Source organism: Bordetella genomosp. 9, assembly GCF_002119725.1.
Taxonomy (GTDB): domain Bacteria; phylum Pseudomonadota; class Gammaproteobacteria; order Burkholderiales; family Burkholderiaceae_B; genus Bordetella_C.
Map to the genome: position 1 here is coordinate 2434587 of NZ_CP021109.1, position 57671 is coordinate 2492257.

The following is a 57671-nucleotide window of genomic DNA, read 5'->3' on the forward strand; positions in this document are numbered from 1 at the left end:
ACACGGCCCAAGCGCTCAGGAATCCGCCATAGGACTTGCCCGTGATGGCCAGACGATCGTCGGCGCTGCCCTCGTCGCGCAGGACCTGAACCGCGGCCAGGTGCTGGTCCAGATCGTATTTGCCCCAGTGCTGGCGCAGGCGCGAGCTGAACCGGCGGCCGTAGCTGCTGGAGCCGACCGGGTTCAGGGCCAGCACGCTCCACCCGCGCGACACCAGCACATACCAATAGGCATGCATGGAATAGTCGAGCATCACGTAGCTGGCCGGGCCGCCATGCGCGTCCACCAGCAGCGGCGTCGGGCCGTCGGCCCCGGCGGGACGCAGCAGCCAGCCATCGATTTCCTCGCGGCCGCCCTCGCCGTCCGGCACGCGGAAGCGCCGCACCTCCGCATGCGGCAGGATGCGGTCGCGCCACCATGCGTTGAAATCCGTCAGGCGCCGTTCGCCGCCGCCGTCCCGCTCCGCGCGCCAAAGTTCGTTCGGCGCGGCGGCGTCCTGGCTGACGTACAGCAGGTGGCGGCCGGCGAAGGTCATGCGGCCGGCTTGCCGGTCGCCGGTCACCAGCGGCGTCACCTTGCCGTCGGGCACCGAGATGCGGCAGACGTGCTGCCGTCCGCGAATCGCGAGCACCGCCATCACGTACCTGCCGTCCTCGCCCCAATGCACCGACTGCCCGGAGACGACCTCAATGGAATCGTCGCCCAGCGGCGCGACGGATTTTTTCGCGACGTCATACAGCCATAGGCGCATCTGCGCATCGCCGTCCTGCAGCGCGCCGCTCAGGACGATATGCCGGCCGTCGGGGGACCACTTGGGAAAGGCCACGGAGGCCAGGTCGAACGTCGCCTGCCGTTGGTCGCTGCCGTCGGCCTGCATGAGCCACAGGTCCGTGCGATGCGCCAGGCGGCCTTCACGCGTGCGCGTGTACGCCAGCGCTTTGCTGTCCGGAGAAAAGCAGGCGCCGTTCACCTGATACGAACCCTGGGTCAGCTGCTCGTGTGAGCCGTCGCCGACGTCCAGCAGAAAGGCATGGATTTCGGAATCCAGCGTGTACCCGGCGCCGTCCATTTTGTAGGGCAGCCGCCAGACCACGCGCGGCGAATCCGGCGGCCGCTCCAGGTCCTGCTCGCGGCTGTGATCGCCGCGGATCTCGGGATCGACAGTGAGCGTGCAGCAAACCGCCATCTTCCGTCCATCGGGCGACCATTCGAAGGACCCCGCGCCCGATGGGAAGCGGCTGAGCGCGGCGGCCTCGCCGCAATTCGGTTGGATCAGATGCACTTGCGGGCCTTCCCCGCGGTCGGACAGGAAAGCCAGGCGCTTGCCGTCGGGCGACCAACGCGGCTGGGTGTCGGCCTTGCCGGCGGTCAAGGCCCATGGCGGCGAGCCATCAAGCGGGACCAGCCATATGCGCGTGGCCGTGCCGTCCGCATGGGCGTCGATACGCTGCAGAGCGCAGGCCGCCGCGTTTGCCGTGACGCTGGCGTCCAGATCGGTGATGGTCTGGTAGAGGCGGATATCCGCCGGTTCGAATGGGGTGTTCATTGTCGCCCTTCAGGGGTTGCGGTGTGAGAAAGGCGGTCCGGGCAAGGGATCGCGGCGCGAGCATCGGCTTACCAGGGTTGAGCAAGAAGAAGAACCAGCACCACGACCACGAAGGCCCAGAACAACCATTTGGCATTCATCGGAAACAGCTCCATGTTGTCGATATGCGCCTGACGGCGTGCAAGACGCACGGCAAGCGGCATACCAGCACGCAGGCCGCCGCGCCGGTCTCACCGCAACCGCTCGAAAGTTCGGCATACTCTCCGGCCGGCCCGGGGGCATGTCGCTTGCGCAGGCCGAATCTTCAGCGGCAAATGCGGAACATCGGCATGCAGGCATACCGGCAAACGCGCGGCGATATCGATGTCCGTCAAGGCGTAATCCCAGGCCCCGTCGTGCCCATCGCGTATGAGGACTGGGGCGATCCGGCGGCGCCGCCGCTGCTGCTGATCATGGGGTTGGGCGCGCAGATGGTGCTCTGGCCCGACGGTTTCTGCGGCATGCTGGCCGGCGCCGGACTGCGCGTCATCCGTTTCGACAACCGCGACGCGGGTCTGTCGGGCCGCTGCCAGCCGCCGCGACAGCCGTCCGCGCCGCGGCCGCCGCTCTGGCGCCTGATGGTGCGGGCGCAATTGGGGCTATCGTCCCGGGTGCCCTACACGCTGGCGGACATGGCCGCCGATACCGCCGCCTTGCTGAGCGGGCTGGGATTGGCGCGCGCCCATATCGCGGGCGCGTCGATGGGCGGCATGATTGCGCAGATTCTGGCCGCGCAGCACGCCAGCAGGGTGTCGTCGCTGACCGTGCTGTTTTCAAGCACGAACCAGCCCCTGCTTCCGCCGACCGCCCCCGGTCTGCTTTGGAAGATGCTGCGCAGCCCGGGCCCAAAGGCCGGGCCGGAAGCGCAGAAGGCGCACGTCAAGGACATGCTGCGCGCGCTGGGCACATCGGAGTATCCGGTCCCCGATCAAGACCTGGAGGACGTTGCGGCATGCATGGTACGGCGCGGTATCGACCCGTCGGGCGTGCGGCGGCAGCTGATGGCCGTGCTTGGCACGGGCGACCTGCGCCCCTACTGCCGCGCCATTACCGCGCCAACGCTAGTGATCCATGGCGAAAACGACCGCATGCTTCCCAAGGCGGCGGGCCGCGCCGTGGCGCGCGCCATCCCCGGCGCGCAGCTGCATCTGATCCCCGGAATGGGACACGACGTGCCGCCGGCGCTATGGCCGCGGCTGGCCGGACTGATCGTGGACCATGTTGCCGCGGCCTCGGCCCGGCATGATGGCGCGGGCGGACGGCCTGGATCGGGATAAGGCTGCGGCTCGATCAGGCGGGCTTGCCGCCCGCCTGCATGGCGGCCGATATTGCGCGGGCCAGATCCTCGATGGAAAACGGCTTCGCGAGCACCGGGCGCGACGCCAGCGGCGCCGGAATGCCGGCACGGCCGTAGCCCGTGCTGAACACGAAGGGTTTGCCACGCTCGCGCAGATGTTCAGCGAAGGGAAAAACCTGCTCGCCGCCCACGTTCACGTCCAGGATCGCCACGTCGAAGTCGTGCGCATCGGCGGCTTCGAAGGCCTGGGACAGCCGGGCGATCGATGCGACCACCCTGCAGCCCAGTTCGTCGAGCATGTCTTCGATCAGCAATGCCACCGTGGCGTCGTCCTCCACGACGAACACCCGCAGATCCAGGGAATCATTCATGAACGGTCAGCTCTTTGAGGGGAATGGCGATCAGGCACTGCACGCCTTCGCGCCTGAAGCGCAGGTCGCAGCGCCCGTTCAGATCGCGTTCGATGCAGCGCTCCATCAAGCCGGTGCCGAAGCCGCGCCGCGGGGGTTCTGTGACCGGCGGCCCCCCCTGCTCCACCCACTCGAGTTCGAGCATGGCGGCGTCTCCCGCGCCCGTCTTCCATTCGATGCCGACGCCGCCGGCGGCGCCGCGCAACGCGCCGTACTTGGCGGCATTGGTCGTAAGCTCGTTCAGCGCCATCGTCAGGCTCAACGCGGCGCGCGGATTCAGTTGCACCGACGGTCCGGCGATGCGCAGCTTGCCGTCGTTGTCCGCGTAAGGCGCCACGATGTCGCGCACCAGCGTTTCCATGGGCACGCCGACCCAATAGCGCTTGCTCAAGAGATCGTGGGCGCGCGCCAGCGCGATGATCCGGGCCTCCAGCGTGGCGGCGAAATCCTGCAGGGTGCTGGCATGGCGCGCCGTGCGGCGCACCAGCGATTGCACGGTCGCCAGCGTGTTCTTCACGCGGTGGTTCAGCTCGTCGATCAGCGCCTTCTGGCGCTCCTCGGCCTGCTTATGCGGCGTGATATCGACCAGCATGTTGATGGCGCCGACCACCTTGCCCTGCGCGTCGCGCAGCGGCGTGGGATAGGGCATGAACGGCACGCGGGTGCCGTCCGGACGCTCGGCAATGGCCTGCTCGCCCCGCACCGGCCGCCCTTCTTTCAGGCAGACCGCCATGGGGCATTCGTCATGCGGCAGCGGGCGTCCATCGGGATGGTAGAGCCGCCACGTCACGCACCACTCGTCCGTGCCCAGCACCGGCTCGCGGCCGGCGAGCTCGGCGGCCGCCTGGTTGTAAAAGGTGATGCGGCCCTGCGCATCGGTGGTATAGACCGCGGCAGGAAGCGCCTCCAGCAGCTCGCGAAGCTGCCGCTCCGCGTTGCGGATTTCGTCTTCCATCTGCTTTTGCCGCGTCACATCGACCGTACAGCAACGGGAATTAGCGAACTTGCCGTGGACGAAACGGGCGCTGGAGGAAATCTGCACATGGCGGATCTGCCCGTCCCGCGTGAGCAGGCGTGCCGGGTACTGCAGCAGCGACTCTCCCCGTGCGAGCCGGGCAAGGATATCGGCAATGACAGGCGCATCCGCGTGAAAAGAAGCAATGGGTCGGCCGACGTATTCGTCTTCGGCGTAGCCCAGCAGCTCCAGCTCGGCCTGGTTCGCACGCACCACGATGCCATTGTGGTCGACGATATGCATGGCCATCGCCGTGTTTTCGAAGAAATCCTCGAGGTCGGCGTTGCGCAGGTCCAATTCCTTTTCCAGCGCCTTGCGCGCCGAAATGTCGTGGAAGCAATTGATCGCGCCTTCGATATTGCCCTTGTCGTCAAACAAGGGATGGATATTCACCAGCGCCGTGAGCCTGGTCCCGTCCGTCCGCTCTATGACGACTTCCGCATTCTGCGTGACCACACCTTCCCGCACGGCCGTCGCCCATCGGACATTGATCGTGCGGCAGAAAGGTGCCGTCCGGCCGGTACAGCCGGTATGACCCGCAATACAGCTCGCCCCCGTCGCCGATGACCGGCGCGCGCCCCCACAGCCGCATGGCCTCGCGGTTGTAGCAAACCAGTTTTCCTTCCTTGTCGCACAGGTAGATGGCGCCGGGGATGGCGTTCAGCGCGTTGGGCCCTGCGGCGACCAGGGCTTCGAATTCGGTCAGCCGCTCGACGTGCGGGGGACGCGGTGGCGACAGGGAGCTCATGCGGGGGTTCCAGACGGTTGGGCAGGCGTAAAGCGTGGGCGGAGGATAGCGCCTTTCCGCGATTCCGACCAATGCCCGCGCCGCAACAAGCTGTAGCGGCTCTGTGGGGACCTTGCTACCGCATGATGACCGTTGCAGCTATGTACAAGCATGCAAACAAATGCTCGCTAGATTTGTCGACATACGACATAATGCGCGGCTATTACCCGTAATCTAGCAACATTTTGTATCCAAAATGTTGCTATCTGCGGCAGAGACCCGGCGATGCATGAGAACAAACTGAATAAGAACAGTGCCTTCCAGTTTCCCTTCCGGCGTAACCGCCTGCTGGCCCTGGAACCCCGCATGCTCTTCGACGGGGCGGCCCCGGCGTCGACAAGGCCACAGATACCCGCAGCGGCCAGGAAGACCAGGCTGTCACGATTACGGGCGTTTCCATCACGGACGCCGACGGCGACAACCAGACCGTCACGCTGTCCACCGAGCACGGGAAGCTGAACGTCAAGGCGGCCGGCAGTCTGCAGATCGCCAACAACGGCTCGGGCCAGGTCACGCTGACGGGTTCCCTTGCCGACATCAACAACGCCTTGAACGGCATGACCTTCCTGGGGAACGCCGATTACAACGGGCTGGCCGACATCAACGTGCGCGCCAACGACGGGCAACACACGACCGATTCGGTCATCCAGATCAATCTGTCGCCGGTCAACGACGCGCCGCGCTTTACCGGCCCCTCCGCGCCGCTCACCGCCAACGAGGGCGGATCGGTTTCCTTCGACGCGGTTGTGCCGGCCGGCGAGGGCTTTACCCAGAACCAGCTGGGTCTGACCGAGGCGGACAACAGCCCCGAGCAGGTGATTTTCAAAATCACCGATCTGGACGGCCTGCAAGGCGTGCTGATCCTGCACGAGAACGGCGTCGACAAGCAGCTCACCAAGGGCTCGACCCTTTCGGCGGCCCAGTTGGGCAGCCTGCGCTACGTGCACGACGGCAGCCAGGTGACAGCGGACACCATCGTCGGCTTTACCGTCAACATCGACGACGGCGCCGGCGGCCTGCTGATGGATCAGACGATCCAGATCACGCTCAAGCCCGTGAACCAGGCGCCAACCGTGGGCGGCGCCATCAATATCGTCGAAGGCCAGCAGAACGTATCGCTGACGGATAACGGCGCCGTGGTGCCCGGGGTCATCGACACGGAGCGCGGCGGCATCACCGTTGCGGATGCGGACGACCACGGCTTCACCTACACGATCGCCGGGTTGCCGACGCACGGCACGCTGTACTACGACGGCCAGGCCATCACGGACAGCAATTTCGCCTTCGACGATCTGAGCAAACTGACCTACAGCCATGACGGCACGGAGCCGGACTACGGCACCGACCAGTTCGATCTGATCGTGACAGACAGCGGCGGCGGCGCCGGCACGCCCCTGAGCACGACGAAAACCATCGTGCTGAACATTCTGCCGAACGATAACGAGCCCGTGCTCGTGCACAACGTCGAGCAGACCGTCGGCGGCAGCGGCCGCCTGACCATCGACGACTCCATGCTGCTGGTGACGGACACCGACTCGCTGACCATCACCTATACGGTGACCGGCGTACCCGACGAGAACCTCGGTTACTTCACGCGGGATGGCCTGCGCATGCAAGTCGGCTCGACGTTCACGCAAGCCGACATCGACAACGGACTGATCGCGTACGTCAGCCGCACCGCATCGGCCGAACAGCGCACCGACGTGCTGACCTTCACCGTGCAGGACGGGGACATGCGCTACTACCCCACGCTGCGGGAAGGCGGCATCTACACCGATGCCACCGGCACCACCCTGCAGCAGATACAGTTCAAGGTGATCGTGCCGCCGGCCACCGGAACCGGCGGGACGCTGCCCGATCTGCCGCCGGCCTACACCGGTCCGAAGGTAAGCGGCTCCGCCCATATCGACGTCGTGGAAAACAACAGCGGCGCGGACGTAATCACGATCACCAGCAACGAACTGCAGGCCACCGACGACAACCCCATCGGCACCCCGGCCAACCTGACCTACCGGCTGTTGACCGTGCCGACCGGCGGCGTGCTGCTGTTGAACGGCAAGGTCCTGAACCAGTACGACTCGTTCACGCAACTGGACATCGACCAAAACCGGGTGCAGTACAGGAACTCGGGCGGCGAGGATTTCATCCAGAGCTTCGAGTTCTCGGTGTCCGACGGCGCCACGGAAACGGGTACGAAGACCTTTTCCATACGGGTGACGCCGCAGAACGATACGCCGACCGCCAGCCTGGGCCCCCGGCCGCCGGCGGTGAGCGAAGGCGGCACCGTCGTCATCGACAACCGGTTCATCGTCCTGAGCGACAGCGACGATACGGGCGGAGCCGACCCCGGCACGCCGTACGCGGTGAAGAACGGCCTGTCCTTCGTGATCGAAGGCAACGTCTCGCACGGCAAGCTGTACCTGAACGGCGGCGAAATCGGCGTCGGCGCCATCGTCAGCGCCGCCGATCTGGCCGCCGGCAAGCTGGTGTACGTGCACGACGGCTCGGAGACCGTGTCCGACGCGTTCGTCCTGAAACCCGTCGATGACCAGGGCGTGCCGGCCGGCAGCGGAAACAACCAATCCAGCACCGGCGCCGCCTTGACCGTCAACATCATCGTCAATCCCATCAACGACGCGCCTGTTTACGAGAGCAAGACCGAAGCAACCGGCGCCAACGCCGTCTACGAAGGCGGCAGCGTGGTGATCTGGGGCGATGCGGGACAGGCAGGCCCCGTCTACCTGAAGTACAGCGACACGGACAACAGCGAAGTCCAGCGCCAATATCGCATCGTCGAAGCCCCCGCTCATGGCCGGCTGATGCTCAACGGCGTGGTGCTGGGCGTGGGGTCGGTGTTCACCCAGGCCGACCTGGACGGCGGCAAAGTGAAATACGTCCACGATGGCACCGATACGCGCGACGACTATTTCGACTATGTGGTGAGCGACGGCGATTGGAGTTCGACCGAAACCGATCACAAGCAGCAAGGCCAGGCCATCACGGCGGCGCGGTTCAATTTCGAGATCAAGCCGATCAACGATGCGCCGGCCGTGACCGGCCCGACGACGCCGATCAATATCGGGGGCGACACCGCCGCGGAGAACCCCATCCCCGGTTTCAGCGTGGACGATCGGGACCTGGGCTCCGACGACGGCGACGACTTCTTCCAGGTGACCGTGCGCCTGCTGGACAGCGCCGGCAACGCCTTGAGCGCGGCCGACTACCAGAACGGCGGGAGTATCCAGTTGATCGTGACCGGGCTGACGCCGCTGTCGTCCCACGATGGCAACGGCGACTATCTGGTCTTCCAAGGCACGCGCGCCGAGGTCAACGCCGCGCTGGCCTCGCTGCGGGTCCTGTTTCCCAACGACAACCGCAACGCCCAGTACCAGGTGCAGGTCATCGTCGATGACCGCATGCGCGACGCGAGCGGCGCCTTGATACCGGCCATGGCCAATGGCGGCGACGCCAACCAGGCCGGTTCGCTGGGCGGCACGCCGGCGGCCATTCCGGCAACGGAGCTGGACGGCTATCAAACCGTCATACCGGATGCCCTGAAGGGCAACGTGAGCCAGGCGAGCGTGACGCTGCGGGTGTCGCAGTCCGACGAAGCGCCGACGCTGACGACGCCCGGCGCCGTGACGGCGGACGAAGACGCCGCCAGCTTCATTGGCGGGGATTTCACGATCGTGGACCCGGAATCGACCAACCTGGACCTGCCGATCCGCGTCACGCTGCAAGTTGCCGGAGGATTCGGCAGCCTGGGCGTGGGCGGCGGCGGCAGCCAGGACACCGTGTCGATCAACGGCCGCACCGTGAAGATCACGGGCGACAACACCGGCACGCTGGTCCTGGAGGGTCGCGCGGACGACATCCAGGACCTGCTGAACGACGCGGCGCGTGGCCTGACCTTCAAGAGCGCCACGAACGACAACGCCGACCGCAACGGCGGCGCGGACGGCGACGTGACGATCCAGGTCAGCCTGGACGAAGCCGATGCCGCCGTCGGCGAGCGCACGGGCGGAGAATACGCGCCGGCGCGCGACATCGCCGTCACGATCAATCCCACGAACGACGCGCCCGCCGTGTCCGCCGGCAGCGGCACCATCGTCGCCGACGAGGCCGGCAAGGCCTACGCGATCGACGGCGTACAGGTGGCGGACCCGGATATTCCGGACGGCACAAGCACCGATCCCGGCGAGACCAACGTGGTCCTGGTCACCGTGCGCCTGCTGGACCAGAACGGCAATCCGCTCCAGCCGGGCGACTACGCAGGCATCACGCTGGATTCCGCCGCCGGCGCGGGCGCCGTGCAGATCGTGGGCGGCCTGAACGGGGCCGGCACCGCGCTTGCCATCCAGGGCGATATCGCCGCCGTCAACGCGTATCTGGCGCAGTTGCGCATCAAGTTCGACCCGGCCGTCGCCAACGCCGACAAGGCGTACACGATCCAGGTAATCGTCGACGACCGCGCGCACGATGCCGACGGGAAGGTCGACGGCTCCGGCAACGCCAATGGCGGCCGCAATCTGGACGGCACAGGCGCGGGCACGACGCCCGTGCCGACGGCCAACGTCGATGCCTTCGCCGCCCTGCCCGCCGGGCTGGCGGCCAACGTGGCCGTGGCCACGCGCAGCCTGTTCGTCTCCGGCGTGAACGATCCGGCGCGCATCGACGCCGACGACATCGTCACGAATGAAACCGCCGGCGTCATCGGCATTCCGCCCGGCGCCATCACCGTCACCGACGCCGACAGCATCGGACCGGACGGCAACCCCGGCAACAACCTTTCCGTCACCATCAGGGTCAGCAAGGGCGCCATCACTAGCGCTGGCGACGCCTCGCTGGGCGGTACGGTGAGCGCACTGGGCGGCAGCAGCATCACCATTACGGGACTGACGCTGGCGCAGTTGAACGCCCGCATCGCGGCGCTGCAGATCACCGCGCCGGCCGACGAAGGCCCTGGCGGCAGCGTCGATTGGAACGGCAGCTTCCAGCTGACCATCGAGGTGAACGATGGCGGCAACAGCGGCCAGCGGCCCGGCGTACTGGACGGCGACAGCGGCAACCCCAACGTCAACCCCGGCGATTACCAGTATCACGACGGCGACAGCGCCGCGTTGATCACCAAGCGCGTGATCAACGTGACGGTGAACCCGGTCAACGATGCGCCCACGCGCAGCGATGGGAATCCCGTGACGCTGCCCGCGGTGGACGAAGACACCGCCGCCCCGCCCGGCGCGACCGTCGGCGACCTTTTCGGCGGCAAGTTCCGCGACGTGCGCGACGACGTCGAAAACGGCTCCGCCGCCAATGCCTTCGCCGGCATCGCCATCACCGCGAACGGCGCGACGCCGGCCCAGGGGACCTGGGAATACTCTACCGATGGCGGCGCGACGTGGCAGGCCATTCCCGCCGTCTCGGTGGACCATGCCTTCCTGCTGGCCGCCACGGACAGGCTGCGCTTCGTTCCGGCGGGCGATTACGCCGGCACGCCCGGGTCGCTGCAGGCCCGCCTGGTGGACAGCTCCACCGCCCTCGCGCACGAGACGTTTGTCGACCTGAGCGGCACGAAGTCCGGCGGCACGACGCCGTACAGCGACAGCAACAACACCGTCACCCTGAACACCGCCGTCACGCCGCGCAACGACGCGCCCACGCTGAGCCAGCCCGGCGCGATCGTCGTGCGTGAAGACGCGCCCGACGCCGGCAATACCGGCTCCACCGTGGACGCCATCCTGGGCGGTTTCTATAGCGATGCGCGCGACGACCAGAGCGGCATCGCGGGCGGCGGCAACGACGCCAGCGCCTTCCAGGGGATCGTGATCCTGGGCAACACGGCCGATCCCGCGGCGGAAGGCCGGTGGGAATACCGGGTCGGGTCCGGGGCATGGACCGCCATCCCCACAGGCGCCGACTTGAGCGGCGGCATGGCGATCTACCTGCCCAAGGACGCCTCGTTGCGCTTCAACCCCGTGACGAACTATCACGGCGCGCCGCCCGCGCTGACCGTCGCGGCCGTGGACGGCTCCGGCGGCGCCCGTACCGCGGTGGAAGAACGTCTGGTTATCCCGGCCACCGGCGGCTCGACGCCCTACAGCGCGCCCTCGACCATCCGCGTCACGGTGCTGCCCGTGAACGATGCGCCGGACATCGCCGGCCTTGAAAGCCAATCGCCGGTCGCCGTGAAGGGCGGCGCGGCGGTGCGGCTGGACGCCGACGGCGACGTCGATGTCAGCGACGTCGAGCTGGACGCCTCTGGCAATTGGCAAGGCGCGACGCTGACCATCCAGCGCAACGGGGGCGCCAACGCCGACGACGTGTTCGGCTGGGCGGCCGACCGGGGGGTGACGCGCGCCGGCGCGACCCTGTTCCTCGATGGCGTGGCCATTGGGACGGTCACCGGCGGCGCCGGCATCATGACGGTGACCTTCACGGCAACCGTGGACGCCGCCATGGTCGGGCGCGTGATGGGCGCCGTCACCTACCGCAATACCGACGCCAGCACCGCGGCCTCGCCGGCGGTCCGGATCGATTTCACCCTGGACGACCAGAATGTCAACGACACGGGCGGCGGCGTGGCCGGATCGGGCCAGGACCAGGGCGAAGGCGGCAAGCGGTCGGTCACGAAGACGGTTGAAGTCCGCATCGATACGCCGCCCGTCGCGGCGGCCCTGCCCGATCGCACCGGGCAGGACAGCCAGGCCGTTGCCATCGATACGGCGGGCGCGTTCAACGACCCGGACGGCGACACCCTGACCTACACGGCAAGCGGCCTGCCGCCCAGCCTGTCCATCGACGCCCAGACCGGGCGCATCACCGGCACCCTGGGCCGTGCCGACTCGCAGGGCGGCCCCGATGGAGACGGCGCCTATACCGTCACGGTGACCGCCACGGATGCGGACGGCGGCAGCACCAGCCAGACCTTCAGGCTGACCGTCCGCAATCCCGGGCCAGTCGCCCAGGACGACACCGGCAGCACGGACGCCGATACCCCGCTGACGGGCGATGTGATCGCCGGCGCGGACGCCGGCCAGGCCGACAGCGATCCGGACGGCGATACGCTGACGGTCGTGCAGGTGAACGGCTCGGCCGGCAGCGTGGGCCATGCGATCGCGGGCAGCGCCGGCGGCACCTTCATCCTGAACGCGGACGGCAGCTACACGTTCGATCCGGGCGACGACTTCAACGACGTGCCCCAGGGCCAGACCCGCACCACCAGCATCAGCTATGCGATCAGCGACGGCGAAGGCGGCACCGCCACGGCCACGCTGACCATCACGGTGACGGGCCTGAACGCGGCCCCCACGGTGGACGCCAGCCTGCCCGACCGCACCGGCATCGACAGCGAGCCGGTGAACATCCCCACCGCTTCCGGCTTCACCGACGTGGACATCGGCGACGTGCTGACCTACTCGGCCAGCGGCTTGCCGGAGGGCCTGAGCATAGACGCCGCCACGGGCGTCATCACCGGCACGCTGACGCATTCGGCCTCGCAGGGCGGCGGCGCCAACGATGGCGTCTATACCATTACCGTCACCGCCACCGATCTGCACGGCGCATCCGTCAGCCAGAGCTTCACGCTGACCGTCGGCAATCCCGCGCCCGTCGCCCGGGACGACACGGGTCAAACCGATTCGAGCACCATCGCGACGGGCGACGTCATCGCGGGCGCCAACGCCGGCGAAGCCGACAGCGACCCCGACGGCGACGCGCTGACGGTGATCGAGGTGAACGGCGATGGCGACGGCGTGGGGCGCGCGGTGGCGGGCGACCAGGGCGGCCGCTTCGTCCTCCATGCCGACGGCACCTACACCTTCGACCCCAACGGCGACTTCGCCGACCTGGACGCGGGTCAGACGCGCACGACCTCGGTCACCTATCGCATCAGCGACGGCCAGGGCGGCGTGGACACCGCCGTCCTGACGATCACGGTGCATGGCCTGAACGATCCGCCGGTCGCGCGGCCGGACGTTGGCCGCACCGATGCGGTGACGCCGATTTCCGGCGATGCCATCGCGGGGGCGGACCCCAGCCAGGCCGACGACGATCCGGAAGGCGAAAGCGTTGCCGTGGTCGAAGTGAACGGCGATGCGGCCAACCTCGGGCAGGCGATTGCGGGCAGCCATGGCGGCCGTTTCGTGCTGAATGCCGACGGCAGCTATACCTTCGATCCCAACGGCGATTTCACCGGCCTGGCGCAGGGCGAAACGGCCACCACGCAGATCCGCTACACCATTGCCGATGGTCATGGCCAGACATCGACGGCCACCATCACCGTCACGGTGGTCGGCGTCAACGAGGCGCCCGCGTCGACCGGCGAACTGCCCGGCCGATCGGACCTGGACGCCGCGCCGGGCATCCGCGTAGACGTATCGCATGCCTTCGCCGACATCGACGGCGACGCGCTTTCCTACGCCGCCACCGGTCTGCCGCCGGGCATGACGATCGACCCGCGCACGGGGCTGATCACCGGCACCATGGACCGCTCGGCCTCTGCCGGCGGCCAGGGCGGACGTTATACCGTTTCGGTGACGGCCACCGACCCGCACGGCGCGAGCGTGACGCGCAGTTTCGTGTGGGAGGTGCGCAATCCCGCGCCGCAGGCCGCTCCCGATACGGGAACCACACGCGACGATACGCCGTTGCAGGGCAACGTGCTGCCCAACGACCATGACCCGGACGGCGACCCGCTGGCCGTGGCGCAGTTCTCCGTGGCGGGCGACCCTGCCGTCTACGCCGCGGGGCAAACGGCGGCCATCGCCAACGCCGGCAGCCTGACGCTGAATCGCGACGGTTCCTATACCTTCGTGCCCGTGAAGGGCTACGCGGGGGACGTGCCGCTGATTACCTATCGCGTGGGCGATGGCGAAGGCGGCGTCGCCGCCTCCACCCTGCAGATCTCCGTCACGCGCGCCGCGGCCAATGTGCCGCCGCCGCCCGCGCCCTGGACGCCGTCGGCCGGCGGCCCGTCCTCGGGCGGTTCCGGCATCGGCCTGCCCGGCGGCAGCGGCGGCGATGCGCTGGGCGATGACGACGACGATGACGATGGCGTGGCGGTCGTGCCGGACGGCGGCGCCCGCGTCGAATACTGGGCCGTCTATCCCGACACCATCCGGCTGCTGCGCCATCCGGCGCCGGCGCTTTTCGTGACCCACGCGGTGCAGGACTCGCAGCAGGCCATCGGCCAGCGCTGGGAACCCGCGTCCGTGCAGTCGCAAACGATCGCCATGCGGATGGCCGCCCCCACGGACCTGCACGTAGTCCGCGCGGTCGGCGCTTCGCAGCGGCATTCGCTGATGGTCGAACGCCATCTGACCGACCAGCGGATCAACGACGCCCCCGGCGCGAACCCGCTGTTCGACGACTTCGACGCCCTGGCCTTGCTTGCCGCCGGCGCCGCACCGCAAGGTGCGCGGCCCGCGGGCGATGGCGCGGCCGGCAAGCCGGCGCACGCCCCCTCTTTCACCCAGCAACTGCATCAGGCGTCAGGCGCGCGTCCCGCGCGCGCCGCCACGCCGGCGCCCGCGGCGCCATCCCGTCAATAGAACAACATGAAGACTATCGGAATGCGTATCCCGACCCCTGTGGCGCTGCCCTGGCGCCCCGCCGTGATTGCCGCGGCCGTTTCCCTGGCCCTGGCCGGTTGTGCCGCCGTCAAGCCGGAGCCGCTGAAGGACCAGGAAGTCCAGCAGCGCGTGCAGGCGGACCAGCTCAGCCTCTATGCCGAACAGGAGCCCATCAGCGGGCCCATCACGTTCAACGACGCGCTGGCGCGCACGCTGAAGTACAACCTGGACTATCGCCTGAAGCAGATGGAGTCGGCGCTGGCGTACGGCCTGCACGATGTGTCGCGCTACGACATGCTGCCGAAGATGCTGGTGTCGGCCGGGTATGTCTGGCGCAACAACGAATCCGGCGGCACGAGCGTCGGCATCGAGACCGGCGAGGTCTCGCTGATCCCGTCGTCATCCGTGGAGCGCAACCACGCGCTGGCCAATGCCACATTCTCGTGGAATCTGCTGGATTTCGGCGTCAGCTACTTCCGCGCCAAGCAGCAGGCCAACCAGTACCTGATCGCCGAAGAGCGCCGCCGGCGCGTGATGCAGAGCCTGCTCTCGGACCTGCGCAATTCCTATTGGCGGGCGCTGGGCGCGCAGCGCCTGTCCAGGCAGGCCGACGCCCTGATCGAGCGCGTCTACCGCGCGCTGGCGAAGTCCCGCGAGGCCGAAGCCCAGGGGCTGCTGCCGCCCATGCAGGCGCTGGCGTACCAGCGCGCCCTGCTGGATTCGCTGTCGCAGCTGAACGCGCGGCGCCAGGACCTGGAGGTGGCCAAGCGGGAACTGGCCGCGCTCATGACCATTCCGCCGGGCACGACGTTCACGCTGGCCGACGAGAAAGAACCCGAGCTGCCCGGCGTGCCGGCCAATCTGCGCCAGCTGGAAGACATCGCGCTGGAAGCGCGTCCCGAGCTGCGCGAGGAAGACTACCGCAAGCGCATCTCGGCCGACGAGGCGCGGCGCCAGATCACCGCCCTGCTGCCCGGCATCAGCTTCGACGTCGGTCCGCAGTACGACTCGAACAAGTACCTGTACAACAACGGCTGGATCGAGGGCGGCGTGCGCGTGTCGCTGGACCTGTTCCGCCTGGCCGCCATGCCGGCCGTGATGGACGCGAACCGCGCGCAGGAACGCGCCGACGATGCGCGCCGCCTGGCGCTGTCCATGGCCATCCTGACGCAGGTGCGCGTCGCCGCCGAGCGCTACCGCATGGCGCTGATCGACCTGGACCTGGCCAATGAAGAGGCGCGCGTCGACAACCGCATGGCGACGTACGCGCGCAATGCGCTGAGCTCGCGCACGGATTCGGAACTGGAGGCCATCCGCACCGAAAGCCGCGCCCTGCTCGCGGAATTCCAACGCTATTCGGCATACGCGGCGGCGCAGGCGGCCTTCGGGCGCATCTACAACTCGGTGGGCCTGGACGTGCTGCCGGGCAATGTGGGCGACAGCACCATCGCCGACCTTTCCAAGCGGCTGGACGAAAGCCTGCGCGCCACCGAGCGCAGGAACTTCATCGAGGCCGGCGCGCTGGCCCCGGTCGCCACGCCCCTGCAAGTGCGCATCGAGAATGTGGGCGACGCCGCCACGGCCCAGGCCATGGCGCAGTCCGTGACGGAGGCGCTGCGCCGCAACGGGTTCACGGTGGTGGACGGCAAAGCGCCAAGTCCCGCTGCCGTGCTGGCCATGCGCCTGACGGTGGATCCGGCCCGCGACGCCGTACGCCATGCGGCCTGGCAGATCCGCGTGCTGGGCCCCGATGGCGGCGAGCTGGCCCGCGACGCCTACACCAGCACCCTGGGCGCGACGCCCTCGCAGCAATCCCTGGTGGCGTTCTGCGAAGCGGCGGCGGTGTCCCAGATGGGCGCCCTGCGGGCTTCGCTGGCGCCCATCGCACCCAAAGTGGCGCAACGATGAGCCGGCGTTTCCGCATCGCGGTCCTGATGTGCCTGGCCGCGCCCGCCTGCCTGGCGGCGGGCGCCGATGTGGCTGCGCCCGCTGCGCCGCCGGGCGACGCGCCCGCCGGGCCGGCCGGCGCCGTGCGCGTGCTGGTCGCACCCGAAAAGGAAGCGACCCTGTTCAGCCAGGCGGTGGGCCGCATCCGCGACGTGGACGCCTCGCTGGGCTCCCGCTTCAAGGCGGGCGCGACGCTGGTCAGTTTCGATTGCGACGAACAGGCGGCGCGCATGAAGATGGCGCAGGCCGAACTGAGCGCCGCGCGCGAAACCCATAGCGCCAAGCTGCGCCTGCAAGGGCTGCAGTCCGCCGGCGAACTGGAGGTCTCGCTGGCCGCCGCGGCGGCGCAGAAAGCGGAAGCGCAGGTCAACCTGTATCGGGCCCAGCAGGCCTACTGCACCGTCAAAGCGCCGTTCGACGGCCGCGTGGTGAAGCTGCACGTAAAGGCCTACGAAGGCGTCAACCAGAACGCGCCTTTGCTGGACATCGTCAGCGATGGCCCGCTCAAGCTGCGCCTGAATGCGCCATCGTCCTGGCTGCGCTGGCTGAAGACGGGCAGCCCCTTCCGCGTACACATCGACGAAACCGGCAAGGATTACGCTGCCCGCGTCACGGCCGTCAACGGCCGCGTCGATGCGGTCAGCCAGTCGGTGGAGCTGGAAGGCGTCCTGACCGAAAGCGCCCCGGATCTGCTGCCGGGCATGAGCGGCATCGCGCATTTCACCGCGGGATCCTGAGCCCGCACACCCCCGGATGGATACGCCAGTCAACCCGATCGCCGTGCTGCTGCACCTGGAGCAGCGCGCGCAGCAGATGCGCACGCTGCCCGAACTGGGCTTCGTCATCGTCAACGAAACCTGGCAGTTGCTGCCTTACCGCCAGGCCGCCCTGTTCATGGCCGAACATGGCGACCGGGCCCGGCTCGCGCAGCTGTCCAGTCTGGCGACCCTGGGCGAAGACTCGCCCTATACGGTCTGGCTCAAGCGCGTGGGCGCGCACTGCTGGAAGACCTTGCGCGCCGCCGAGCCCGCCGCCCCATCGCTGCGGAAGCTGGATCCCGCCGGCCTGCCCGGCGGTCTGGCCGATGACTGGGCCGAATGGATGCCGCCGCACGTCTTCCTGCTGTCCCTGGTGGATCCAGCCGGACAGCGGCGCGGTTTTCTGCTGATCGGCGCGGACGAAGCGCCCACCGAATCCCAGCAGGCGCTGTTGACCCGGGCGGCGGCGACCTACGCCTATTGCATCGGCGCGCTGGCAAGGCAACGTCCCGCCCTGGGCGGCAGGCTGCGGCAGGCCTTGGGCACGCCATGGCGCAAGCTGGCGCTGCTGGCCGCCGTGGCGGGCATCCTTGTGCTGCCGGTGCGGCTGAGCGTGCTGGCCCCCGCCGAAGTCGTCGCCCTGCACGCCATGGCGGTGTCGTCCCCGCTGGACGGCGTGGTGAAGGAATTCCAGGTTCAGCCCAATCAAGCCGTCAAGCAGGGGCAGATCCTGTTCACCCTTGACGACACCACCCTGCGCAACCGCCGCGACGTCGCGCAGCAGGCGCTGGCCGTGGCGCGCGCCGATGCGCTGCGGGCCACGCAGAAAGCCTTCGACAACCCGCAGAGCAAGGGCGAACTCGCGGCGCTGAACGGCCAGGTCCGGGAGAAAGCCGCCGAGCTGGCGTGGCTGGACGAGATGCTGGCGCGCGTAGCGGTGCGTGCGCCGCGCGACGGCATCGTGGTGTTCGGCGATCCCAACGACTGGATCGGAAAACCGGTGGCCACCGGCGAACGCATCGCGCTGCTGGCTGACCAGGACGATGCCGGCGTGCTGGTCTGGCTGCCGGCGGCCGACGCCATCAATCTGGAACCGGGGGCCGGCATGCGGGTCTTCCTGCACGTCGCGCCGCTGCAGCCGCTGGACGCGGCGCTGACCGAGACCAGCTACCAGGCGACCCTGTCGCCGGACAACGTCGCGGCGTATCGCATCAAGGGGCGCATCACCGCCGATAGCGGACAGGCGGCCCGCATCGGCCTGAAAGGCACCGCGAAGGTGTACGGACGGCGCGTGCCGCTGGCCTACTACCTGTTCCGCCGGCCCCTGGCCGCCCTGCGCGAATGGAGCGGGCTGTGACGGCGGCATCGCTGCCGGAAGCAGGCGGATCGGGCGCCATTGCAAGCCTGGCGCACGCGCAGGATGCGTCCGCCGCAGCCGACAAGCCCGGGCCCGCCCTTCCAGCCGTCCTGCCCGCCCTGCGTGAAGACCTGCGCCTGCTGCCCGCCGCGGCCAACCGCGACGGCTCGCCGGCGTGGATGATCCAGGACCCCGTCGGCAACCGCTTCTTCCGCATCGGCTGGCTGGAGTTCGCGCTGCTCTCGCGCTGGCACAGCGGCACGCCGCAAGCCCTGCTGCAGGCCGTGCGCCAGGAAACGCCGCTGGCCCCCAGCGATGGCGAACTGCTTTACCTGCTGGACTTCCTGGCGCAGCAGCAGTTGCTGCGCGCGAGCGACGAAGCGGCATCCGCGCGGCTCGCAACGCTGCGCCGCGCCCGCAAGGCCACCGGCTGGAAGTGGCTGCTGCACAACTATCTGTTCATCCGCATCCCCCTCTGGCGGCCGGGACGCTTCCTGCGCGCCACCATGCCGTTCGTCGCGCCGATGTTTACGCGCGCCTTCGTGATGCTGGTCGGCGCGCTGACGGTGGCCGGACTGGTGCTGGCCTCGCGCCAATGGGACACCTTCGTGGCGACCTTCCAGGACAAACTGTCCTTCGCGGGATTGGCGGGGTATCTGATCGCCCTGGCCGTCACCAAGAGCCTGCACGAACTCGGACACGCCTATACCGCCACGCGTTACGGCGTGCGGGTCGCGCATATGGGCGTGGCCCTGCTCGTCATGTGGCCGGTGCTGTACACGGATACCAGCGAGTCGTGGAAACTCACCGACCGCCGCCAGCGCTTTCATATCGCCGGCGCCGGCATCCTGGTCGAAACCATGATCGCCGGCCTGGCGACGCTGGCCTGGAGCCTGACGGAAAACCCGGCCGCGAAAAGCGCGTTCTATTTCCTGGCGACCACCAGCTGGGCCATTTCGCTCACGCTCAATGCCAGCCCCTTCATGCGTTTCGACGGCTACTACCTGCTTTCGGATGCGCTGGACCTGCCGAATCTGCACGAGAGGGCCGGCGCCCTGGCGCGCGCGCAGTTGCGCCGCTCCCTGCTGGGCTGGCGCGACCCCGATCCGGAACCGTTCGAACGGCCGTTGCGCAATTTCCTGGTGGCGTTTTCCTGGCTGACCTGGGCGTACCGCTTCGTGGTCTTTTTGGGCATCGCCACAGCCGTCTACTACTTCTTCTTCAAGCTGCTCGGCATCGTGCTGTTCGCCGTGGAGATCGCCTGGTTCGTGGTCCTGCCGATCTGGCGCGAGCTGCGCGTGTGGGCGCAGCGCGGCGGCATCCGGCCGTGGCGGGCCGCGGCGTGGCTGGGCCTTTTGCTGGCAGGCGGCGCATTGTGCCTGCTGATGTCCGGCAACACGGTGCGGGCGCCGGCCTGGGCGCACAGCGCGGTCCAGCACACCTTGTACAGCCCGCTGCCCGCGCAGGTGCTGCAGGCGCCGGCGCAACCGGGCCCCGTCCGGGCCGGCGACGTGCTCTACGTGCTTGACGCGCCCGAAATCCGCAACAAGGCGGCACGCGCGGATGCGGCCATCGACGCGCTGAACGCACAACTGGCGGGGCTGCAGGGCGAAAAGGACGGCGAAGAAAAGCGCGGCGTGCTGGTGCGCCAGCTGGCGCGCGAAATGGCGGAAGCGGCGTCGCAGCGCGCCGAGATCCGCCGCCTGACGCTGCGCGCGCCGGCCGACGGCGTGCTGGTCGACCTGGACCGGGACGTGCGCCCCGGGGTATGGATCAGTCCCAGGCAGCCGCTGGCGATGGCCGTCGACCCGGGCGCCTGGGTCGTGGACGCCTTCATCGAACAGCACGATCTGAACGCCGTGCAGGTGGGCGACCCGGTCAGCTTCCATGCCGCGCGCGATGCATCGGCGCCCGCTCGCGGCCGGGTGGTTGCCATCGACACGGCTCGCACGCTCTACCTGCCCAATCCCATGCTTGGGACCGAGCACGGGGGGCCCATCGCCAGCCGTACCGTACGCAACGGGCAGATCATGCCGCGCGACGCGCTCTACCGCGTTCAGATCGCACTGGACCAGCCGCCGGCCATTCCGATGACGCGCGTCGGTGAAGCCGTCATCGACGTGCAGCGCGCGCGCTGGATGCCGCAATGGGTCAACGACCTGATGGTGGTGGTCATCCGCGAGGCCGGATTCTGATTTTGAGAGGATGCAGCGGGCGGCACGGATGCCCGGGCCGACCGGCGGCATGCAGCTTGCAATCCCCGATCCGACGGCGGCGGCCGCTGCCGTCCCTTTTTCATGAGAACCGCCATGCACAGACTTCGCTTCCTCAGTCCTTTCGCCGGCGCCATCGCCCTGACCTGTTTCCTTTCCACGGCGCAGGCCGCGCCGGATGTCGCCAAGGCCAAGCAACTTGCGACACAGCATGCCTGTCTGGGCTGCCATGCCGCCGCGAGCAAGCTCGTCGGGCCGTCATATCAGGACGTGGCAGCCAAGTACAAGGACGATCCCAACGCACGCGCGCACCTCACGCAGAAGATCAAGGCGGGCGGTTCGGGAGTCTGGGGCCCCGTGCCCATGCCGCCCAACCCCGGACTCAGCGATGCCGACGTGCAGGTGCTGGTGGATTGGGTGCTGGCGGGCGCGCCGGATCAGTAAGGCGGCGGCGCACGGCATGCGCGCCGAACAGCGCCAGGCCGAAGACGCCATACATGGCCGCCAGCGCGCCGGCGCTCAGGTGCTTTTCGAAGCCCGGCGTGAACCGCTGCGGCGTCAGCTTCAGGTCCACCGCGGCCGCTACCCCGGCGACGGTCAGCGCCAGTGCGGCCGCCCGTGGCGCGCGGTGCGCACGGTCGAACATAAGACGCTCGTAGCAGGCGGCCCACAGCATCGAGGAGCCGTGATGAATCAGATAGCCGGACACGGTATGGCGCAGCGTGAAGCCGCGCTGGCGCAGGGCTTCTTCCCGCCATAGCCAGTGACTGGGCGCGTTCACCGGCTGCGCGGGCGCGCCGCGTTCGCGGCGCCCGCACCACGCCAGAACGGCCGCCGACGCCAGGCTGGCGACGCTGCCGGACCAGAGGGTGGCAAGGCCCAGGCGCCCTGCCCTCACGCGCCGCCCACCGCCTTGATGATTTTGCCCGTCCCGCCGCATTGATCGCATGGGACATCGTCCTTGCGCCCGGTGCCGCCGCATTCCGGGCACGGCGCTTCGCCGGTCCCCGGCGTGCCGGGCGGCGCTTCGTCGCCGGGGTTCATGTTCGGATCGGTCGTATCAGCCATGATGGTCATCCCTTCGATTGCGTCATCCATGGCGCTGCGCGTCATGACCGGCATGCCGTCGATACGATCGGCGTCGGCGACGTGCCGGACGAGCCCGGCTGGCTCAGGCCCATGCAGCGTCAAATCCAGCAGACCGCGGCTCACCGCCTTCACCTGCCGGTGCTGCTGCCTGACGGCCCGCTGCCGGATCCGCCGCCACCGCCGCCGGGCCCTTGAGCGCCGCCGGTGACCGGGCCGCCCTGTTCCGTGCCCGTGCCGGAAGGCGCCGACTGTCCGGCCTGCCTGCCCGAAGGCGTCATCGCGCCTTGGGCGGCCTGCCGCCGGATCTGCATGGTGTCGTCCTGCAGATTCGCCGGCGGCGGCAACTGCGCCAGATACGCCGACAACGCGTCGATATCGCTATCGCTCAGTTTCTTGGCGATGGTCGGCATGAGCCCCGACTCGTCCGTCTTGCGCGCGTCCGTCTTGAATTCCCGCAAGGTGGCAGCCAGGTAGCCGGCATGCTGTCCCGACAGATAGGGGTAAGCCGGCGGCTCGCCCGCCCCGCCGGGGCCGTGGCAGTTGACGCAACCCTGCACCTGCAGTTTTTCATCGCCCCAGCGCACCAGCATCTCGGCCCGGCGCCTGGCGTCGGCCGACAGCGGCTGGCCGCCGGGCCCGGCCGCCGAAGGCCCTTGCGCGGACGGCCCCGACGGCGAGGCCTGCGTAGACGGCGTGGCGGGAGCCTGCAGGCTGGCGTAATAGGCGGAAACGGCCTGCCGCTCGTTCTCCGACAAGCCCTTGGCGATGGGCGCCATGATGGGATTCTGCCTGCGCCCGTCGGCATAGCCGGCCAGTTGCTCGGCCATATATGAAGCCGACTGTCCGGCCAGCCGCGGGAATCCCCCCGCGGCATTGCCTTCTCCCTGGGCGCCGTGACAGGTGACGCAGGCGGTCACGCCCTTGGTGGGATTGCCGCCGGTAGCCAGCTGCTTGCCGGCATTGACGTCGGGCGGCGGAGCGGCGGGAGCGGCCGCCGGGGCCGTTTTCCCCGCACCGGCCTGCGTGGCGGCGCCCTTGGTCTGTCCCTGCGATGATTGACCCTGCGCCAGGGCCATCGGCGCCAGCAGGCAGCCCACGACGATCGGCAAGGCGTTCGAGATTGCTGTGCGCGCGTTCATACGATCACCTTCATGCTTTCATCAGTGGGCCCGGGGACTTCACGAACTTCGACACAATCGCATCCGCCGCCCAATAGGCCAGCGCGCCCACCGTACCCGTGGGGTTATAGGAAGCGTTCTGCGGAAAGTTCGAGGCGCCGATCACGAACAGGTTGGGCAGGTCCCAGCTCTGCAGGTAGCGGTTGACCACGCTGGTCTGCGGGTCGTCGCCCATCACGGTGCCGCCGGTGTTGTGCGTGGTCTGGTACTGCGTGATCGTGTACGGCCCCTTGCGCGCCGCGCCATGCACTTCCTTGCCGCCCATGGCTTTGGCGACTTCAAGCGCACGGTCGGTCAGGAACCGGGACATTTTCAAATCGTTCTCGGGAAAGTCGAAGGTCATGCGCAGCAGCGGCTGTCCCCAGGCGTCCTTGTACGTGGGGTCCAGATCCAGGTAATTGGCGCGATGCGATACCGAACTGCCGTGCACGTTCAACACCGACGTGTGGTTGTAATGCCGGATGACGGCCTTCTTCCATTCCGAACCCCAGGCCGGCGTGCCCACCGGCGTCGGGTGGAATTCGATGGGCCGGCCATGCGACATGACTTCGCCGATATAGGCGCCGCCGACGAATCCATGCGGACCGTGGTCGAAGTTGTCCGATACGAAGTCGGACATCACCGTGCCGCACGCGCCGGATCGCATGAAGGGGTTGATGTTCACGCTTTCGTCGAAAAACACCTGTGCGGCGCTCATGGTCTGGTAGGCATAGTTGCGGCCCACCACGCCCTTCCCCGTCTTGGGATCGTAGGGTTCGCCGATGCCCGAGAGCAGCATCATGCGGACGTTGTTCAATGCGAAACCGCCCAGAATCACGATATTGGCGGGCTGCTCGAACTCGCGCCCCGCCGCATCCACATAGGTGACGCCGGTCGCGCGCTTCTTGGCCGAGTCCATATTGATGCGCAACACCTGGCATTGCGTACGCAGCTCGAAGTTCTTGTCCTTCATCAGGACCGGCAGCAGGATCGTCTGCGGCGAGGACTTCGCATAGTGCTCGCAGGCATAGCGCTCACAGAACCCGCAGAACATACAGGTGTAGAGCGTCATGCCTTCCGGGTTGGTATAGGGCTGGCTCAGGTTGGCCGAGGGCTGCGGATACGGGTGGTAGCCCAGTTCCGCGGCCGCCTTGCGGAACATCGCGGAGCCATACGGTTCTTTCATCGGCGGCGTGGGATAGTCGCGCGAACGCGGATCCTCGAAAGGGTTGCCGCCTTCGACCTTGCCGCTTTTCAGATTGCCCGCCTTTCCGCTGACGCCAAGCAGATACTCGAAGCGGTCGAAGTAAGGTTCGAGCATTTCGGCGTCCACGCCCCAGTCCTGGACCAGCAGGTCCTTGTCCATGAAGTCCTTGCCGTAGCGCTCGATGGTCCGCGTGCGCATGCGCAGGTCGGTGTCCTGGAAACGGTAGGTTTGGCCGTTCCAGTGGACCGCCGCGCCGCCCAGGCCGGTGCCCGGCAGGAAGCTTTCCCAGCGGCGGATCGGCAGGGCGACCTGGTCGCTGTTGTTGCGGAAGGTCACCGCTTCCTTGGTGTTGTCCTGCATCAGCGCCTTGCGAATGGAATACCGCAGTTCGTCATGCATGTTCGGGCCCTGGAAATCGGGCACGGTGAAGCGCGGCTCGCCGCGCTCCAGGCCGACCACATGCAGGCCGGCCTTGGTCAATTCGCGGCCCAGGATGGTGCCGACCAGGCCGACGCCGATCAGCACGGCGTCGGTTTCAGGCAATTTGGTGGCCATGTCAGCGTCCTCCTTGGGTGCGGGCCGTTCCCTGCGCAGGCGTCGCGCCGTGGTCGGGCATCGCGTCGTGGCCGGGCATGCCGGAATGACCTGGCATCTGCATCATGCCGGCCGGCGTGTTGCCCATATAGGCAGGCTGCTCGGGATGGATGTGGATCCGGCCGCGGGCGTCCTCGGCCAGGCTCATGGGCGCCCGGTTGAAGGCGACGCCATGCTGGTCCACGAGGTGGTAGTAGGTGGCGTAGGCGCCGGGGAAGCCGATCATCTTCCACGACACCATGTCCTTGTTGCCGCCGTAGACCGGATCGCTCAGGAACCCTTCCACGGTCATGGCCCAAAGCGACTCGAAGAACACGTTCGACGGTACGCCGTTGAGGTCGCGCTTGCTTTCCTGGAGCTCGCGCAGATAGGCGTCCTGGGCGGCGGCATCGCGTTTCTCGAATGGCGTGCCGCCATCCTTGCCGCCTTCGTCGCGCAGTGCGCGCATGGCGGTGCGGAACAACTCCGCCGGCGTGAACGGCAGCTGATAGCCCTGCGTCGGTTCACCCTGGCGCCATGGCCCGCTGCGATACAGGCGTTCGCCGGCGCCCCATGCGCCATCCAGCTGTTTGTCGATGTAATTCGGCACCCCGGCCTCGAGCGCGCCCGGTCCCGCGTCATCGGCGGGAATCAGGCGCGCCACCGCGGCCTCTATGAAGGACGCCTCTTCCGGCGTCAGAAAGACGTACTGCGGCTGCTCGGCTTCCCGTGAAGACGGGTCGGGCGCCGGATTGGCGGCAAGCGCGGCGGGAGAAGTGGATACGGTCGCGGCGGCCAGGCCGGCGCTTTTGAGGAAATTACGTCTGGACGGGATCATGGCGGGCTCCTGAAGCGCGCCCTCATCCGCAACGATCGTTCCCATCCGCCTGCTGCCGCACGAATGGCGCTTCGCCCCTGCACCCGCGCCGTAAAGCGCCATATGCGAAGCTGAGTATGGGTTACGCGCCCGTTGTACCGAATGCGCGCCGTTCAGCCGCCCGTGGCCAGTTCACGCATAAAGCGCAGCAATGCGTTGCCGGGGTCGTCATCATGCCGGGCAATGACCTGGATGCCCCATTGCGCCAGCACCGCATTGGCGACGGGGTTGTCCTGGTGCCAAACGATGTAGGAAGGCGGGCGCTCGTCGGCGGCGCGGTAGCCGCTCCAGGCCTTGGCGAGCTTCCAGAACAGCAGCCGGATGTTGATATCCGAAATGCTGTACCCGATGAAGAGCACCGGATGCACCAGCAGGTCGGCGCGCAATCGTATGTCCAGCGGCGACTCCAGGCCCAGCCGCTCGAAGTAGCTCGTTTCGTCCAGCACCATGGAATCCGCATCGTCCAGGTCGCCATGGAACTTGACGATGCGCCGCGCGCCGTTCACCGGCCGCGCCAGGTCCTTCACGTTGGAGATCTTCACATAGGGCTTGCCGTAGGCGTCGTGGGCGGCCTCCAGCCAGCGATCGAAGTTCGTCGTGTAGATGCTGTGGAAGCGGCCCTGCACGATCAGGCGATGGATCTCCGATTGGCGGATGTCGATTTCCGATCGATGCCATTCGCGCTGCATCCATTCGTGCAATGGCCCGATGCCGCGCCGCAGACGGTAGTACTCGGCCAGGGCCCGCACGTCGCCATAGTCGCAGAAGGTGCGGGGATCCTCGCGCAGATGCCGCGCCATCTCGGCGGCCAGTTGCGGTCCCGTGGGCAGCCCCAGGCCGGCCGATACGCCGGCGCCCGCGAAAAGAATCAGGCGCCCATCGTCATAGGCCTGCCGCAACGCATCCAGCGACGCATCGGCGGCGGCCGCGACGGCCGTCCGCCCACTTTCATTTTTCCCGCTTGCGGATGTCGGAGATTCGGTTTGGCTGCAATTCTGCATGACTTGCTTCAAGGCTTCGTACGCGACGGGCCGCGGATTGCGCCGGCCCGTCGCGCTGCCGGCCGCCGGTCTCACCACCTTGACCTCCTCGGCGTGCTGGCCGCCTCACCATGGCAAGCGCCATACCCATTGCGCCTTTCGTCGCCATCCATGAATACACACCGATGAGCGCGGGCATGGGGGCTGCTGTACCGGCGCACCGGCCCGCGGGCCCACCGCCTATCCACCATGCGAATACTGTTGACCGGCGCGACCGGTTTCATTGGACGCAGGCTTGCCGCCGCCTTGCTGGCGCAGGGCCACCGCCTGCGATGCGTCAGCCGCTCGCCCGCCCCGCAGATCGCCAACGCCGGCGCGGCAACGTGGGTGCAGCTGGACTTCGCGCGCATGACCAGCGCGGCGCATTGGGTGGATGCCCTGGAAGGATGCGACGTCGTGATCAACGCGGCGGGCATTCTGCGCTCACAAGGAAGCAACACCCTGGAGCGCGTCCATGCGGAAGCGCCCTGCGCCCTGTTTCAGGCCGCACGCGCGCGCGGGATCGAACGCGTCATCCATATCTCCGCACTGGGCGCGGACGAGGCCGCGGCGTCGGCCTATCACCGCACCAAGAAGGCCGGCGACGACTGCCTGCGCCGCCTGGGCATTGCGCACTGCATCGTCCAGCCTTCCCTGGTGTTCGGCCTGGACGGGGCCAGCGCCCAGCTCTTCATGAGAATGGCCGCCATGCCTGTGATTCCGTTGCCGGGACGCGGCGAAGCGATGATCCAGCCGGTTCACGTCGACGATCTTGTGCAGGCGGTCCTGGCGTTGCTGCGAACCCCTGCCGCCGATATGCCGCCCGTGCTGGCCGTGACCGGCCCCAGCCCGATGACGCTGCGCGCGTATTACGCAGGCCTGCGCGACGCCATGCGCATCGCCGCGCCGGCGCGCTTCCTGCCGGTTCCCGCGCCAGCCATGCGCCTGGCGGCGCGTGCCGGCGACAGGCTGGGCCTGGCGATGCTCAACAGCGAGACGCTCGGCATGCTCGCCCGCGGCAATACCGGCGACCCGCGGCCGCTGACGCGCCTGCTGGGCCGCGAGCCGCGCGCGCCGCACGCGTTCCTGGATGCCGATTGCGCCGCCGCCGTAGGGGCACGGGCGCGCATGGCCTGGCTGCTGCCGCTTCTGCGAGCCTCCATCGCATTGGTGTGGATCGTAACGGCCATCGTGTCCGCGTTCGGCTATCCGCTGAGCGAAAGCCATGACTTGCTGCGGCGCGCCGGCGTGCCGGAGGCCATGCTGGCCTGGGCGCTGTACGGCGCCATCGCGCTCGATCTGCTGTTCGGGGTCGCGGTGCTATGGCCGCGCCGTCCGCGCTGGATATGGGTCGCCCAGGCGCTTCTGGTCATCGGCTACACCGCGATCATTTCGGTGCGCCTGCCCGAATTCTGGCTGCATCCCTACGGGCCCATCGTCAAGAACGCCCCGTTCCTCGCCGCGTTGTGGCTGCTATACGAAATGGACGAAAAGCCTTGGAAATCGTAATCGTCAAGTGGATCCATATCATCTCGTCGACGCTGCTCTTTGGCACCGGCATCGGCAGCGCCTTCTACCTGCTGGCCGCGACGCTGAACGGCGACGCGCGCGTCGTGGCCGCGGTAAGCCGCTTCGTGGTGCGGGCCGATTGGATGTTCACCGCCACGACCGCCGTCATCCAACCGGTATCGGGCGCCTGGCTGGCATGGCGTTACGGCATCGGCATGGAAGCCACGTGGATCCGGGTTTCCGTCGCCTTGTACGTGGTTGCCATTGCGTGCTGGCTGCCGGTTGTGGGGCTGCAGATCAAGCTTCGCGATCTGGCGCAACAGGCGGTGCGCGATCCCGATCACCCCGCGCAATTGCCATCGGCGTATTGGCGCTACTTCCGGATGTGGTTCGCCCTGGGCATCCCCGCCTTTTTCGCTTTCCTGGCTATTTTCTATCTGATGACGGCGAAGACGCCGTAGCGATGTGCCCGGCCGCGCGCACGTCTTCAGGGCTCAACATGATGTCGCCCTGCCCGCGCGCGCCGACGATCTGCGCCACCGAATGAATGGCCCGGAAATTGGCGCGGTAGGCCGCGATCATGCCGGCCGGACTGCCGTCCGACCCGAAGTATTCCGCCAAAGTCTCCCCGCTGACGCGTACAGTGCGCGTGGCGTCGGGGAAGTGCATGACGAAGCGGACATTGCCGTTTTCGACCTGGGCGTCGGAATCGAAGCTCATCGCTGCTCCTTTTGCGTGAAGACGTGAAAGGCAAACTCATCCATGAAAAAAAGCGCCAGCACGAACGCGATGCCGGCGATGCGGCCCCGCGCACGCGCTGTGCCAGCGGCGCCGCAAAAACCAAGCGGGCATGGCATCTGCGTACCCCGGGCCGCCCACACGGCGTCCATCCCATTCCCGCCCCCTCCTTTCGAGGTCACTATGTGTTCGCTAGCATCCCAGCGCGTCGGCACCGGCGCCGCACGGCCATTCGCGCATTCCGCGCCCCCCACCCGGACTTCCACCGCGCGCCCCGATTTGCTGTGCTTCTCGCACTTGCGCTGGAATTTCGTCTATCAGCGGCCGCAGCACCTCCTGTCGCGCTTTGCGCGCACCCACCGCGTCTACTACATCGAAGAGCCGGTGGAAACCGACGACCGGGACGCGTGGCTGGAACGCCATGTGGTCGACGGCGGCATCACGGTATTGGTCCCGAGGCTCCCCAAAGGCTGGGGCGGGGAACAGGCGCAGGCCGAACAACGGCGCCTGCTCGATATTGTCGTGCGGGACGACGCCATCGAGCCGGCCGTGCTTTGGTACTACACGCCGATGGCGCTCGGGTTTTCCGATCACCTGGCCGCCGAATTGACGGTGTATGACTGCATGGACGAACTGTCCGCATTTCGCGGCGCGCCCCCCCACCTGACGGAGCGCGAGAGCGAATTGCTGCGCCGCGCCGACATCGTGTTCACGGGCGGCTACAGCCTTTACGAGGCCAAGCGGGCGCGGCATGCGAACGTCCACGCCTTCCCCAGCAGCGTCGATGTGGCCCACTTCCGGCGTGCGCGCCACACCGGCGGCGAGCCCGAGGACCAGCGCGGCATTCCTTACCCGCGCCTGGGCTTCTATGGCGTGCTGGACGAACGCTTCGATACGCGCCTGGTCGGCGAGATTGCCGCCGCGCGGCCCGACTGGCATCTGGTTTTCGTCGGCCCGGTGGTCAAGATCGACCCGGCGACGCTGCCGCGTGCGGACAACATCCATTATCTCGGGCCCAGGCCCTACGAGGCCCTGCCCGATTACCTGGGCGGCTGGCAGGTGGCGCTGATGCCGTTCGCGCTGAACGAATCGACACGCTTCATCAGCCCGACGAAAACGCCGGAGTTCCTGGCGGCGGCGCGCCCGGTGGTCAGCACGCCGATCAAGGACGTGGTGCGCAGCTACGGCGCCTGCCCCATGGTGCGCATCGCCGAAGATGCGCCCGCGTTTTTGCTGGCCATCGAACAGGCGCTGGACGATGCGCGGCGCCCGGAGGCGCTGGCGGGCCTGGCCGACATGGCGTTGACCGATATGTCGTGGGACCGCACCTGGAACGAGATGGCGCTGCTGATGGCCGACGCGGCCCGTCGTTCGGCACAGCGGCGTGTCCTGCCATTGCATGCGCGCGGCAACGACAGGAAGCCCGGCGCCGCGAGGAGCGAGGAAAGCCGGCCCGCCAGCGGCCCGCGTTTTCCGCGGCGCAAAGCGGACTACGACTATCTGATCGTGGGCGCGGGTTTCGCCGGCAGCGTGCTGGCCGAACGCCTGGCGGCCGGACTGGACCAGCGCGTGCTGGTCATCGACCGCCGCCCGCATATCGGGGGCAATGCCTACGACTACGTGAATGACGACGGCATCCTGGTGCACCGGTACGGGCCGCACATTTTCCATACCAATTCGGAGCCGGTCGTCCAGTATCTGTCGCGCTTCACCGAATGGCGTCCTTACGAGCACCGGGTGCTGGCCAGCGTGGACGGCATGCTGGTGCCCATGCCGATCAACCTGACCACGCTTTCCATGCTGTATGGCCAGGACTTCACCAGCGAGACGGCCGCCGCCTTCCTGGCCCAGCGCGCCGAAACGCATTTGCAGATCGCCAACGCCCAAGACATGGTGGTGTCGCAGGTGGGACGCGAGCTGTACGAAAAGTTTTTCCGCGGCTACACGCGCAAGCAATGGGGCCTGGACCCGTCGGAACTGGACCGCAGCGTGACCGCACGGGTGCCGACGCGCACGTCGCACGACGACCGCTACTTCGTGGACCGCTTCCAGGCCATGCCGCGGGATGGCTACACCAGCATGTTCGAGAAGATGCTGGCGCACCCGAACATCGATGTACGGCTGTCCACGGACTTTCGGGATCTGCGCGACGATCCGCCGGCCAGGAAGCTTGTCTATACCGGCCCCATCGACGAGTACTTCGACCACTGCCATGGCCCCCTGCCCTATCGCTCGCTGGTCTTCCGCCATACCACCGTGGATACGGAACGCTTCCAACCGGTCGCCGTGGTCAACTACCCGTCCGAAGACGTGCCGTACACGCGCATCACGGAATACAAGCACCTGACCGGGCAGCAACACGCCAAGACCAGCCTGACCTACGAGTACCCCAGCGCGGAGGGGGATCCCTACTACCCCGTCCCGCGTCCCGAGAACGCGCTGCTGTATCGCCGTTACCAGGCGCTGGCCGACCAGCATCCCGACGTGCTGTTCGTGGGCAGGCTTGCCACCTACAAGTACTACAACATGGACCAGGTCGTGGCGCAGGCGCTCGCCACCTACACGCGCATCGAAGCGCAATCCCGCGCGGGGGCGGCCGCGGCGCCGCAGCCCGCGGTCGCCTGAAGGGAGCCGCGCCATGCCGCAATTCCGCAGTTTCATGCAGGGTGGCTTCGAATGTTCCACCCTGCGGCTGCCCGACGGCCGCCAGCGCGACCTGCTCGAAAGCACAGGACACGCCCGCTACCCGCTGTCCGACTATCAGGCGCTGGCCGGCCTGGGCATCCGTACCGTCCGCGACGGCCTGCGCTGGCACCTGATCGAACAACGCCAGGGCGAGTACGACTGGGGCAGCTTCCTGCCGCAGCTGCAGGCGGCCGCGCGGGCCGGCACGCAAGTCATTTGGGACCTGTGCCACTACGGCTGGCCGCCCTTTCTCGACATCTGGAGCCCGCGGTTCCCGGAAAGCTTTGCCCGTTTCGCAGCGGCGGCCGCGGCCCTGGTGCGCGACAACTATCCGGACACCCCGTTCTACTGTCCCGTCAACGAGGTTTCGTTCTGGGCCTGGGGCGGCGGCGACATGGCGTGCTTCGCGCCCTGCACCACGGGTCGGGGCGGCGAACTGAAGCGCCAGCTCGTCGCCGCCAGCCTGGCCGCGATGCGCGCGATCCGGGACGTCGATCCTCGCGCGCGCTTCGTGCTCGCCGATCCCATCATCCGCGTCATTCCGGCGCGGCCCGAAGACGAGGCGGCGGCCGATGCCGCCACGCAGGCGCAGTACGAGGGCTGGGACATGATGGCGGGCATGGCACGCCCGGATCTGGGCGGCAGCCCGGACTTTCTGGACGTCGTCGGCGTCAATTTCTACGGCCACAACCAGTGGTATTTGGACGGCCCGACCATCCGCCGCGGGGAACCCGGCTACGTGCCCCTGCGCGCCTTGCTCGCCGAGGTGTACGAGCGCTATGGCCGCGCCATCCTGATCACGGAAACCGGCGCCGAAGGCGACCGCCGCGCCCCCTGGCTGCGGTACGTGGGCGAGGAAGTGGAGGCCGCCATGGCGGCCGGCGTACCGATCCAAGGCATCTGCCTTTATCCGGTCACCGACTATCCCGGCTGGGACGATGACCGCCATTGCCCTACCGGGCTGCTTGGCCTGCCCGACGCGGCCGGGCACCGGGCGGTGGACCTGCCGACGGCCGCGGAGATGGCGAATCTGCAACGCCGCTTCCACACCGCCCATGGCGGACAGACCGCCGACAGCCGCCGCCTCGCCGCTCCCTGAACACTCGATGCATACCGCCATGAATCCGGGCACTCTCCCTTCGCGTCCCCTGGCCTTTCTCTTCCGTTACGTCAGGGCCCGGCCGGTCAGCTTCGGCTGTCTGGCGCTGCTCATCGTCAGCGCGGCGAGCTGCGCCGTACTCGTGCAGTACGGGATGAAGCTCATCGTCGACGCGATGAGCGCCGCGGACCGGCAGGCCGCCGACATCTGGCATCCGCTGGCGTACTTCCTCGGGTTGATCGCCCTGGAAAGCGCGTTGTGGCGCGGCGGCGGGTGGCTTGGGTGCCGCACCATCGTCGCCTCTTGCGCCGACATGCGGATCGACCTTTTCGACCACCTTACCGGCCATTCGCTGCCGTTCTTCAAGCGGCATCTGACGGGATCGCTGGGCAATCGCATCTCGGCCACGTCCACCGCGAGCAGCATCATCTACGGCACGCTCACCTGGAACGTCATGCCGCCCTGCGTGGAGTTCATCGGCGCCACGGTGGTGCTGCTGTCCATCGACTGGCGCCTGGCGCTGGCGCTGATGGCATTCGTCGCGCTGGTCGCCTCCGTGATCGTGCTGTTCGGCGTGCGCGGCCGCCAGCTGCACGAAACCTACGGGATGCATGCGTCCCGCGTGGGCGGCGAGATCGTCGACACGGTTTCGAACATCTGGGCCGTGCAGGCGTTCGCCGCGCGCAGCCGGGAAAGCGATCGCCTGAAGTGGCAGGTGCAGCAGGAAGCGCGCGCGCAGCGCCGCAGCTGGATGTACCTGGAAAAGGCGCGCGTGATGCACGACATCTGCCTGTGGATCATGGCCGGATCCATGCTCTGCTGGGCGCTGTACGCCTGGCGGCGCGAAGCCATGAGCACGGGCGACGTGGTGGTGGTCAGCGCGCTCGCCTTCCGCATCCTGCATGGCTCGCGCGACCTGGCGCTGGCGCTGGTGGGGACGGCGCAGCAGTTTGGCGTGATCGCGGAAATGCTAAGCGTGGTGGCGCAGCCGCACGGGATGGCGGACCGGCCTGACGCGCGGCCCTACCGGCCCGCCGGCGGCGAGATCGAGTTCAACAACGTGGACTACGCCTATCCGGACGGCCACGTGGTGTTCCGGGGACTCAATCTTCGTATTCCGGCCGGACAGAAGGTGGGCATCGTGGGGCCTTCCGGCGCAGGGAAATCGACCCTGCTGACGCTGCTGCAGCGGCTGGACGACGTGACCGCCGGCGCTATCGTGCTGGACGGCCAGCCCATCACGGCGCTGACGCGCGACAGCCTGCGGCAGGCGATTTCGGTGGTGCCGCAGGAAGTGCCGCTGTTCCGGCGCACCATCATGGAGAACATCCGCTATGGACGGCCGGACGCCACGGACGAAGAGGTTTACGAGGCGGCGCGGCTGGCCAACTGCGAGGAATTCATCGAACAGCTGCCCGACGGCTACCAGACCCTGCTGGTGGAACGGGGCGCGTCGCTGTCGGGCGGCCAGCGGCAACGGCTGTCGATGGCCCGGGCATTCCTGAAGAACGCGCCCATCCTGATCTTGGACGAAGCGACGTCTTCACTGGACAGCCGGTCGGAGGAACGCGTGCAGCAGGCGCTGGCCGGCTTGATGCGGAACCGCACTGTGCTGGCGGCGGCGCATCGGCTGTCGACGCTGTCGCGCTTCGATCGGATCATCGTGCTGGACGAAGGTCGCATCGTGGAAGACGGCACCCCCGACGCACTGCGCGCCCGCGATGGCCTGTTCAGCAAGCTGTGGCGTATGCAAAGCCAGGAAGCGCCCCTGGAGGAAAGCCTGTCGGCCCGCTAGCGCTTCGCAGCTGGCTCAGCCTTCTTCCGCGAAGGCCTGTTCGCGCCCGCGGCGGATGGACGGCAAGGCGACGATCACGACCAGCAGCACCGCGGCGGCCAGCAGCGCGGCCGATATCGGACGCTCGATGAACGTGGCGAAGTCCCCGCGCGACAGCAGCAGCGCCCGGCGAAAGTTCTCCTCCATCATGGGCCCGAGAACCAGCCCCAGCAGCAGCGGCGCGCCTTCGCATTTGAGCTTGGCCCACAGGTAGCCCACCGCGCCGAAGGCGGCCGTTACGTAGATGTCGAAGGCGTTGTAGTTGAGCGAATAGACGCCGATGCTGCAGAAGATGAGGATGGCGGGATAAAGGATGCGGTACGGGACCTTCAGCAGTTTGACCCAGATGCCGATGAGCGGCAGATTCAGCACCACCAGCATCATGTTGCCCAGCCACATCGATACGATCAGCCCCCAGAAGAGGTCCGGATGGCTGGACATGACCTGCGGGCCGGGCTGGATGTTGTGGATGGTCATGGCGCCGACCATCAGGGCCATGACGGCGTTGCCCGGGATGCCCAGGGTGAGCAGCGGGATGAACGATGTCTGGGCGCCTGCGTTGTTGGCCGATTCGGGTCCGGCCAGTCCGGCCGGATGGCCTTTGCCGAAGCGCTCGGGCTCGCGCGATACCTTTTTCTCCAGGGTGTAGGAGGCGAACGCGGACAGCGTGGCGCCGCCGCCCGGCAGGATGCCAAGGCAGGAGCCAAGCACGGTGCCGCGCAGTATGGCGGGCGCGGCTTCGCGGAATTCGCTGCGGCTGGGATACAGCGAGCCGACCTTGCCGGCGATTTCGACGCGGTTTTCCTTCAGTTCGAGGTTGCTGAGGATTTCGGCGAAGCCGAACACGCCCATGGCGACGATGGCGAAGTCGATGCCGTCCTGCAGCTCGGGGATGCCGAAGTCGTAACGGGCGACGCCCGAGTTGACGTCGGTGCCGACCATGCCCAGCAGCAGTCCCAAAATGATCATCGCAATGGCCTTGACCAGCGAGCCGGACGCGAGCACGACGGCGCCCACCAGGCCCAATGTCATTAGCGAAAAGTATTCGGCGGGGCCGAACAGGAAGGCGACTTCGGCGAGCGGGGGCGCGAAGGCGGCGAGGATGGTCGTGGCGACGGTGCCGGCGAAGAACGACCCGATGGCCGCCAGCGCCAGGGCCGCCCCTGCCCGGCCGTTCTTGGCCATCTGGTGGCCATCCAATGTGGTGACGACGGCCGAGGTTTCGCCTGGCAGGTTGACGAGGATCGCGGTGGTGGAGCCGCCGTACTGGGTGCCGTAGTAGATGCCGGCGAGCATGATGAGGCCGGCGACGGGAGGAAGCACGTAGGTGATCGGAAGGAGCATCGCGATGGTGGGCACGGGGCCCAGACCGGGCAGGACGCCGACCAGCGTGCCGAGGATGCAGCCCAATAGCGCGTAGGCAAGGTTTTCGGGGGAGAAGGCGACCGAGAAGCCGAGGGCCAGGTGTTGCAATAGATCCATGGTTATCGTTCCTCCGACCTGACGGCGCGAGCGTCCCGCAACGCATGCGTCGTTAAGGAATCAGCAAGGTAATTGAAATGTATTCGACAGGTAGCATACGGAGGGGTGGGGGGCGTGGATAGTAGGGATATCTCGTAGGGCGATATATATATTTTGGCGGTGGCTGTTGGGGGGATGTGGGGGTTTGTCGTCCTTGGTGATTTTGTGCTTTGGGGGGCTTTTGCGGGGCTTGGGTCTGTACGTCGGGATTTTGCTTGGGCCGTCTGGCGGGGTTTTGCTGGGGCCGTCTGGCGGGGTTTTGCTGGGGCCGTCTGGCGGGGTTTTGCTGGGGCCGTCTGGCGGGGTTTTGCTGGGGCCGTCTGGCGGGGTGGGCATTGGCCCTGTCCGGCCCGGTCGGCCGGTCCGGCGCCCGGGCGCCGGACACCGCTGCGCTCGCTTCGTCCGGCGGCCGCTGGCGGGCAGTGCCCGCGTCCAGAGCCGTGCGGCTCGCCTTCCTTCAGCGTCCGCTCGCTCGGCCTCCGACGGGCCGGACAGGGCCAATGCCCACCCCGCCAGACTCGGTCTTGCCTTTGCCACGGGAAGCTGGGACGGGTGGGGTTCTTGCGCTTTGTGGGAAGCGTTGCGGGTTGGTTGAAGGGTTTGCGGGGCCCGGTCATCGCGCCCGCCCTGCGCGGGCGCGATGACCTTACGCGGTTTGCCTGGTTGTCGGGGGGTTGCAGCGGCGGGTTGGGTTTGGACGTTGTCGTGCGGGTTCTCTTTTCCGTGCGGTTGTTTGTGCTTTTGTTCGTGCCCTTGTTCGTGCCCTTGTTCGTGCCCCTGTTCGTGCCCCTGTCCGTGCCCCTGTCCGTGCCCCTGTCCGTGCCCTTGTCCGTGCTCCTGTCCGTGCCCTTGTCCGTGCTCCTGCCCGTGCTCTTCTCTTGAGCGCGGGCGTGCAAGGGGTCAGGGGGGACCGCCCTCTTCGCTTCCGGGGGCGCCGGCGCTGCCGGTGCTGCCCGCCGCGCTGGGCATGGTTGTTCCCCCGGCGTTTGCTGAGGCGGCTTGGGTGGTCGGCTGGGCTTGGGATGCCGTCTGGCCCTGGCCCGCCATCTGGCCTTGGCTGGCCATTTGGCCTTGACGCTCGAATTGGCCCTGGCCTTCCATTTGCAGCGGCTGCGGTCCGTTCTGCGCGCTGCTGCGCACTTCGATGCGCCGGCTGCCCGCGCTTTCGGGCATGCGGCCGAGGCGGACGGTGAGGACGCCGTTTTCGAGGGATGCCTGCGTGCGTTCGGGGTCGGGGGTGAACGGAAGAGCGACCTGACGCTGGAAGCGGCCGTAGCTGCGTTCCGACAGATGCATGTTGTTTTGCCGCTGATCGTTGCTGCTCTTCTTTTCGCCGCTGATGACCAGCGTGTCGCCCATGAGGCGGACGTCCAGGTCCTCCTGGCGCACGCCGGGCAGCTCGACGGAAACGCAAAGCTCGGAACCCTGTTCGCACACTTCGATCTGCGGCATGGCGCCAAACGCCGAGGCGGCGCTCATGCCCCACCCGCCCAGCATGCTGTTGAAGAGGCGATCCAGTTCCTGATGCAATTCCATGATGGGGGAAGCCGGCCATTGGCGGCCCGACAAAGCGAGATTGCGTGATGCCATAGTTGCCTCCGTGGGCGTGGACGAAACGGCGCCCGATTCATGACTGGGTTCCATCGGAGTTCCATGGCAACAGATCGGCGAGCGCGCCGTCATCGGGAGTTTCCCCAAGCCATGCGCGAGGGGCCGGCGCCAAGGCTATGGTGTTGGACTTTCTATCGGTTACAGTACGTCCCGGCCACCAAGACTGACCGATAACCCCACGATAACGATAAGACTTACCGGAGCATCCTCATGAATATTTCCCGTCGCCGCTTCAACACGGCCGCCTTCGGCCTGGCCAGCATCGCCATGGCGCCCAAAATTTCCTTCGCCGACGACAAGTGGCCGTCCAAGCCCATCCGCGTCGTGGTGCCGTTTGCGCCCGGGGGCGCAAACGATTTGCTGGGCCGCGCGGCCGCCGAAGGCATCGCCAAGTATCTGAACGCGAATGTCGTCGTGGAAAACAAGCCCGGCGCCGGCGCCGTGATCGGCACCGACTACGTGGCCCGCGCCGAGCCCGATGGCTACACCTTCCTGATCAGCGCGGCCGGCGTCATCTCCAACAGCATGATCCGCAAGGTGCAGTACAAGGACAGCGATCTGGTGCCTGTCGCGATGGTGGGTCTGGCGCCTTCGGTGGTGGTCGCGCCCGCGAACTCGCCCTATTCCAATCTGAAGGAATTCGTCGAAGCCTCCAAGAAGGGGCACGGGCTGCACTTCGCCACGGCCGGCACCGGCAGCACGCCGCACTTCGTCGAAGGCATCCTGACCACGACGTATGGCGCCAAGCTGGACCTGATTCCGTACAAGAGCGGTTCCGAATCCGTGTCGGCGGTGGTGGGCAACCAGGTCGACGCGACGTCCGAAGCGAGCATCGTCGTGCTGCCCATGGTGCGGTCGGGCAAGCTCAAGGCGCTGGCCTGCACGTGGTCGGAGCGCATCAAGGCCTATCCCGAACTGTCCACCGCGGCCGAGCAGGGCTTTCCGGAAATCAAGATTGCGCACTGGGCGGGCGTGCACGCGCCCAAGGGCACGCCCGACGCCATCCTGGACAAGGTCGCCGCGGGCGTGGACGCCGCCATGAAGGATCCGGCCAACGTCAAGAAGTTCACGGAACTGGGCATCGAGCCGGTCGGCGGCACGCGAGCGGAGTTCACCAAGTTCTGCGAAGAAGAACGTGCCCGCCTGGGCGCCGTGGTCAAGGCCACCGGCATGCACCAGGAATGATGGACCGCTGAGGCCGCGCCGGTCCCTGCCGCCGCGGCCTCAGCCGCCCGTCCCCGCTCGGCGCGGGACGGCATCGTGGGGCCTGGTTCAACCAGGCCCCTTTTGCTTGCGGCGACCGCTGCTTTCGAATTGAGGAGACACTGCATGCCCATGTTGAAATCGTTGCGCGCTGCCTGCTGCGCCGCCCTGACGCTTGCCGCCGCGCAGCTGCCCGGCGTCGCCACGGCGGCGTATCCCGAGCAGCCTATCCGTTTGGTCGTGCCGTGGCCGCCTGGCGGCGCCACCGATGCGCTGGGACGCATCATCGCGCAGCATCTGGGCGAACGGCTCAAGCAGCCCGTGATCGTCGATAACAAGGCCGGCGCGGGAGGCAATATCGGCACGGCGGCCTTCGTGCGCGAACGCCCCGACGGCTACACGCTGCTGATGGCGACCAGCTCCACCAATGCCGCGAACCCGCATCTCTACAGCCACCTGAGTTTCGACGCCGAGAAAGATTTCGCGCCGGTCGCCTTCGTGGCTTCCATTCCGAACATTTTGGAAGTGCCGAAGAACTCGCCCTTTCATTCCGTACAGGCGCTGCTCGATGCCGCGCGCGCCAATCCCGGCAAGCTCAACTACGGATCCGGCGGGGTCGGATCGTCGCAACACCTGGCCGGGTCGATGTTCAATCACGCGACGGGCGTGGACATCGTGCATATCCCGTACAAGGGCAGCGCCCCCGCGGTGGCGGATCTGCTGGCCGGCCAGGTCGATATGATGCTGGACACCGGTTCGCTGGCGCAGGTGAAGGCCGGCGCCTTGCGGGCGCTTGCGGTGGGATCCGCGAAACGCCTGCCCGCCCTGCCCGACGTCCCAACGTTCGACGAGCTGGGCATACGCAATATGCATGCGTCGGCCTGGTACGGTGTGGTCGCGCCGGCGGGCACGCCGAAGGATGTGGTAGACCGCCTCAACCGCGAGATCAACGCGATCCTGGCTGCGCCGGATGTCCGCAAAACGTTGATCGGCATGGGCGCGGAGCTGGGCGAGCCGCAGACGCCGGCGCAGTTCGCCGCCTTCATCCATGATGAAATCGGCCGCTACAAGACCATCGTGGAGCAGTCCGGCGCCAAGCTGGACTGATATCGCGACGATCGGCCTTTCTCGTCGCGGCACCGCGCGCTGACGCGCTGCCCGCGTGCCGGTGCGCACGGGCCGCGCAATGCCGGCGTACTAAAGAACTTATCGTGGACGCCCGCTGCCGGGGGAGGCGAGAATGAGCGCATCGCGGCCCCCGCCGCCCGCGGGGCCGTGTCACGCCACACCGTGCAGCATCGCGCTGGCATCCGGCGCGGATCGAAGCGCGCGGAAGGGATGAGAACGACGCCGCCATCCGGGCCGTCACGTTCTTGCGCGCATCGTTATGGAGGCACTGTCATGAGACGATGCATCGTGGCCGGCGCGCTGCTGGCTTTGACGCTGACCGGCTGCGCCATGCCCGATTGGGGGCGCCGCGGCGGCGCCTACGATCCGCGCGGCCAGGCCAGCAGCGATCCCGCGGACTACCACAACCGTCAGTTCGGCGAGATGGACAACGAGCCGTTCCAGGGGGATTACCCGGGCTCTTGAACGCGCCAGCGCCGACGGCGCGGCGCAGCGTGCAGCGGCGCCGTGCCGCAGTTATTTGCTTTCGATATAGAACTGGACCGAAATATATATTTGACCCTTGCGAGCCGGTCACGCACCATACCCGACGCGTTTTTCATCATTGCCGCCAGCCGCGGCACCGTTATCGGGTAGCTGAAATGATCATCGATTGTCACGGACACTTCACCACGGCCCCCAAGGCCCTGGAACAGTGGCGCGAACGCCAGATCGCCGCCTTTCGCGACGGCATGACGCCTCCCAGCGCCGCCGACCTGCGCATCAGCGACGACGAAATCCGCGAGGCGATCGAAAGCAACCAGCTGCGCATCATGAAAGAGCGCGGCCACGACATTACGGTCTTCAGCCCGCGCGCCAGTTTCATGGCCCATCACATCGGCGACTTCCAGGTGTCGGCGACGTGGGCTGCCATCTGCAATGAGATGTGCCACCGCGTCTCCACGCTGTTTCCCGATGCCTTCGTGCCGGCGGCCATGCTGCCGCAAAGTCCCGGCGTGGACACCGCCACCTGCCTGCCCGAGCTCAAGCGTTGCGTGGAGGAATACGGCAACGTCGCGGTCAACCTGAACCCGGACCCTTCGGGCGGCCACTGGACCAGCCCGCCGCTGAGCGACCGCTATTGGTACCCGCTGTACGAAAAGCTGGTCGAGTACGACGTGCCGGCGATGATCCACGTCAGCCAAAGCTGCAACGCCTGCTTCCACACCACCGGCGCGCATTACCTGAACGCCGACACCACGGCCTTCATGCAGTGCCTGGACTCCGACCTGTTCCGCGATTTCCCCACGCTCAGGTTCGTCATCCCGCACGGCGGCGGCGCGGTGCCCTATCACTGGGGCCGCTTCCGCGGCCTGGCCCAGGCGCTGGGCAAACCGCTGCTGCAGGAGCACCTGCTGAACAACGTCTTTTTCGACACCTGCGTCTACCATCAGCCCGGCATCGACCTGCTCACCCGCGTCATCCCCATCGACAACATCCTGTTCGCCAGCGAGATGATCGGCGCGGTGCGCGGCATCGACCCGGAAACCGGCCACAACTTCGACGACACGCGCCGCTATATCGTGGCCGCCGACATCACGCCGCAGGCCCGGTTCAAGATCTTCGAAGGCAATGCGCGGCGCGTCTATCCGCGCCTGGATGCACGGCTGAAAGCGAGCGGACGGTAGGGCACGCAACGGCCCGAAATGCGTTACGCTCGCGGGTTCACCCTTAATCGAAGGAGATCTCCATGCCGCAAGCCAGCGCCCGTCACATCCTCGTTTCCACCGAACAGCAGTGCAACGCGCTGAAAACCGAGATCGAGAACGGCGCCGATTTCGCGCAGGTCGCGCGCGAACACTCCCTCTGCCCTTCCGGCCGGACCGGCGGCGACCTGGGCACTTTCGGCCCCGGCCAGATGGTGAAGGAGTTCGACCAGGTCGTTTTCAGCGCGCCGGTCAATGTCGTGCAGGGACCCGTCAAGACCCAGTTCGGTTATCACTTGGTCGAAGTCACCAGCCGCCAGTAATGGCGCCACGGGATCGCGGCCGGCGCGCCGCTCCGTAGTCCCGCCGCCATCCCGTTTCAAGCGATCCGTGCGCCCGTCTAATCCATTGGACTGCGCCGCCTGTATGTCCACACACGTCCGCTTCGGGTAGAACGCGCGCTGCCCCTGGCGCGCCCCGCCGTATTCCCGTTAAAAGAAGGAAACCTCCGGCTTAATCCGCCCCATGCACGGGCGAACGATCCACCCGCGGGCGACCTGACATGCATTACCGGCATCCGCAAATCGGCTTTGCCTTCGAACTTCCTTCGGACTGGCGATTGGACCGCACCGGCCTGACGGCCGAAGGCGTGCTCGTGAGTCACAAGCTTGGCGAGATCCGGCTGTTGCTGCAGGTGCGGCAAGCCCACGGCAATGCCGGCGCCAGGCTGGCCCTGATGCAGCGCCATCTGGAATCCGTGCGTGCGGCCCGGATCGTGCCCTGCCAGCCGCCCCCCTTCGGACAATCGCGCGACATCGTGGCACTGGGCTACGAACTCGGCGACCGGCAGCAGCGCTGGATATCCGTCTGCCACGAAGGTTATGACTACACCCTGACCCATACCGGCGATTGGCAGGAGGTGGTGGCCGCGGTCGACCGTCTGGCAACCTCCTTCGTGTTTCCGGCGCCGGCGGCCATCCGCCGTGTACTGCCCGATACGCCTGAAGCGCAGGGGCCCGCTGCCGCGGCGCCGCCGGTGCCGCCGGAAACGGTTGCGCGCCCCGCTCGGGGCAAAGCAACGAACGGGCACGTTGCGGCGCCGTCGCCGTCCGCACGGCCGAAAGCCTTTTTGAAGGCGCCATCGCGGCCTGCGCCGCGCATCTCCAGCCTGTGGATGAGAATCAGCGAACGCCTGCGCCGGGTTTGGTAGCGCGCCGGACGCCTGCCCCTATGTCTGGCGAACAAGACCGCCATCGATGCATGCGGCGCAACCCGCGAAAGACGATAGAGATGTGGGCTGCTTACCGCCGGTTCCTGCCAGAAGACTTCCGTCGCGGTGCGGGGGCCGCGGCTTCGGGACTGGCCGCAATAAGCCTTTCAATCAGTGGATCGGTGATGACCCTGAACACTTTCGGGTCGCCGTAGGCGCGGGCCGACAGCATGGCGCCATGGACGGCGGCCATGAAACCTTCCGCCTCGGCTTGCACGGTGCCGAGCAGAGCCAGCCTGCCTTGATTCGCGCCCTGCTCAAGGGTGGACGTCAGCCAAGCGGACAGCAGGCGAAAGTGCTCGCGTACTTCCGCAGCCACCTCCGGCGGCAGCACGGGCATCTGCGTGGCGAGCAAGGCGCACACGCAAAAAGCGTTGGCGGGATCGCCGATACATTCGGCCCAGTAGCCCGTATACGCGCGCAACTGATCGACCGGATCGGGATGATGCTGCTGTACCGCTGCGATGCCGGCCTGGGCCTCTTCGCGATAGCGCTGCAAGAGCGTCCGAACCAGGTCGACCTTGCTGGGGAAGTGATGATGGATGCTGGCTTTGCGTATGCCGACGACCTCGGAAATGTCGGCATAGCTGAAGCCGTTGTACCCGCCCGCGATGATGAGGGAGCGCGCGCAACGCAGAATCTCGTCGAAGGTGCTGCTTTGAGTGCCCATGCGGTTAGACTACCAACCAGTAGGTTCCTGCGTCAAGCGCATCTTCCAGCGGCCTGACGTACGGCCTGGTCGCTCCTGATCACAAGCGCCCTTCTCCCTGACCTTGCCCGCGAGCCCGCGTGTTATCGCCCGGCGCCGCGCCGGGACGCGCGCTCGGTAAACCAGATCGCGGCCGCCATTGCCGCAATGCCCGCCAGCTGCAGGCTGCTCAAACGCTGATCCAGAAAGATCCAGTCGATGGCGAGCGCGACGGCCGGATACGTGAATTGGAGCAATGCAATGCGATCCGTTTTCAGATGCGCCATGCCGCTGTACATCAACGTATAGGCAAGGCCCGTATGGATGATCCCCAACCCCGCAAGCCAACCCCATGAAGCCCCCCACTGCGGCCATCCCTGCTGGGCTGGCCAGACCCAAACGGCAAGGGTGCCGATCGCGCATTGCCACCAGGCCAGCACGCCTGCGGGCAGACCGCGCAGCCGTCGCGCAATGATGGTCACACAGGCCATGCAGACCCCGGCGAAAAGACACAGGGCGACAGCAAGCCAGTAATTGGCGCCATCACCGTTGCCCGCGGGATGCTCGACGATTCCGGCCGCCAGCACGAGACCGGACATCGCCGCCCAGGCCGCGACCATGCGTCGCTTGTCGATCGGTTCCTTAAGGCACAAAGCACCCAGGAGCAGCACCCACATCGGCTGCATATTGCACAGTACGATGGCGACGCCGGCGGACAAATGATCCAAGGCGGCGAAGAACAAGCTCCAGGCAAGCACCATGAGCGAACCGGCGGTAAGCACCCACGGGCCGGTGGCGCGCATAAATCGCAGATAACCCATTTGCCGGCGCAGCATGAGCCAGGCTGTCATCCCGGCCAAACCGAATGCGCAGCGGAACCACGTTTCCGTCAACGGATCGGCCCGGGCGTTGTCCACAAACACGCCAATCGTCCCGAGCAGCGCGTTGCCAAGCAGGAAGGGCAACACGCCGCTGGCCATGCGCGGCGTGATAAAGCCGGTATTTGGATGGTCGACATGCTGTTTCGCGTTCATGTCCCAATTCTGCGTTCGAACAGACAGTGCGAAAAGCGCATAATTCGAATGGAATCCATTCGAGAATCGAAACTTGAAATCGATGAGACATCGTGACCTGCAAACGGATTGGCTGCGGTGCTTCGTAGCGGTCGTCGATGCCGGCTCATTGTCGAGCGCGGCGGCCGAAGTCCACCGTTCGCAGTCGGCCGTGAGCATGCAGCTGAAGAAGTTGGAAAGCACGCTGGGGCTGCGGCTCATCGACCGCAATTCCCGCAGGCTGGAACTCACGCCAGACGGCCAGACGCTGCTCAGTTATGCCCGCCGCATCCTCGACCTGCACGCCGAAGCCCAAGTCGCGCTGCGGCGCGAACAGCTTACGGGCCGGGTCCGGCTCGGCGTGCCCGACGACTATGCGGAGAAGTACCTGACGCCGGTGCTGCGACGATTCGCTCCCCAGCATAGCGGGGTGGAAATCGAGTTGATCTGCGAGCAGTCGACCTCGCTGATCCCCCGCATCGCGAAGGGCGAACTGGACATCGCCCTGGTTTCCCGCGATCACGGACGGCGCGGGACGCTGCTGTTTCATGAGCCCATGGTCTGGGTCGGCGCCCCGCAATTCGAGCTGTGGCGCCGCGACCCCCTGCCGATCGCCGTCTACGAAAGCGAAAGTCTGGCGCGGCGCAGCGCCATCCATTCACTCGCGCAGCAAGGGCGCCGCTACAAAGTCGTCTACAACAGCTCCAGCATCGCCGGTCAGATCGCCGCGGTCGAGAGCGGCCTTGCCGTCGCGGCGCTGACCCAGTGCAGCACGCCCAAGCATCTGCGCATCCTGGGACGCGACGAGAACCTGGGCCCGCTCGAACCCATGGAAGTTGCGGTCTACAGAAGCCGCGAATCGCGCGGGTCAAGGGCGGTAGACAGCTTGTGGGCTTTGCTGGTCAGGACACTGCGGCAGTCGGCGCCCGCCTGAAGCGGACGCGCACGTGCCGCGAAAAGCGTGTCCACCTTTCCCGCAGTCACGAGAGTATGCAGCGGTCAGGCGCGCTGGCGCGGCGTCGCGCGTCAGTCTCCGGCCACGGTGGAATGATCGGAGGCGCCGTGGCTGCGCGCCGGCCGCTTGCCCAGGCCGTCCAGGTCGAGCGTCAGCGTGGGTTTGAAGTTTTCCTGCTCGCCCTTGCCCGCATAGCCCAGGGGGTTGGCGACGACGCGGCAGCCGTCCTGCACGTAGTCGAACTGGCGATGCAGATGGCCATGCAGCCACAGGTCCGCCCGCGGGAGCAGGTCATCCAGCGCATTGCAGAAGCCCGCCGTGCCGGGCGTGACGCCATAGCGCGGATCGGCGCTGGACAGCGTGGGCGCGAAATGCGTAACGGCCACCGTCGGCCCTTCGAAGGGCGCCTCCAGCGCCTCGCGCAGCCAGGCCTGGCAGGCGAGTCCCTGTTCGCGCAGGGCTTCCGCCAGAAAAGGCTCGCCGTTGCGAACGGTCCCGGCTTTTTCCAGATAGAAATTGGCGGCGCGGAACGCCTTGCCCCGTTTGCGCAGCACCTGCGTCAGCGTGTCGCCCGGGGCGGCCAGCGCGTCGAAATCCGTCCATAGCGTCGTGCCCACGAAGCGGACGCCTTCGATGATCAGCGTCTCGCGCTCCAGCCACTGAATCTCGAGCTGGTCGCACAGCTCGCGCAGGCGCCGGTGGGTCGTATCGAAATCCAGCGCATCGTATTCATGATTGCCGGGCAGATACACGACCGGAACCGGCCAGCCGTTGCGCGGGGAAAACCGCCCCAGGCCAAAGTCGTCGTCCGCCAAACGAGAGCCGGGCTGATAGGAACCGATGTCCCCCGCCAGAATCAACAGATCCGCGCCAGGGGCCGGCTGCGGCTGGAAATCGGCGTTGGTCTCAAGATGCAGGTCGGAAAGCAGTTGGATCTTCATGCCACAAGGGTACCGCAGCCCGCCGCCGCAACGCCGTCAGGCCCGCCCCGGGCTGGGCACGCGCATGCCGCCGTGCAGCCGCAGCGTCAGCGTGGCCAGCAGAACGAGGTTCACGAGGTTGGCCGCCACGCCCAGCATGAACGCGGCATCGTAGCTGGCGTAGCGGTCGTACAGAAAGCCGGCCAGCCAGCCGCCGGCCGCCATACCGGAGCCCGTCATCAGCAGGGTTGCCGGGACGCGCCAATAGGCCTCGCTGGGCGGAAAGATTTCGCGCACCGCCAGCACGTAGGCCGGAATCAAGGCGCTGAACCCCAGCCCATAGGCGATCGAGACCGCGAACAGTCCGAACTGCTGCTGAACGTACAGATAGCCCGATACCGCGACCATCTGCATGAAGGAACTGATCAGCGCGGTACGCACGCCGCCGATCCGGTCCGAGACCAGTCCCCACGCCTGCCGGCTGAGAAAGGCGACGCCCAGCAATACGGACAGCATCGCCGCGCCGACCGTGGCCGGCAGGCCGCGATCGCTGCACAGCGCGACCAGGTGGCCTTGCGGCATCGCCATCGGCACGCAACAGAGGAAGCCCGCCACAGCCAGCATGATGAAGACGGTATTGGGCCGCAAGCCCGAGATATGCCCCGCGCGGCCGTGCTGGGCGGTAGCGGCGGGCGGAGGGCTGGCCGGCGCCGGCCGCAGAAAGAATGCCGCCAGGCATGCGACCGCGACCAATTCGAGCAGGCCGTAGCCGACCATGGTGGCGCGCCAGCCCCAACGCGCGATCGTGGTTTCGAACACCACGGGCCACACGATGCCGGCGATGTAGTTGCCGCTGGAAAGCAGCGCCAGCGCCGAACCCCGGCGCCGCACGAACCAGTGGCTGACGTAGACGTAGAGCGGCGCGTTCAGCCCCGCAATGCCCAGCAGGCCGATCAACACGCCATGCCCCAGGTACAGGGCCCACGGTTCGCCGATGGTCGATACGGCCAGTCCCGCGAAGACCGAGGCCGCGCCGCCTATCACGGTCCAGCGTATGCCGAAGCGGTGCGCCAGCCGCCCCATGAGGATGCCGCCTACCGCGGATCCCAGCCATGCCAGGGAACTGCCCAGTGCGGGCACCGAACGGGCGCCGCCCATATCTGCTGCAATGGTTTTCAGGCCCACTGTGGAAATCAATGGGCCGCCAAAGGACATGCCCAGGCAAATCAGCGCCATGATCGCGATGCGCCAGGCTCTGCGGGAATCCAGCTCCTGCTCTTCCGATACAAGGCACGCCGCGCCATTGCGCGGTCCGCCCGTGGCTTGGGCCATTTCCCTGTCCCTCCCATACGGGGGCTGTTGCCGCCCCTGCCCTGTCGTCTCCATGGCCGCCACTATAGCAACATCGGCGCACGTGGCTTTTTAGAACATCTACAGCTTGATACTTCTAGATAGTTCTTTGTATTTAGGTCTTTCAGGAATACGGCGTCCACCAGCAAGGCCGGTGCTATCCTACGCGCGGCTCCTCCACCGCCACGCAACAAGGGAAGTTCTCCGGTGCCGCAACATGACGCTCCCGCAGTGACCCAGCACGATCTCGACCGCTGCGCCGAAGAGCCGATCCGCATCCCCGGCGCCATCCAGCCATTTGCCGCGCTGGTCCTGCTTGCGGCGGACGACCTGCGCGTGCTCACCCGCAGCGCGAACGCCGAAGCCATGCTCGGCGAACGACTGCAGGCGGGCCGGCCGCTGCCGCACAATGCGGGGCCGGGATGGGGATCGGTCCTGGAGCGGCTGCAACACTGGGCCGCCGGAGAAGACAACGGCTTTTCCGCGCCGATATCGATCGGCGCAAGCCGTATGCACGTGTCCGGCTCGCGCACCGCCCAAGGCCTGCTGCTGGAATTCGAACCGGACGGCGACACCCAGGGCACGACGCTCGATGCCCTCTATCCGCGCTTGCGGGATCTGCTGGACGACATCCAGCCCGCCGGAGCGCCGGAGCCCATCCTCGATCGCGCGGTCCGCGAGATGCGCCGCCTGACCGGCTTCGACCGCGTGCTCGCCTACCGTTTCGACGCGGACGGCAACGGCACCGTCCTGGCCGAGGACGGCAACGGCGTCCTGCCTTCGTACCTCGGCCATCGCTTCCCGGCGGCCGATGTCCCGGCGCAGGCGCGTGCGCTGTACTGCCAGAATCGAATCCGCCTGATTCCGGACGCCAATTACCAGCCCGTGCCCCTGTCGCCGCCGCTGATCGGTCCCGCGCAGGAACCCGTGGACCTGACATCGGCAAACTGGCGCAGCGTCTCTCCCGTTCACCTGGAATACATGCGCAACATGGGCACGCTGGCGTCCATGTCGGTCTCGCTGGTCATCGACGAAAAGCTGTGGGGACTGATCTCCTGCCACAGTGCGAAGCCCCGCCTGGTCGGACCGCAAATCCGCGCCGCCAGCGAATTCCTGGGCCGCATCGCGGCGCACCACATCGGCGCGCACGAGCGCATCGCCGATCACGCCCACCGCATCGAACTCAAGAAAATCGAGATCGAACTGGTCGAGCTGCTGTCCCGCGCCGATTCCCTGCGCGACGGCTTCATGCACCGGTCGTCCGCATGGACGCGCCTGCTCGATGCCGACGGCGCGGCGCTGGTCTGGCAGGACGAGGTTCAGACGGTAGGCAAAACGCCCACGGACGCCCAGATCAGGCAGATCGCGCAATGGCTGGACGAGCGCGGCATCGAACAGCTTTACCACACCGACCGCCTGGCGCTGGAGTGGCCCGGGGCGGGCCCGTTTTCCGACGTCGCCAGCGGCCTGGCCGCGGCCTCCATTTCGGGGCTGCACATGGGCTATCTGCTGTGGTTCCGGCCGGAGATCGTCCGGACGGTCCAATGGCGCGGCGATCCCCGCAAGCCGATGGACCCTGTCTCGGGGCGCCTGCATCCGCGCAAGTCGTTCGAACTGTGGCAAGAGGAAGTCCGCGGCCGCGCGGCGCCATGGCGCCGTGCCGAGATCGATGCGCTTGGCGATTTCCGCACCGTGGTCGTCAACCTGATCCTGAAGCGCGCGGAGGAACGCGCCGCCTTGAGCGAGCAGCTGCAGCGCAGCAATGTGGAGCTGGAGTCCTTCTCCTACTCGGTGTCGCACGATCTGCGCGCGCCCTTCCGGCACATCGCGGGCTTCGCGGAACTGCTGAAGCGGCGCGAGACCGACAAGCTCGACGCCACGTCCAGCCGGTATATCGACAACATCATGCGGGCGGCGGTAACGGCCGGGCGCCTGGTCGACGACCTGTTGCGCTTTTCGCATATGGGCAGGGCTGCGCTCAGCCCCACGATGCTCGACATGAACAAGCTGGTGGCGGAGGTAAGGCAGGCGGTGGAAATGTCGCTGCCGCGGCAGACCGTCCAGTGGCGCATCGGGGACCTGCCTGGCGCCTGGGGCGACCCGCAATATATCCGCCAGGTCTGGTACAACCTGCTCGAGAACGCGGTCAAATATTCGAGCAGCCGTGCCCAGCCCATCGTGACGGTCACGGGAGAGAATTGCGGTACATTCACCGTGTTCACGGTTGCCGACAATGGCGTGGGTTTCGACATGGCGTATGCCGGCAAACTGTTCGGCGTATTCCAGCGCCTGCACCGTGTCGAAGACTTCGAAGGAACGGGCATCGGCCTGGCGCTGTGCAAGCGCATCGTCGAAAAGCACGGCGGCTGGATCAAGGGCGAAGGCGTCATCGACCAGGGGGCGAAATTCTCTTTCGCGCTGCCCGGCCAATAGACGCGCCAGTATGGAAAAGACAATGAACGACCTACGGCCGATTCTGCTGGTCGAAGACAATCCCAACGACATCGAACTGACGCTCACGGCGCTGAAGCAGTGCAACATCGCCAATCAGGTGATCGTGCTGCGCGACGGCGCCGAGGCGCTGGACTACGTGTATCGCCGCGGCGATTACGCGAGCCGGGCGGCCGGCGAGCCGGCCGTCATCCTGCTGGACCTGAAATTGCCGAAGGTGGACGGCCTGGAAGTGCTGGCGCGCATCAAGTCCGATGCCGACCACAAGCAGATCCCCATCGTGATGCTGACCTCGTCGAAGGAGGAAAAGGACCTGGTGCGCAGCTACCAGTCCGGCGTCAACTCCTTCGTGGTCAAGCCCGTCGAATTTTCCGAGTTCTTCGAAGCCATCCGCAATCTCGGAATGTTCTGGGCCATTCTCAACCAGCCGCCGCCGCCGCGCAGGCGGGGCGGCGCCGCCAATGACGCCCAGGAGCCGTCTTGATCCTGCTGCTCGAGGACAACGATCTCGACGCCGAATTGATGATCCATCAATTGGCCGAGTCCCTGCCCGCCACCCCGATACGCCGCGTGCACGACAAGCGCTCGTATATCGAGGCGCTGGGGTCGGACGACGTCTGTCTGGTGGTATGCGACTTCTCCCTGCCGGACATCGACGGCTGGGAAGCGCTGCTGATCGCGGTCGCCGAAAAGCCGGAAGTGCCGTTCATCTTCGTATCCGGCGTGATCGGCGAAGACCTGGCGGTCAAGGCGCTGAAGGCGGGCGCCACCGACTACGTGCTGAAACAGCGGCTGGACCGCCTGGGCGCGGCGGCGCGCCGGGCCATGTCCGAGGCCGAAGACCGGCGCGCGCGCCGCCTGGCCGAGGACGCGCTGCGTGACAGCGAGGCCCGCTTCCGCGCGCTGGCCGACAGCGCGCCGGCCCTGATCTGGGAAACCGACGCGGCCGGCGCCGTCACCTTCGTCAACCGCCATTTCGAAGTCATGTTCGGCCAAAGCAGCGACGCCATGCTGGGCGCGGGCTGGCACCGCATCATCTATCCTCCGGATCTGCCGATGATGCGCGCAACGTTCGACAAAGCCATCCGCGATGCCGCCGCCTTCGAGCAGGAAGCGCGCGCGGTGGACGCCAACGGACGTCTGCGCTGGCTCGATTGCCGCGCCGTGCCGCGCGTGGACCATGCCGGCCAGTTCCAGGGCTTGACCGGCATCAATGTCGACGTCACCGATGCCAAGCTCGCGCGCGACGAACTGGAGCACATGGTGCTCGCGCGCACCGCCGAACTCATGCAGACCAACGAGCGCCTGCTTGACGAGATGCGGCAGCGCGCCGACGCGGAAGCGGCCCGCACGCGCGTGGAGGAACAGCTGCGGCAAGCCCAGAAGATGGAAGCCTTCGGCCAGCTGACCGGGGGCGTGGCGCACGACTTCAACAACTTCCTGACCGTCATCCTGGGCAACCTCGAAACGCTGGAGCGCCAGCTTGCCGAGGAATCCGGCAAGCCGCACGATCCGCACAGGGTGGCCCTGGCCCTGCAGCATGCCAAACAGGGCGCGCAACGCGCCGCGGCGTTGACCCAGCGGCTGCTGGCTTTCGCGCGCCGCCAGCCGCTGCAGCCGCGACGCATCGACGTCAACACGCTGATCGCCGCCACCGCCGAAATCCTCACGCGCACGCTGGGCGAGCACGTCGATCTGCGCAGCGACCTGCAGGCCGACGTCTGGCCCATTCACGTCGATCCGCACATGATGGAAAGCGCCCTCCTGAACCTGGCGGTGAACGCGCGCGACGCGATGCCGGGCGGCGGCGAGATCGTCATCGAAACGCGCAACGTCGTGTTCGACGGGCGGCCGCCCTGCCCCATCGATGTGGCGCCCGGCGACTACGTGCGCGTGAGCATCCGCGACACGGGCACCGGCATTGCGCCGGAGATCCTGGAAAAAGTATTCGAGCCGTTTTTCACGACCAAGGACGTCGGCGTCGGAACCGGCCTGGGCCTGAGCCAGGTCTACGGGTTCGTCAAGCAATCGGGCGGGCACGTCGCCATCGACAGCACCGTGGGCGTGGGCACGGCGGTCCATCTGCATCTGCCGCGCTACACCGGCGTCGAGGCGCAAGCGGGCGAAGGCTCCGCCGACGCCGCCCTGCCTGCCGCCAAAGGCGAAGCCATCCTGGTCGTGGAAGACGACGAGGCCGTGCGCGCGCATTCGGCGGCCGTCCTGGCGGAACTGGGCTACACGGTTCACCAGGCCTGCGACGCCGCGTCGGCATTGCAATGCCTGCGCGCGCATCCGGAGATCGCCCTGCTGTTCACGGACGTTGGCTTGCCCAAGGGATTCAACGGGCCCGATCTGGCCGAGGCCGCGCGGCGTGCGCGGCCCGGGCTGCGGGTGCTGTATACGTCCGGCTACGCCGAAGGCCGCCTGACCCATGGCGGGCAGCTGCCTCCGGGTGTGGCCTTGATTCCCAAGCCCTTTACCTACACGGAATTGGCGCGGCGCGTGCGCACGATTCTGGACGATGGCGGCTTTGCCCGGGACGGCGCCGCACCGATGGAATCTGCTGCAGACAGCGGCCCCACGTTCGGGCAGGATGCGTTGTACCGGCACCCGGCGGACAGCGCCGCGGCGCAAACGGCACCGGTCGCGCCTGCCGTTCTGCCGGCGCAAACGGCGCAACCCGCGCAACCCGCGCAACCGGCCCAGGCCGCGCAATCGGCGTCCACGACCCGGACCTCCACCGTCCTGCTCGTCGAGGATGACGAACTCGTGCGCATGCTCACCACCGACGCGCTGACCGGATACGGTTTCGAGGTGGTGGAAGCGGACACCGCGAAAGCGGCGCTGGCATCCATGAAGTCCGGCGGCATCGGCGCGGCCATCGTGGATCTGGGACTGCCCGACATGCCGGGCAGCGAGCTTGTGCGCCGGCTGGCGCAGGAACATCCCGGGCTGCCGATCATCGTCGCCAGCGGGTATGGCGCCATCGACGTGGGGAACGATATGCCGGCCGGCGCGCGGCTGTCGTTCGTGCAGAAACCCTATGAACTGGAGCGCCTGCGCACGATGCTGCACGATGCCGGACTGACGGCGGCCCCCGGCGCACTCTCGTAGCGCGCTTGCGCCAGGCCGCAGAGTGCCGCCCGGGAGGCTCCCGCCTTGCCTGCCAGAGAGCTACTGCCCCTGGCGGCGCAGCCAGTCCGTCAAGGTATCGAAAGCATCGCAGGCGCCCGCCACGGCCTGGTTCACGTCCTCCGGACCGCGTAGCGCCGACGCCAGGAAGGACGTGAAGTCCTTCCAAAGCGCGCCCAGATCGGGTCCATAGCCGTCCAGGTAGTGAAAGCGGTGCGCCGGCCATGCCGCGGCGAACCGCTTGGCCATCATCCGGCCCCCGAGCTGAGACCCTTCGATCACGTACATCACGCCCAGCGCATAGGCCTGCGAACCCGTCACGTCGGGCAATGCGGGGCACATCGGCACGGCGGGCACCCGCATGCCCGCCGCCCTTGCTGCCTCGAAATCGCGCTGGATGCGCGCCGCCTTGTCGCGGCGTCGCGCGGCCTGCAATGCGGGCGGCCAGGGGCGCGCCCACAAGGACGCTTCCAATGGCTGCAGCCATCCGCACAGCGCCGCAAGATAGGCGATGTAGTCTTCATAGGTCGCCTCGGGCGAGGCGATCCGCAGCGACCGGTCCAGACGCTCATGCCGGTCACGCGTCGCATCGCGCAAGGTGGCGTGTACGTCCATCTCGGCCCCGCCCTATCCGTTCTGGCGTTTGCTCACCAACTGGCCCGCCACCGCCCAATCGCTTGCCGGCACGTCATGGAAGACGATGTGCAGGCTCTCCGGCTTGACGCCGGCCTCTTCCTTCATGACTTCGGTGAAGCGTTTTGCGATGGCCTGCTTCTGATCTTCGCTGCGGCCGGCAAGCAGTTCGACTTTGATGATGGGCATGTGTGTTCCTGAAAGCGAGGCGGATATCGGAAATCGTACCGGCGGCGACTGCAAGCGAATCCAGGCTGGCGCGAGGACGCCGACGGACGGCAGAGTATGCCATGCGACAGCCGCCGCGATGCCATGGCGACGGCGCCACGCCTTGCCGCCGCGGCGTCACGCGCCTTCGCGCTGCACCCTGGCGACGAACTGGTAGCCGCCGCCGCGCACGGTTTTGATCATCGCCGGCGCCTTGGGCGTATCCCCCAGTTTGCGCCGCAGGCGGCTGAGCTGCACATCGATGGTCCGGTCGTACGGCCGGGCGTCGCGCCCGCGTGTCCACCGCAGCAACTGTTCGCGCGTCAGCACCTGGTTGGGACGCGTCAGGAAAACCAGCAATACATCGCATTCGGCGCCCGTCAGCACAACCTCCAGGCCGTCCGGCCGGCGCAGCACCCGCGACCGCGTGTCGAAGGTCCAATCGGCGAAGCGGTAGATGGGTGCGGGACGAACGCCGTCCTGGACGGCGCCAAAGGGAGGAGTGGCGTCCATGGTTTCTTTGTCTTCGGCAAGCGGTCAGTCTAACAGCGGCTGCATTGCCCGGAATCACCGCGCGTACCGGTCGATACATATGGTTAATGGCGGTCGGGGTTGCATGGCGCAGCCGCAAGCCCGCTAAAGTAGCGGTCTACCCGGGTCCCCCCCATGCCGACGCACGCGATGCCGCCTTCAGCGCCTTCCCTGCCGCCGCCCCTGCTCGCCGAGACGCTTCACAGGGTCGCGCGGCGGTATCGGCTGCCCGCCATGGAAGCCGTGCCGCCCAAACCGGGACAGGAGGGGGCGGCCGCAACCGTGGCGTTGACCATCGAACAGGCCCGCCGGACCCTTGCGGCGGGCGGCGTACCGGACGAGGCGTCGCAAAGCCGCTTTGTCGACGCGCTGGCCAGGATGATCGAAGACGCGATGCGAACCGACGCCGGCGATCCCGTTTTCCAGGCCATGGTGCTGCGGCACCGGTTCGCCCAGGTGCGCGAATACGCATCGTTGTCCGCCCATGCCGACGCGGACCGCCGTTCGGTGCGCGCGGCGGTCAACAAGGTCGCCCACCCCGCCCGGCCCCTGCCCTCGCTGTCCGAGGACCACCGGCAGGCGCTGGCGCGCCTGCACGCAAGCGCGGCGGCCGGCGACTGGCCGGCGCTGGCCGACACGGCGCGAGGGCTGATGACGCTCGGGGGCCGCGCGCAGAGTGATACGCTGCCGCGGCAGCCCAGCCTGGCGCGCCTGCTCGACAGCCCGGCATTGGAGCGCCTGCGAAGGCTGCATGACCTGGCGCCGGATGCGCAGGTCCGCCGATACCGGTCGCTGTGGGAACGCCAGGGCCCGCGCTCCGGAAGCGCGAGCGCCGCCGCCCATGGCATAGCCTCGCAGCAGCGTGGCGCCGCGGTGGAGGCCCTGGCGACGCAGGCCATCGCGTCGCTGGCGCAACGGCTGGCGCAGGCGGAAGACATGCCGGCGGCGTATCGGGCGGTCACGTCAATGCGCGTGCCGGCCGCCATCCGGGGCGAGCGCGACCGCGCCAAAAGCGAATGGGACGTCGTCCTGTTGCGGCGGGCCGGCGGCGCCGGCGACACGCCGCTCTGGGACATCTGCCTGCTTGTGGAAGCCAAGGCCTCGGCGGATGCCGCCACCACGGACCTGCCCCGTCTGCTGCGAGGACTGCGCCTGCTTGCGCAGGCCGACGACCGCGAGGTTTACGCATTCCAGACCCGCGAAGGCGTCGTCCGCCTGCGCGGCGCGTCGCTGCGCACACTCGGCGCCGCGGCGGCGGAACTGCGCGAACGGGTGCTCTACTGCTGCGATGCGCCCGCCGACCCCGCCCCGCGCCTGCTTGGCGCGGCCAGCCGGATGCAGCTGTTATCGGCGCCGCCGAGCGTCGCCTTTGCGTGCAGACTGGCCCAAGGCGAACCCTCGGACCGCGGCTGTCTGGCGCCGCTGTGGCGGGAATTGCTGGAATCGCCGCGCTGGCACGCGGTGCTCCATCAATACCCCACGCTGCGCCAGGTCCGCGACCTGATGGTGCACACGGACGATCTGACGGCCGCGATCGAACGCATCCCGCCGCAGGCCCCATCATCCGTTTGAACGTCCGCCGGCATGCGCAACGCCGAAGCCGTGCATCCGCCTGCGAACCGCGAGGTTCCCACCGCCGCGTTTACGCGGTACAACGTCTGGCACCGATGACTCCGGGAGAAGCAGAATGGCAAGCAAGAACACCGTATGCCTGTGGTACGACGGCGCCGCCCTGGAAGCCGCCCGGTTCTACGCTCAAACGTTTCCCGACAGCGAAGTCACGGCTGTCCATCACGCGCCCGGCGACTATCCATCAGGCAAGGAAGGCGATGTCCTGATGGTCGAGTTCACCGTGATGGGAATTCCCTGCCTGGGTCTGAATGGCGGACCCGTCTTCCAACACAACGAGGCGTTCTCGTTTCAGGTCGCCACCGACGACCAGGCCGAGACGGACCGATTCTGGCATGCGATCGTGGACAACGGCGGCAGGCCGAACGCCTGCGGCTGGTGCCAGGACAAATGGGGCATCTCCTGGCAGATCACGCCGCGCGCGCTGACCGAAGCGGTTACCGATCCGGACCGCGCCGCCGCCAAGCGTGCCTTCGAAGCCATGATGACGATGACCAAGATCGACATCGCGGCCATCGAAGCGGCCCGCCGCGGCGGTTGAACGCTGCACCGGATGATCGGCACGCATGCCGGCCCTGATTTGGTTTCGCACCGATCTGCGCGTACAGGACAATCCGGCACTGACGGCCGCGATGGAAGACGGGCCGGCGCTGGCCCTGTATGCGGCCGCGCCGGACCAGTGGCGCCGCCATGGCGACGCGCCGGCCAAGATCGATTTCTGGCTGCGGCATCTGGCTGCCTTGCGCGAACGGCTTGCGGACCTGCACGTGCCGCTGAAGATCGTCGTCACGCGCGATTGGGAGCAAGCGCCCGAGGCGATCGCCGCCTTCTGCCAACGGCATGGCGTGCAATCGGTCCACCTCAATGCCGAATGGGGCATCAATGAGCGCCGGCGCGACGACGCGGTCGCCCGCAAGCTCGCCACGGCTGGGATCACGTGGCGCGTCCATCACGGCGCCACGCTGCTGATTCCCGGATCT

The 57671-nt window shown here is 67.4% G+C and carries 47 protein-coding genes and 1 pseudogene (2 of these 48 cut by a window edge); 26 read left to right on the forward strand and 22 right to left on the reverse strand.

Annotated features, from left to right (window positions below; all coding sequences use genetic code 11):
* Nucleotides 1-1546, reverse strand: partial view of a S9 family peptidase gene (locus CAL13_RS11265; RefSeq protein ID WP_086072434.1) — the 5' portion only. 419 nt of this gene lie to the left of the window's left edge; the window shows 1546 of its 1965 coding nt (coding positions 1-1546); its start codon is at nt 1544-1546; the stop codon falls past the left edge of the window.
* A gap of 68 nt (nt 1547-1614) precedes the next feature.
* Nucleotides 1615-1749: a hypothetical protein gene (locus CAL13_RS21605; protein ID WP_269768164.1), complete on the reverse strand. Its 135-nt coding sequence runs from the start codon at nt 1747-1749 to the stop codon at nt 1615-1617.
* A 111-nt stretch (nt 1750-1860) separates the two neighbouring features.
* Here CAL13_RS21605 and CAL13_RS11270 point away from each other — a divergent pair, with 111 nt between their 5' ends.
* Nucleotides 1861-2862: an alpha/beta fold hydrolase gene (locus tag CAL13_RS11270; RefSeq protein ID WP_232467641.1), complete on the forward strand. Its 1002-nt coding sequence runs from the start codon at nt 1861-1863 to the stop codon at nt 2860-2862.
* 13 nt (nt 2863-2875) lie between these two features.
* Here the strand turns inward: CAL13_RS11270 and CAL13_RS11275 are convergent, their stop codons facing one another.
* The 3 genes from CAL13_RS11275 to CAL13_RS21340 are packed head-to-tail and all read right to left on the reverse strand — an operon-like array spanning nt 2876 to nt 5055.
* Nucleotides 2876-3253 carry a response regulator gene (locus CAL13_RS11275; RefSeq protein WP_086072435.1) on the reverse strand — a complete coding sequence of 126 codons (378 nt, stop codon included), beginning with the start codon at nt 3251-3253 and terminating at the stop codon, nt 2876-2878.
* Nucleotides 3246-4775, reverse strand: a complete 1530-nt coding sequence (locus tag CAL13_RS11280) for a sensor histidine kinase (protein WP_198297837.1) — start codon at nt 4773-4775, stop codon at nt 3246-3248. The genes CAL13_RS11275 and CAL13_RS11280 overlap by 8 nt, the downstream gene beginning before the upstream one ends.
* Entirely contained in the window at nt 4678-5055 is a 378-nt protein-coding gene (locus tag CAL13_RS21340) for a hypothetical protein (RefSeq protein WP_198297838.1), read from the reverse strand. Before CAL13_RS21340 ends, CAL13_RS11280 begins: the two co-directional genes overlap by 98 nt.
* Nucleotides 5056-5651: 596 nt before the next feature.
* On the opposite strand from CAL13_RS21340, the gene CAL13_RS11285 reads away from it, so the two are divergent.
* The 6 genes from CAL13_RS11285 to CAL13_RS11310 all read left to right on the forward strand — a co-directional run bounded on the left by CAL13_RS11285 (nt 5652) and on the right by CAL13_RS11310 (nt 21382).
* On the forward strand, nt 5652-14642 hold the full coding sequence (locus CAL13_RS11285) for a cadherin-like domain-containing protein (protein ID WP_086072436.1): 8991 nt from the start codon (nt 5652-5654) through the stop codon (nt 14640-14642).
* A gap of 6 nt (nt 14643-14648) precedes the next feature.
* Nucleotides 14649-16571, forward strand: coding sequence for a TolC family protein (locus CAL13_RS11290; RefSeq protein ID WP_232467643.1), 1923 nt, complete (start codon nt 14649-14651; stop codon nt 16569-16571).
* Complete coding sequence (locus CAL13_RS11295; protein ID WP_086057477.1) at nt 16568-17347, forward strand: efflux RND transporter periplasmic adaptor subunit; 780 nt, start codon at nt 16568-16570, stop codon at nt 17345-17347. The genes CAL13_RS11290 and CAL13_RS11295 overlap by 4 nt, the downstream gene beginning before the upstream one ends.
* A 16-nt stretch (nt 17348-17363) precedes the next feature.
* Nucleotides 17364-18725: an efflux RND transporter periplasmic adaptor subunit gene (locus CAL13_RS11300; RefSeq protein WP_086072438.1), complete on the forward strand. Its 1362-nt coding sequence runs from the start codon at nt 17364-17366 to the stop codon at nt 18723-18725.
* Nucleotides 18722-20920, forward strand: a complete 2199-nt coding sequence (locus CAL13_RS11305) for an HlyD family efflux transporter periplasmic adaptor subunit (RefSeq protein ID WP_232467644.1) — start codon at nt 18722-18724, stop codon at nt 20918-20920. The genes CAL13_RS11300 and CAL13_RS11305 overlap by 4 nt, the downstream gene beginning before the upstream one ends.
* Nucleotides 20921-21034: 114 nt before the next feature.
* The gene (locus CAL13_RS11310; protein ID WP_086057480.1) at nt 21035-21382 is read left to right on the forward strand and encodes a c-type cytochrome; all 348 of its coding nucleotides are present in this window, start codon (nt 21035-21037) and stop codon (nt 21380-21382) included.
* Here the strand turns inward: CAL13_RS11310 and CAL13_RS11315 are convergent.
* From CAL13_RS11315 to CAL13_RS11340, 6 genes are all read right to left on the reverse strand, one after another.
* A complete protein-coding gene (locus CAL13_RS11315; protein ID WP_198297628.1) occupies nt 21321-21836 on the reverse strand; it encodes a hypothetical protein in 516 nt (171 codons plus the stop codon). The genes CAL13_RS11310 and CAL13_RS11315 overlap by 62 nt on opposite strands.
* Nucleotides 21833-22150, reverse strand: coding sequence for a hypothetical protein (locus CAL13_RS11320; RefSeq protein WP_157664856.1), 318 nt, complete (start codon nt 22148-22150; stop codon nt 21833-21835). Before CAL13_RS11320 ends, CAL13_RS11315 begins: the two co-directional genes overlap by 4 nt.
* Nucleotides 22151-22155: 5 nt before the next feature.
* On the reverse strand, nt 22156-23166 hold the full coding sequence (locus CAL13_RS11325) for a c-type cytochrome (RefSeq protein WP_086072441.1): 1011 nt from the start codon (nt 23164-23166) through the stop codon (nt 22156-22158).
* A gap of 10 nt (nt 23167-23176) precedes the next feature.
* Nucleotides 23177-24946 carry a GMC family oxidoreductase gene (locus CAL13_RS11330; RefSeq protein WP_086057483.1) on the reverse strand — a complete coding sequence of 590 codons (1770 nt, stop codon included), beginning with the start codon at nt 24944-24946 and terminating at the stop codon, nt 23177-23179.
* Between the two features lies 1 nt (nt 24947).
* Nucleotides 24948-25802, reverse strand: a complete 855-nt coding sequence (locus tag CAL13_RS11335; protein ID WP_086073611.1) for a gluconate 2-dehydrogenase subunit 3 family protein — start codon at nt 25800-25802, stop codon at nt 24948-24950.
* Between the two features lie 152 nt (nt 25803-25954).
* Entirely contained in the window at nt 25955-26842 is an 888-nt protein-coding gene (locus CAL13_RS11340; RefSeq protein WP_086059397.1) for an SIR2 family protein, read from the reverse strand.
* 228 nt (nt 26843-27070) lie between these two features.
* On the opposite strand from CAL13_RS11340, the gene CAL13_RS11345 reads away from it, so the two are divergent.
* Together CAL13_RS11345 and CAL13_RS11350 are read left to right on the forward strand one after the other, a co-directional pair.
* Entirely contained in the window at nt 27071-28369 is a 1299-nt protein-coding gene (locus tag CAL13_RS11345; RefSeq protein WP_086072442.1) for an NAD(P)H-binding protein, read from the forward strand.
* A complete protein-coding gene (locus CAL13_RS11350; RefSeq protein WP_086057485.1) occupies nt 28357-28830 on the forward strand; it encodes a DUF2269 family protein in 474 nt (157 codons plus the stop codon). The genes CAL13_RS11345 and CAL13_RS11350 overlap by 13 nt, the downstream gene beginning before the upstream one ends.
* On the opposite strand, the gene CAL13_RS11355 is transcribed toward CAL13_RS11350, so the two are convergent.
* The gene (locus CAL13_RS11355) at nt 28796-29089 is read right to left on the reverse strand and encodes a hypothetical protein (RefSeq protein ID WP_086057486.1); all 294 of its coding nucleotides are present in this window, start codon (nt 29087-29089) and stop codon (nt 28796-28798) included. The genes CAL13_RS11350 and CAL13_RS11355 overlap by 35 nt on opposite strands.
* Nucleotides 29086-29259: a hypothetical protein gene (locus tag CAL13_RS21225; protein WP_157664857.1), complete on the reverse strand. Its 174-nt coding sequence runs from the start codon at nt 29257-29259 to the stop codon at nt 29086-29088. The genes CAL13_RS11355 and CAL13_RS21225 overlap by 4 nt, the downstream gene beginning before the upstream one ends.
* 31 nt (nt 29260-29290) lie before the next feature.
* Between CAL13_RS21225 and glf the strand changes: the two genes are divergently transcribed.
* From glf to CAL13_RS11370, 3 genes are read left to right on the forward strand one after another with little or no spacing between them, the layout of a single operon-like run.
* The gene (gene glf, locus CAL13_RS21640) at nt 29291-31732 is read left to right on the forward strand and encodes a UDP-galactopyranose mutase (protein ID WP_086072443.1); all 2442 of its coding nucleotides are present in this window, start codon (nt 29291-29293) and stop codon (nt 31730-31732) included.
* Nucleotides 31733-31745: 13 nt separating this feature from the next.
* Nucleotides 31746-32891, forward strand: a complete 1146-nt coding sequence (locus CAL13_RS11365) for a beta-glucosidase (RefSeq protein WP_198297839.1) — start codon at nt 31746-31748, stop codon at nt 32889-32891.
* 19 nt (nt 32892-32910) lie between these two features.
* Nucleotides 32911-34686: an ABC transporter ATP-binding protein gene (locus tag CAL13_RS11370; protein ID WP_232462364.1), complete on the forward strand. Its 1776-nt coding sequence runs from the start codon at nt 32911-32913 to the stop codon at nt 34684-34686.
* 15 nt (nt 34687-34701) lie between these two features.
* On the opposite strand, the gene CAL13_RS11375 is transcribed toward CAL13_RS11370, so the two are convergent.
* Nucleotides 34702-36207 (reverse strand): tripartite tricarboxylate transporter permease, encoded by a 1506-nt coding sequence (locus CAL13_RS11375; protein WP_086072444.1) that lies wholly within the window; start codon nt 36205-36207, stop codon nt 34702-34704.
* A gap of 726 nt (nt 36208-36933) precedes the next feature.
* Between CAL13_RS11375 and CAL13_RS21230 the strand changes: the two genes are divergently transcribed.
* Entirely contained in the window at nt 36934-37128 is a 195-nt protein-coding gene (locus CAL13_RS21230; RefSeq protein WP_157664858.1) for a hypothetical protein, read from the forward strand.
* An 18-nt stretch (nt 37129-37146) separates the two neighbouring features.
* Here CAL13_RS21230 and CAL13_RS11385 read toward each other — a convergent pair whose 3' ends face one another.
* A complete protein-coding gene (locus CAL13_RS11385) occupies nt 37147-37890 on the reverse strand; it encodes an Hsp20/alpha crystallin family protein (protein ID WP_157664859.1) in 744 nt (247 codons plus the stop codon).
* Nucleotides 37891-38067: 177 nt separating this feature from the next.
* Between CAL13_RS11385 and CAL13_RS11390 the strand changes: the two genes are divergently transcribed.
* The 6 genes from CAL13_RS11390 (at nt 38068) to CAL13_RS11415 (ending at nt 43083) form a co-directional block, all read left to right on the forward strand.
* Nucleotides 38068-39042, forward strand: coding sequence for a Bug family tripartite tricarboxylate transporter substrate binding protein (locus CAL13_RS11390; protein WP_086057490.1), 975 nt, complete (start codon nt 38068-38070; stop codon nt 39040-39042).
* 144 nt (nt 39043-39186) lie between these two features.
* The gene (locus CAL13_RS11395) at nt 39187-40167 is read left to right on the forward strand and encodes a Bug family tripartite tricarboxylate transporter substrate binding protein (RefSeq protein WP_332459874.1); all 981 of its coding nucleotides are present in this window, start codon (nt 39187-39189) and stop codon (nt 40165-40167) included.
* Between the two features lie 294 nt (nt 40168-40461).
* Nucleotides 40462-40653 carry a hypothetical protein gene (locus CAL13_RS11400; protein WP_086057492.1) on the forward strand — a complete coding sequence of 64 codons (192 nt, stop codon included), beginning with the start codon at nt 40462-40464 and terminating at the stop codon, nt 40651-40653.
* Between the two features lie 176 nt (nt 40654-40829).
* On the forward strand, nt 40830-41855 hold the full coding sequence (locus CAL13_RS11405; protein ID WP_086072447.1) for an amidohydrolase family protein: 1026 nt from the start codon (nt 40830-40832) through the stop codon (nt 41853-41855).
* 62 nt (nt 41856-41917) lie between these two features.
* On the forward strand, nt 41918-42196 hold the full coding sequence (locus tag CAL13_RS11410) for a peptidylprolyl isomerase (RefSeq protein ID WP_086057494.1): 279 nt from the start codon (nt 41918-41920) through the stop codon (nt 42194-42196).
* Nucleotides 42197-42435: 239 nt separating this feature from the next.
* Nucleotides 42436-43083 carry a hypothetical protein gene (locus CAL13_RS11415; protein ID WP_086072448.1) on the forward strand — a complete coding sequence of 216 codons (648 nt, stop codon included), beginning with the start codon at nt 42436-42438 and terminating at the stop codon, nt 43081-43083.
* Nucleotides 43084-43174: 91 nt separating this feature from the next.
* Here CAL13_RS11415 and CAL13_RS11420 read toward each other — a convergent pair whose 3' ends face one another.
* Both CAL13_RS11420 and CAL13_RS11425 read right to left on the reverse strand, forming a co-directional pair.
* Nucleotides 43175-43813: a TetR/AcrR family transcriptional regulator gene (locus CAL13_RS11420; protein ID WP_086072449.1), complete on the reverse strand. Its 639-nt coding sequence runs from the start codon at nt 43811-43813 to the stop codon at nt 43175-43177.
* 122 nt (nt 43814-43935) lie between these two features.
* Nucleotides 43936-45063, reverse strand: a complete 1128-nt coding sequence (locus CAL13_RS11425; RefSeq protein ID WP_332459875.1) for a DMT family transporter — start codon at nt 45061-45063, stop codon at nt 43936-43938.
* Between CAL13_RS11425 and CAL13_RS11430 the strand changes: the two genes are divergently transcribed.
* Nucleotides 44948-45817 (forward strand): LysR family transcriptional regulator, encoded by an 870-nt coding sequence (locus tag CAL13_RS11430; protein WP_086072450.1) that lies wholly within the window; start codon nt 44948-44950, stop codon nt 45815-45817. The two genes, CAL13_RS11425 and CAL13_RS11430, sit on opposite strands and share 116 nt — an antisense overlap.
* Nucleotides 45818-45909: 92 nt before the next feature.
* Here CAL13_RS11430 and CAL13_RS11435 read toward each other — a convergent pair whose 3' ends face one another.
* Nucleotides 45910-46779, reverse strand: coding sequence for a metallophosphoesterase (locus tag CAL13_RS11435; protein ID WP_086072451.1), 870 nt, complete (start codon nt 46777-46779; stop codon nt 45910-45912).
* A 36-nt stretch (nt 46780-46815) separates the two neighbouring features.
* A complete protein-coding gene (locus CAL13_RS11440; RefSeq protein ID WP_157664860.1) occupies nt 46816-48090 on the reverse strand; it encodes an MFS transporter in 1275 nt (424 codons plus the stop codon).
* A gap of 249 nt (nt 48091-48339) precedes the next feature.
* Here CAL13_RS11440 and CAL13_RS11445 point away from each other — a divergent pair, with 249 nt between their 5' ends.
* The 3 genes from CAL13_RS11445 to CAL13_RS11455 are packed head-to-tail and all read left to right on the forward strand — an operon-like array spanning nt 48340 to nt 53673.
* Nucleotides 48340-50541 (forward strand): ATP-binding protein, encoded by a 2202-nt coding sequence (locus tag CAL13_RS11445; RefSeq protein WP_086072453.1) that lies wholly within the window; start codon nt 48340-48342, stop codon nt 50539-50541.
* A gap of 22 nt (nt 50542-50563) precedes the next feature.
* Nucleotides 50564-51043 carry a response regulator gene (locus CAL13_RS11450; RefSeq protein ID WP_086059401.1) on the forward strand — a complete coding sequence of 160 codons (480 nt, stop codon included), beginning with the start codon at nt 50564-50566 and terminating at the stop codon, nt 51041-51043.
* Nucleotides 51040-53673 carry a response regulator gene (locus CAL13_RS11455; RefSeq protein ID WP_086072454.1) on the forward strand — a complete coding sequence of 878 codons (2634 nt, stop codon included), beginning with the start codon at nt 51040-51042 and terminating at the stop codon, nt 53671-53673. Before CAL13_RS11450 ends, CAL13_RS11455 begins: the two co-directional genes overlap by 4 nt.
* Nucleotides 53674-53733: 60 nt before the next feature.
* On the opposite strand, the gene CAL13_RS11460 is transcribed toward CAL13_RS11455, so the two are convergent.
* From CAL13_RS11460 to CAL13_RS11470, 3 genes are all read right to left on the reverse strand, one after another.
* A complete protein-coding gene (locus CAL13_RS11460; protein ID WP_086072455.1) occupies nt 53734-54306 on the reverse strand; it encodes a biliverdin-producing heme oxygenase in 573 nt (190 codons plus the stop codon).
* 12 nt (nt 54307-54318) lie between these two features.
* Entirely contained in the window at nt 54319-54513 is a 195-nt protein-coding gene (locus tag CAL13_RS11465) for a tautomerase family protein (RefSeq protein WP_086057510.1), read from the reverse strand.
* Between the two features lie 156 nt (nt 54514-54669).
* Nucleotides 54670-55044, reverse strand: coding sequence for a winged helix-turn-helix domain-containing protein (locus CAL13_RS11470; protein ID WP_086072456.1), 375 nt, complete (start codon nt 55042-55044; stop codon nt 54670-54672).
* Between the two features lie 153 nt (nt 55045-55197).
* Here CAL13_RS11470 and CAL13_RS11475 point away from each other — a divergent pair, with 153 nt between their 5' ends.
* The 3 genes and pseudogenes from CAL13_RS11475 to CAL13_RS11485 form a co-directional block, all read left to right on the forward strand.
* The gene (locus CAL13_RS11475; RefSeq protein ID WP_086072457.1) at nt 55198-56634 is read left to right on the forward strand and encodes a 3-deoxy-D-arabino-heptulosonate 7-phosphate synthase; all 1437 of its coding nucleotides are present in this window, start codon (nt 55198-55200) and stop codon (nt 56632-56634) included.
* Between the two features lie 115 nt (nt 56635-56749).
* Nucleotides 56750-57232 (forward strand): VOC family protein, encoded by a 483-nt coding sequence (locus tag CAL13_RS11480; RefSeq protein ID WP_086072458.1) that lies wholly within the window; start codon nt 56750-56752, stop codon nt 57230-57232.
* A gap of 91 nt (nt 57233-57323) precedes the next feature.
* A pseudogene (locus CAL13_RS11485) lies at nt 57324-57671 on the forward strand (cryptochrome/photolyase family protein); it runs 1049 nt beyond the window's last position.

Excerpts from the sequence above, each read along its gene's own strand:
- CAL13_RS11480 (WP_086072458.1), top strand. The coding sequence starts at position 56,750 with ATGGCAAGCAAGAACACCGTATGCCTGTGGTACGACGGCGCCGCCCTG.
- CAL13_RS11295 (WP_086057477.1), top strand. The coding sequence starts at position 16,568 with ATGAGCCGGCGTTTCCGCATCGCGGTCCTGATGTGCCTGGCCGCGCCC.
- CAL13_RS11450 (WP_086059401.1), top strand. The coding sequence starts at position 50,564 with ATGAACGACCTACGGCCGATTCTGCTGGTCGAAGACAATCCCAACGAC.
- CAL13_RS11370 (WP_232462364.1), top strand. The coding sequence starts at position 32,911 with ATGAATCCGGGCACTCTCCCTTCGCGTCCCCTGGCCTTTCTCTTCCGT.
- CAL13_RS11395 (WP_332459874.1), top strand. The coding sequence starts at position 39,187 with ATGCCCATGTTGAAATCGTTGCGCGCTGCCTGCTGCGCCGCCCTGACG.
- CAL13_RS11335 (WP_086073611.1), bottom strand. The coding sequence starts at position 25,802 with ATGATCCCGTCCAGACGTAATTTCCTCAAAAGCGCCGGCCTGGCCGCC.
- CAL13_RS11470 (WP_086072456.1), bottom strand. The coding sequence starts at position 55,044 with ATGGACGCCACTCCTCCCTTTGGCGCCGTCCAGGACGGCGTTCGTCCC.
- CAL13_RS11375 (WP_086072444.1), bottom strand. The coding sequence starts at position 36,207 with ATGGATCTATTGCAACACCTGGCCCTCGGCTTCTCGGTCGCCTTCTCC.
- CAL13_RS11405 (WP_086072447.1), top strand. The coding sequence starts at position 40,830 with ATGATCATCGATTGTCACGGACACTTCACCACGGCCCCCAAGGCCCTG.
- CAL13_RS21225 (WP_157664857.1), bottom strand. The coding sequence starts at position 29,259 with ATGGACGCCGTGTGGGCGGCCCGGGGTACGCAGATGCCATGCCCGCTT.
- CAL13_RS11345 (WP_086072442.1), top strand. The coding sequence starts at position 27,071 with ATGCGAATACTGTTGACCGGCGCGACCGGTTTCATTGGACGCAGGCTT.
- glf (WP_086072443.1), top strand. The coding sequence starts at position 29,291 with ATGTGTTCGCTAGCATCCCAGCGCGTCGGCACCGGCGCCGCACGGCCA.
- CAL13_RS11465 (WP_086057510.1), bottom strand. The coding sequence starts at position 54,513 with ATGCCCATCATCAAAGTCGAACTGCTTGCCGGCCGCAGCGAAGATCAG.
- CAL13_RS11275 (WP_086072435.1), bottom strand. The coding sequence starts at position 3,253 with ATGAATGATTCCCTGGATCTGCGGGTGTTCGTCGTGGAGGACGACGCC.
- CAL13_RS11330 (WP_086057483.1), bottom strand. The coding sequence starts at position 24,946 with ATGGCCACCAAATTGCCTGAAACCGACGCCGTGCTGATCGGCGTCGGC.
- CAL13_RS11460 (WP_086072455.1), bottom strand. The coding sequence starts at position 54,306 with ATGGACGTACACGCCACCTTGCGCGATGCGACGCGTGACCGGCATGAG.
- CAL13_RS11300 (WP_086072438.1), top strand. The coding sequence starts at position 17,364 with ATGGATACGCCAGTCAACCCGATCGCCGTGCTGCTGCACCTGGAGCAG.
- CAL13_RS21605 (WP_269768164.1), bottom strand. The coding sequence starts at position 1,749 with ATGCCGCTTGCCGTGCGTCTTGCACGCCGTCAGGCGCATATCGACAAC.
- CAL13_RS11400 (WP_086057492.1), top strand. The coding sequence starts at position 40,462 with ATGAGACGATGCATCGTGGCCGGCGCGCTGCTGGCTTTGACGCTGACC.
- CAL13_RS11365 (WP_198297839.1), top strand. The coding sequence starts at position 31,746 with ATGCCGCAATTCCGCAGTTTCATGCAGGGTGGCTTCGAATGTTCCACC.
- CAL13_RS21340 (WP_198297838.1), bottom strand. The coding sequence starts at position 5,055 with ATGAGCTCCCTGTCGCCACCGCGTCCCCCGCACGTCGAGCGGCTGACC.
- CAL13_RS11435 (WP_086072451.1), bottom strand. The coding sequence starts at position 46,779 with ATGAAGATCCAACTGCTTTCCGACCTGCATCTTGAGACCAACGCCGAT.
- CAL13_RS11430 (WP_086072450.1), top strand. The coding sequence starts at position 44,948 with ATGAGACATCGTGACCTGCAAACGGATTGGCTGCGGTGCTTCGTAGCG.
- CAL13_RS11285 (WP_086072436.1), top strand. The coding sequence starts at position 5,652 with ATGACCTTCCTGGGGAACGCCGATTACAACGGGCTGGCCGACATCAAC.
- CAL13_RS11390 (WP_086057490.1), top strand. The coding sequence starts at position 38,068 with ATGAATATTTCCCGTCGCCGCTTCAACACGGCCGCCTTCGGCCTGGCC.
- CAL13_RS11290 (WP_232467643.1), top strand. The coding sequence starts at position 14,649 with ATGAAGACTATCGGAATGCGTATCCCGACCCCTGTGGCGCTGCCCTGG.
- CAL13_RS11355 (WP_086057486.1), bottom strand. The coding sequence starts at position 29,089 with ATGAGCTTCGATTCCGACGCCCAGGTCGAAAACGGCAATGTCCGCTTC.
- CAL13_RS11415 (WP_086072448.1), top strand. The coding sequence starts at position 42,436 with ATGCATTACCGGCATCCGCAAATCGGCTTTGCCTTCGAACTTCCTTCG.
- CAL13_RS11475 (WP_086072457.1), top strand. The coding sequence starts at position 55,198 with ATGCCGACGCACGCGATGCCGCCTTCAGCGCCTTCCCTGCCGCCGCCC.
- CAL13_RS11440 (WP_157664860.1), bottom strand. The coding sequence starts at position 48,090 with ATGGCCCAAGCCACGGGCGGACCGCGCAATGGCGCGGCGTGCCTTGTA.
- CAL13_RS11425 (WP_332459875.1), bottom strand. The coding sequence starts at position 45,063 with ATGCTCACGGCCGACTGCGAACGGTGGACTTCGGCCGCCGCGCTCGAC.
- CAL13_RS11385 (WP_157664859.1), bottom strand. The coding sequence starts at position 37,890 with ATGGAACCCAGTCATGAATCGGGCGCCGTTTCGTCCACGCCCACGGAG.
- CAL13_RS11420 (WP_086072449.1), bottom strand. The coding sequence starts at position 43,813 with ATGGGCACTCAAAGCAGCACCTTCGACGAGATTCTGCGTTGCGCGCGC.
- CAL13_RS11340 (WP_086059397.1), bottom strand. The coding sequence starts at position 26,842 with ATGCAGAATTGCAGCCAAACCGAATCTCCGACATCCGCAAGCGGGAAA.
- CAL13_RS11310 (WP_086057480.1), top strand. The coding sequence starts at position 21,035 with ATGCACAGACTTCGCTTCCTCAGTCCTTTCGCCGGCGCCATCGCCCTG.
- CAL13_RS11325 (WP_086072441.1), bottom strand. The coding sequence starts at position 23,166 with ATGAACGCGCGCACAGCAATCTCGAACGCCTTGCCGATCGTCGTGGGC.
- CAL13_RS11410 (WP_086057494.1), top strand. The coding sequence starts at position 41,918 with ATGCCGCAAGCCAGCGCCCGTCACATCCTCGTTTCCACCGAACAGCAG.
- CAL13_RS11270 (WP_232467641.1), top strand. The coding sequence starts at position 1,861 with ATGCGGAACATCGGCATGCAGGCATACCGGCAAACGCGCGGCGATATC.